Annotated in this window: 54 protein-coding genes and 5 pseudogenes (1 of these 59 only partly in view); 32 read left to right on the top strand and 27 right to left on the bottom strand. The window is 73.6% G+C overall.

The genetic code is table 11. The features are described 5' to 3' along the window. Nucleotides 1-516, bottom strand: the 5' portion of a protein-coding gene (locus tag KME75_RS03865) for an acyl-CoA-like ligand-binding transcription factor (RefSeq protein WP_219413119.1). The gene continues 135 nt to the left of window position 1, outside the view; the window shows 516 of its 651 coding nt (coding positions 1-516); it begins with the start codon at nucleotides 514-516; its stop codon lies off the left edge, out of view. Nucleotides 517-585: 69 nt separating this feature from the next. Beyond that, nucleotides 586-1,341: a TrmH family RNA methyltransferase gene (locus KME75_RS03860; RefSeq protein WP_219413118.1), complete on the bottom strand. Its 756-nt coding sequence runs from the start codon at nucleotides 1,339-1,341 to the stop codon at nucleotides 586-588. A gap of 22 nt (nucleotides 1,342-1,363) precedes the next feature. Between KME75_RS03860 and KME75_RS03855 the strand changes: the two genes are divergently transcribed. After that, entirely contained in the window at nucleotides 1,364-2,794 is a 1,431-nt protein-coding gene (locus KME75_RS03855; RefSeq protein ID WP_219413117.1) for a WS/DGAT/MGAT family O-acyltransferase, read from the top strand. After that, nucleotides 2,791-3,297 carry a DUF6912 family protein gene (locus tag KME75_RS03850; RefSeq protein WP_219413116.1) on the top strand — a complete coding sequence of 169 codons (507 nt, stop codon included), beginning with the start codon at nucleotides 2,791-2,793 and terminating at the stop codon, nucleotides 3,295-3,297. Before KME75_RS03855 ends, KME75_RS03850 begins: the two co-directional genes overlap by 4 nt. Before the next feature lie 224 nt (nucleotides 3,298-3,521). On the opposite strand, the gene KME75_RS03845 is transcribed toward KME75_RS03850, so the two are convergent. From KME75_RS03845 to KME75_RS03830, 4 genes are read right to left on the bottom strand one after another with little or no spacing between them, the layout of a single operon-like run. Continuing rightward, the gene (locus tag KME75_RS03845; protein ID WP_219413115.1) at nucleotides 3,522-3,923 is read right to left on the bottom strand and encodes a DUF1707 SHOCT-like domain-containing protein; all 402 of its coding nucleotides are present in this window, start codon (nucleotides 3,921-3,923) and stop codon (nucleotides 3,522-3,524) included. A 29-nt stretch (nucleotides 3,924-3,952) separates the two neighbouring features. Continuing rightward, on the bottom strand, nucleotides 3,953-4,942 hold the full coding sequence (gene rsgA / locus KME75_RS03840; protein ID WP_219413114.1) for a ribosome small subunit-dependent GTPase A: 990 nt from the start codon (nucleotides 4,940-4,942) through the stop codon (nucleotides 3,953-3,955). 4 nt (nucleotides 4,943-4,946) lie between these two features. Next, entirely contained in the window at nucleotides 4,947-6,236 is a 1,290-nt protein-coding gene (gene aroA, locus KME75_RS03835) for a 3-phosphoshikimate 1-carboxyvinyltransferase (RefSeq protein ID WP_246631416.1), read from the bottom strand. Nucleotides 6,237-6,265: 29 nt separating this feature from the next. Beyond that, nucleotides 6,266-6,664 carry a hypothetical protein gene (locus tag KME75_RS03830; protein ID WP_219413112.1) on the bottom strand — a complete coding sequence of 133 codons (399 nt, stop codon included), beginning with the start codon at nucleotides 6,662-6,664 and terminating at the stop codon, nucleotides 6,266-6,268. 97 nt (nucleotides 6,665-6,761) lie between these two features. Between KME75_RS03830 and KME75_RS03825 the strand changes: the two genes are divergently transcribed. Beyond that, a complete protein-coding gene (locus KME75_RS03825) occupies nucleotides 6,762-7,556 on the top strand; it encodes an SOS response-associated peptidase (protein WP_219413111.1) in 795 nt (264 codons plus the stop codon). After that, nucleotides 7,553-8,152 (top strand): alpha/beta hydrolase family protein, encoded by a 600-nt coding sequence (locus tag KME75_RS03820; protein ID WP_219413110.1) that lies wholly within the window; start codon nucleotides 7,553-7,555, stop codon nucleotides 8,150-8,152. The genes KME75_RS03825 and KME75_RS03820 overlap by 4 nt, the downstream gene beginning before the upstream one ends. 144 nt (nucleotides 8,153-8,296) lie before the next feature. Here the strand turns inward: KME75_RS03820 and ybaK are convergent, their stop codons facing one another. Continuing rightward, nucleotides 8,297-8,776: a Cys-tRNA(Pro) deacylase gene (ybaK, locus tag KME75_RS03815; RefSeq protein WP_219413109.1), complete on the bottom strand. Its 480-nt coding sequence runs from the start codon at nucleotides 8,774-8,776 to the stop codon at nucleotides 8,297-8,299. Between the two features lie 215 nt (nucleotides 8,777-8,991). Between ybaK and KME75_RS03810 the strand changes: the two genes are divergently transcribed. Both KME75_RS03810 and rsrA read left to right on the top strand, forming a co-directional pair. Further along, on the top strand, nucleotides 8,992-9,684 hold the full coding sequence (locus KME75_RS03810; protein WP_308282534.1) for a sigma-70 family RNA polymerase sigma factor: 693 nt from the start codon (nucleotides 8,992-8,994) through the stop codon (nucleotides 9,682-9,684). Then, entirely contained in the window at nucleotides 9,681-10,043 is a 363-nt protein-coding gene (gene rsrA / locus KME75_RS03805) for a mycothiol system anti-sigma-R factor (RefSeq protein WP_219413108.1), read from the top strand. The genes KME75_RS03810 and rsrA overlap by 4 nt, the downstream gene beginning before the upstream one ends. Before the next feature lie 60 nt (nucleotides 10,044-10,103). Here the strand turns inward: rsrA and KME75_RS46585 are convergent, their stop codons facing one another. Then, the gene (locus KME75_RS46585) at nucleotides 10,104-10,178 is read right to left on the bottom strand and encodes a 50S ribosomal protein bL37 (RefSeq protein ID WP_369805044.1); all 75 of its coding nucleotides are present in this window, start codon (nucleotides 10,176-10,178) and stop codon (nucleotides 10,104-10,106) included. Between the two features lie 96 nt (nucleotides 10,179-10,274). Between KME75_RS46585 and KME75_RS03800 the strand changes: the two genes are divergently transcribed. Then, on the top strand, nucleotides 10,275-11,792 hold the full coding sequence (locus KME75_RS03800) for a sensor histidine kinase (RefSeq protein WP_219413107.1): 1,518 nt from the start codon (nucleotides 10,275-10,277) through the stop codon (nucleotides 11,790-11,792). Between the two features lie 168 nt (nucleotides 11,793-11,960). Here KME75_RS03800 and KME75_RS03795 read toward each other — a convergent pair whose 3' ends face one another. Then, nucleotides 11,961-12,212, bottom strand: a complete 252-nt coding sequence (locus tag KME75_RS03795; protein ID WP_075950692.1) for a WhiB family transcriptional regulator — start codon at nucleotides 12,210-12,212, stop codon at nucleotides 11,961-11,963. Between the two features lie 586 nt (nucleotides 12,213-12,798). Here KME75_RS03795 and KME75_RS03790 point away from each other — a divergent pair. Then, on the top strand, nucleotides 12,799-13,224 hold the full coding sequence (locus KME75_RS03790; RefSeq protein WP_219413106.1) for a hypothetical protein: 426 nt from the start codon (nucleotides 12,799-12,801) through the stop codon (nucleotides 13,222-13,224). Between the two features lie 3 nt (nucleotides 13,225-13,227). Here KME75_RS03790 and KME75_RS03785 read toward each other — a convergent pair whose 3' ends face one another. From KME75_RS03785 to KME75_RS03770, 4 genes are all read right to left on the bottom strand, one after another. Beyond that, nucleotides 13,228-13,698 carry a GNAT family N-acetyltransferase gene (locus KME75_RS03785; protein WP_219413105.1) on the bottom strand — a complete coding sequence of 157 codons (471 nt, stop codon included), beginning with the start codon at nucleotides 13,696-13,698 and terminating at the stop codon, nucleotides 13,228-13,230. A gap of 10 nt (nucleotides 13,699-13,708) precedes the next feature. Beyond that, nucleotides 13,709-14,308, bottom strand: coding sequence for an acid phosphatase (locus KME75_RS03780; protein WP_219413104.1), 600 nt, complete (start codon nucleotides 14,306-14,308; stop codon nucleotides 13,709-13,711). A gap of 102 nt (nucleotides 14,309-14,410) precedes the next feature. Further along, a complete protein-coding gene (locus KME75_RS03775; RefSeq protein WP_219413103.1) occupies nucleotides 14,411-15,571 on the bottom strand; it encodes a hypothetical protein in 1,161 nt (386 codons plus the stop codon). Between the two features lie 158 nt (nucleotides 15,572-15,729). Continuing rightward, nucleotides 15,730-16,686 (bottom strand): D-2-hydroxyacid dehydrogenase family protein, encoded by a 957-nt coding sequence (locus tag KME75_RS03770; protein ID WP_219413102.1) that lies wholly within the window; start codon nucleotides 16,684-16,686, stop codon nucleotides 15,730-15,732. A 257-nt stretch (nucleotides 16,687-16,943) separates the two neighbouring features. Here KME75_RS03770 and KME75_RS42570 point away from each other — a divergent pair. Beyond that, nucleotides 16,944-17,309: pseudogene (locus KME75_RS42570) on the top strand (sigma factor-like helix-turn-helix DNA-binding protein); the annotation flags it as partial. A 113-nt stretch (nucleotides 17,310-17,422) separates the two neighbouring features. Here KME75_RS42570 and sodN read toward each other — a convergent pair. Continuing rightward, the gene (gene sodN, locus KME75_RS03765) at nucleotides 17,423-17,839 is read right to left on the bottom strand and encodes a superoxide dismutase, Ni (protein WP_246631403.1); all 417 of its coding nucleotides are present in this window, start codon (nucleotides 17,837-17,839) and stop codon (nucleotides 17,423-17,425) included. Nucleotides 17,840-17,923: 84 nt separating this feature from the next. Here sodN and KME75_RS03760 point away from each other — a divergent pair, with 84 nt between their 5' ends. From KME75_RS03760 to KME75_RS03720, 9 genes and pseudogenes are all read left to right on the top strand, one after another. Next, nucleotides 17,924-18,226, top strand: a complete 303-nt coding sequence (locus KME75_RS03760; protein ID WP_308282533.1) for a S26 family signal peptidase — start codon at nucleotides 17,924-17,926, stop codon at nucleotides 18,224-18,226. A 282-nt stretch (nucleotides 18,227-18,508) separates the two neighbouring features. Continuing rightward, a pseudogene (locus KME75_RS03755) lies at nucleotides 18,509-19,693 on the top strand (NAD(P)-dependent malic enzyme). Between the two features lie 172 nt (nucleotides 19,694-19,865). Then, entirely contained in the window at nucleotides 19,866-22,643 is a 2,778-nt protein-coding gene (locus KME75_RS42565) for a putative bifunctional diguanylate cyclase/phosphodiesterase (RefSeq protein ID WP_219413100.1), read from the top strand. Nucleotides 22,644-22,753: 110 nt separating this feature from the next. Beyond that, complete coding sequence (locus tag KME75_RS03745) at nucleotides 22,754-23,872, top strand: ABC transporter ATP-binding protein (protein ID WP_219413099.1); 1,119 nt, start codon at nucleotides 22,754-22,756, stop codon at nucleotides 23,870-23,872. A gap of 35 nt (nucleotides 23,873-23,907) precedes the next feature. Continuing rightward, nucleotides 23,908-24,522, top strand: a complete 615-nt coding sequence (locus KME75_RS03740; protein WP_219413143.1) for an ABC transporter permease — start codon at nucleotides 23,908-23,910, stop codon at nucleotides 24,520-24,522. Then, entirely contained in the window at nucleotides 24,519-25,241 is a 723-nt protein-coding gene (locus KME75_RS03735) for an ABC transporter permease (protein ID WP_308282532.1), read from the top strand. Before KME75_RS03740 ends, KME75_RS03735 begins: the two co-directional genes overlap by 4 nt. Further along, nucleotides 25,238-26,167, top strand: coding sequence for an ABC transporter substrate-binding protein (locus KME75_RS03730; protein ID WP_219413097.1), 930 nt, complete (start codon nucleotides 25,238-25,240; stop codon nucleotides 26,165-26,167). Before KME75_RS03735 ends, KME75_RS03730 begins: the two co-directional genes overlap by 4 nt. Beyond that, complete coding sequence (locus tag KME75_RS03725; protein WP_308282531.1) at nucleotides 26,164-26,979, top strand: MOSC domain-containing protein; 816 nt, start codon at nucleotides 26,164-26,166, stop codon at nucleotides 26,977-26,979. The genes KME75_RS03730 and KME75_RS03725 overlap by 4 nt, the downstream gene beginning before the upstream one ends. A 33-nt stretch (nucleotides 26,980-27,012) precedes the next feature. Beyond that, nucleotides 27,013-27,411 carry a hypothetical protein gene (locus KME75_RS03720; protein WP_219413096.1) on the top strand — a complete coding sequence of 133 codons (399 nt, stop codon included), beginning with the start codon at nucleotides 27,013-27,015 and terminating at the stop codon, nucleotides 27,409-27,411. Between the two features lie 70 nt (nucleotides 27,412-27,481). On the opposite strand, the gene KME75_RS03715 is transcribed toward KME75_RS03720, so the two are convergent. After that, nucleotides 27,482-28,405 (bottom strand): SDR family oxidoreductase, encoded by a 924-nt coding sequence (locus KME75_RS03715; protein WP_219413095.1) that lies wholly within the window; start codon nucleotides 28,403-28,405, stop codon nucleotides 27,482-27,484. A 65-nt stretch (nucleotides 28,406-28,470) separates the two neighbouring features. Between KME75_RS03715 and KME75_RS03710 the strand changes: the two genes are divergently transcribed. Together KME75_RS03710 and vapC are read left to right on the top strand one after the other, a co-directional pair. Further along, nucleotides 28,471-28,698 (top strand): type II toxin-antitoxin system VapB family antitoxin, encoded by a 228-nt coding sequence (locus KME75_RS03710; RefSeq protein ID WP_219413094.1) that lies wholly within the window; start codon nucleotides 28,471-28,473, stop codon nucleotides 28,696-28,698. Next, nucleotides 28,689-29,096, top strand: a complete 408-nt coding sequence (gene vapC, locus KME75_RS03705) for a type II toxin-antitoxin system VapC family toxin (protein WP_219413093.1) — start codon at nucleotides 28,689-28,691, stop codon at nucleotides 29,094-29,096. Before KME75_RS03710 ends, vapC begins: the two co-directional genes overlap by 10 nt. 28 nt (nucleotides 29,097-29,124) lie before the next feature. Here the strand turns inward: vapC and KME75_RS03700 are convergent, their stop codons facing one another. Further along, the gene (locus tag KME75_RS03700) at nucleotides 29,125-29,790 is read right to left on the bottom strand and encodes a permease prefix domain 1-containing protein (RefSeq protein ID WP_219413092.1); all 666 of its coding nucleotides are present in this window, start codon (nucleotides 29,788-29,790) and stop codon (nucleotides 29,125-29,127) included. Continuing rightward, the gene (locus KME75_RS03695) at nucleotides 29,787-30,119 is read right to left on the bottom strand and encodes a PadR family transcriptional regulator (RefSeq protein ID WP_219413091.1); all 333 of its coding nucleotides are present in this window, start codon (nucleotides 30,117-30,119) and stop codon (nucleotides 29,787-29,789) included. Before KME75_RS03695 ends, KME75_RS03700 begins: the two co-directional genes overlap by 4 nt. Before the next feature lie 99 nt (nucleotides 30,120-30,218). On the opposite strand from KME75_RS03695, the gene KME75_RS03690 reads away from it, so the two are divergent. From KME75_RS03690 to KME75_RS03680, 3 genes and pseudogenes are all read left to right on the top strand, one after another. Continuing rightward, a complete protein-coding gene (locus KME75_RS03690; RefSeq protein ID WP_219413090.1) occupies nucleotides 30,219-30,644 on the top strand; it encodes a hypothetical protein in 426 nt (141 codons plus the stop codon). Between the two features lie 118 nt (nucleotides 30,645-30,762). Next, a pseudogene (locus KME75_RS46580) lies at nucleotides 30,763-32,315 on the top strand (multicopper oxidase family protein). Nucleotides 32,316-32,428: 113 nt separating this feature from the next. Continuing rightward, nucleotides 32,429-32,974, top strand: a complete 546-nt coding sequence (locus tag KME75_RS03680; protein ID WP_219413089.1) for a DUF5134 domain-containing protein — start codon at nucleotides 32,429-32,431, stop codon at nucleotides 32,972-32,974. A 130-nt stretch (nucleotides 32,975-33,104) separates the two neighbouring features. Here KME75_RS03680 and KME75_RS03675 read toward each other — a convergent pair. The 4 genes and pseudogenes from KME75_RS03675 to KME75_RS03660 form a co-directional block, all read right to left on the bottom strand. Then, nucleotides 33,105-34,431: pseudogene (locus KME75_RS03675) on the bottom strand (Nramp family divalent metal transporter). Nucleotides 34,432-34,558: 127 nt separating this feature from the next. Continuing rightward, nucleotides 34,559-35,491 carry a TAXI family TRAP transporter solute-binding subunit gene (locus KME75_RS03670; protein WP_219413088.1) on the bottom strand — a complete coding sequence of 311 codons (933 nt, stop codon included), beginning with the start codon at nucleotides 35,489-35,491 and terminating at the stop codon, nucleotides 34,559-34,561. Nucleotides 35,492-35,734: 243 nt separating this feature from the next. Continuing rightward, nucleotides 35,735-36,274, bottom strand: a pseudogene (locus KME75_RS46575) (sensor histidine kinase); the annotation flags it as partial. A 595-nt stretch (nucleotides 36,275-36,869) separates the two neighbouring features. Further along, nucleotides 36,870-37,529 carry a response regulator transcription factor gene (locus tag KME75_RS03660; protein WP_308282529.1) on the bottom strand — a complete coding sequence of 220 codons (660 nt, stop codon included), beginning with the start codon at nucleotides 37,527-37,529 and terminating at the stop codon, nucleotides 36,870-36,872. A gap of 251 nt (nucleotides 37,530-37,780) precedes the next feature. On the opposite strand from KME75_RS03660, the gene KME75_RS03655 reads away from it, so the two are divergent. From KME75_RS03655 to KME75_RS03640, 4 genes are read left to right on the top strand one after another with little or no spacing between them, the layout of a single operon-like run. Next, nucleotides 37,781-38,041 carry a hypothetical protein gene (locus KME75_RS03655; RefSeq protein ID WP_219413086.1) on the top strand — a complete coding sequence of 87 codons (261 nt, stop codon included), beginning with the start codon at nucleotides 37,781-37,783 and terminating at the stop codon, nucleotides 38,039-38,041. Between the two features lie 27 nt (nucleotides 38,042-38,068). After that, the gene (locus KME75_RS03650; RefSeq protein ID WP_219413085.1) at nucleotides 38,069-38,320 is read left to right on the top strand and encodes a hypothetical protein; all 252 of its coding nucleotides are present in this window, start codon (nucleotides 38,069-38,071) and stop codon (nucleotides 38,318-38,320) included. A 7-nt stretch (nucleotides 38,321-38,327) separates the two neighbouring features. Beyond that, entirely contained in the window at nucleotides 38,328-41,108 is a 2,781-nt protein-coding gene (locus KME75_RS03645) for an FtsK/SpoIIIE domain-containing protein (RefSeq protein ID WP_219413084.1), read from the top strand. Beyond that, nucleotides 41,105-41,464, top strand: a complete 360-nt coding sequence (locus tag KME75_RS03640) for a hypothetical protein (protein WP_219413083.1) — start codon at nucleotides 41,105-41,107, stop codon at nucleotides 41,462-41,464. Before KME75_RS03645 ends, KME75_RS03640 begins: the two co-directional genes overlap by 4 nt. Before the next feature lie 158 nt (nucleotides 41,465-41,622). On the opposite strand, the gene KME75_RS45585 is transcribed toward KME75_RS03640, so the two are convergent. Then, the gene (locus KME75_RS45585) at nucleotides 41,623-43,683 is read right to left on the bottom strand and encodes a C40 family peptidase (protein WP_308282528.1); all 2,061 of its coding nucleotides are present in this window, start codon (nucleotides 43,681-43,683) and stop codon (nucleotides 41,623-41,625) included. Nucleotides 43,684-43,848: 165 nt separating this feature from the next. On the opposite strand from KME75_RS45585, the gene KME75_RS03630 reads away from it, so the two are divergent. Further along, a complete protein-coding gene (locus KME75_RS03630; protein ID WP_219413082.1) occupies nucleotides 43,849-45,258 on the top strand; it encodes an amidase in 1,410 nt (469 codons plus the stop codon). A 418-nt stretch (nucleotides 45,259-45,676) separates the two neighbouring features. On the opposite strand, the gene KME75_RS03625 is transcribed toward KME75_RS03630, so the two are convergent. The 4 genes from KME75_RS03625 to KME75_RS03610 form a co-directional block, all read right to left on the bottom strand. Further along, the gene (locus KME75_RS03625) at nucleotides 45,677-45,859 is read right to left on the bottom strand and encodes a DUF6104 family protein (protein WP_219413081.1); all 183 of its coding nucleotides are present in this window, start codon (nucleotides 45,857-45,859) and stop codon (nucleotides 45,677-45,679) included. A 6-nt stretch (nucleotides 45,860-45,865) separates the two neighbouring features. Continuing rightward, complete coding sequence (locus tag KME75_RS03620) at nucleotides 45,866-49,666, bottom strand: multifunctional oxoglutarate decarboxylase/oxoglutarate dehydrogenase thiamine pyrophosphate-binding subunit/dihydrolipoyllysine-residue succinyltransferase subunit (protein WP_219413080.1); 3,801 nt, start codon at nucleotides 49,664-49,666, stop codon at nucleotides 45,866-45,868. Between the two features lie 55 nt (nucleotides 49,667-49,721). Beyond that, on the bottom strand, nucleotides 49,722-50,573 hold the full coding sequence (locus KME75_RS03615; protein ID WP_219413079.1) for a hypothetical protein: 852 nt from the start codon (nucleotides 50,571-50,573) through the stop codon (nucleotides 49,722-49,724). 273 nt (nucleotides 50,574-50,846) lie between these two features. Beyond that, on the bottom strand, nucleotides 50,847-51,878 hold the full coding sequence (locus KME75_RS03610) for an LLM class F420-dependent oxidoreductase (protein ID WP_219413078.1): 1,032 nt from the start codon (nucleotides 51,876-51,878) through the stop codon (nucleotides 50,847-50,849). A 97-nt stretch (nucleotides 51,879-51,975) separates the two neighbouring features. Between KME75_RS03610 and KME75_RS03605 the strand changes: the two genes are divergently transcribed. From KME75_RS03605 to KME75_RS03595, 3 genes are read left to right on the top strand one after another with little or no spacing between them, the layout of a single operon-like run. Beyond that, nucleotides 51,976-52,560: an ArsR/SmtB family transcription factor gene (locus KME75_RS03605; RefSeq protein WP_219413077.1), complete on the top strand. Its 585-nt coding sequence runs from the start codon at nucleotides 51,976-51,978 to the stop codon at nucleotides 52,558-52,560. A gap of 5 nt (nucleotides 52,561-52,565) precedes the next feature. Continuing rightward, nucleotides 52,566-52,772, top strand: coding sequence for a hypothetical protein (locus KME75_RS03600; protein ID WP_219413076.1), 207 nt, complete (start codon nucleotides 52,566-52,568; stop codon nucleotides 52,770-52,772). 33 nt (nucleotides 52,773-52,805) lie between these two features. Beyond that, complete coding sequence (locus KME75_RS03595; protein WP_219413075.1) at nucleotides 52,806-53,255, top strand: NUDIX domain-containing protein; 450 nt, start codon at nucleotides 52,806-52,808, stop codon at nucleotides 53,253-53,255. Nucleotides 53,256-53,322: 67 nt separating this feature from the next. Here KME75_RS03595 and KME75_RS03590 read toward each other — a convergent pair whose 3' ends face one another. Next, nucleotides 53,323-54,882: a long-chain-fatty-acid--CoA ligase gene (locus tag KME75_RS03590; protein WP_219413074.1), complete on the bottom strand. Its 1,560-nt coding sequence runs from the start codon at nucleotides 54,880-54,882 to the stop codon at nucleotides 53,323-53,325. Nucleotides 54,883-55,106: 224 nt separating this feature from the next. Between KME75_RS03590 and KME75_RS03585 the strand changes: the two genes are divergently transcribed. Beyond that, nucleotides 55,107-55,953 (top strand): SGNH/GDSL hydrolase family protein (locus tag KME75_RS03585; protein ID WP_219413073.1); only part of this gene is annotated, 847 nt, incomplete at its 3' end.

Raw genomic sequence — 55,953 nt, 5'->3', positions numbered from 1 at the left:
CTCCAGCGCCACTCGGATCGCGCAGCCCGACGCCGCTGCCAGCAGCAGGGGGGTGAGCCTGCCTGCCGGGTCGTCGGCGTCGACGCCCATCCGCTCGGCGAGCACGGCGGCGAGCCTGCGCTCGTCGTCGGCACCGGCCATCACCAGGCGCGCGAGGAGCATGGGCGACTCGGCGACGAGCGCGGCCCGCTGCGACCAGGCGACGGCGTCGCGTTCCAGGTCGTCGAGGGACTCCTCGATCGCGGAGCGCAGCGCGGCCAGCGGGGACAGCTCGGCGGGTGCCTCGCGCAGCCGGCGCAGCAGCCGCTCGCCGGCGTCCGGGTCGCGGCCGAGGATCGCGTACTCCTTATGGGAGAAGTAGTTGAAGAACGTCCGGACCGAGACGTCGGCCGCCTCGCTGATGTCCTCGACGCTGACGTTCTCCACGCCGCGCTCCACGGCCAGCCGCAGGGCCGCGGCCGCGAGTGCCTCGCGGGTCTCGCGCTTCTTGCGTTCGCGCCTGCCGAGCTCGTTCACCCGTCCAGGCTACGGAAAATCTTGCACCGCCTGCAAACTCTTACCCATGCAAGCTTGCACACACTGCAGTTATCCGCGCCTCCGGCGCAGCTCGAACGCCGCCACCGCGCCCGCGCTCGCGACGTTCAGCGACTCGACGCCCCCGGCCATCGGAATGGCCAGCACGGCGTCGAGCTCCGGGCGCACGGCGGCCGAGAGCCCGTCGGTCTCGTTGCCGAGCACCAGCGCGACGCGGGCCGGCAGCGCGGCGTCGAGCAGCGACTCGCCGCCCGCGTCCAGGCCGAACACCGCGAACCCGCCTGCGCGCAGCGTCGCGCAGCCCTCCTCGGCCGTGGCCGCGCGCAGTACCGGTGCCCGGAACGCCACCCCGGCCGAGGCCTTCACGACCAGCGGGTCGATCGCGGGCACGCCGCGGCGGGGGAGCAGCACCCCGTCGAGCCCGGCCGCGGTGGCGCTGCGCAGCAGCATGCCGACGTTGGCGGGATTGGTGACCCGGTCCAGCACGAGCACCGCGGCGGGCCCGTCGCCGAGCTCGTCGAGGAAGTCGGCGACCGGCGCCATCCGCGGGGCGACGACGTCGGCCAGCACGCCCTGGTCGTGGCGGCCGTTGCCGGCCAGCACCTTCACCCGGTGCGCCGACGCCCGCTGCACCTGGACCCCGCGGTCGCGGGCCGCAGCGAGGATCGCGCGCACCGGTTCGCCGCGCAGGCCCTCGGCCAGCACCACCTTGTCGACGCGGAGCGTGTGGTCGTCGAGTGCCTCCAGCACCGGCTTGCGGCCGTAGACGGTGATGAAGGTGTCCTTCGGGGACCGGGCTGATGACACGCCGTAAGCCTAGGATCGGCCCATGCCGCCCCGGCTCTCCGCCCTCGACGCCTCGTTCCTCTACCTGGAGCAGCCGACCACGCCGATGCACGTGGGCGCCGCTTCCGTCTTCCGGCGCCCGAAGGCGGGCTTCGACTACGACCGGCTGGTGGAGCTGATCGAGCAGCGCATCGCGCTGGTGCCCCGGTACCGGCAGAAGGTGCGGCACGTGCCGGGCAACCTCGCGCGGCCGGTGTGGATCGACGACACCGACTTCGACATCGCCTACCACGTCCGCCGGTCGGCGCTGCCGAAGCCGGGGTCGGACGCCCAGCTCACAGAGCTGGTGGCCCGGCTGATGTCCCGCCCGCTGGACCACACCCGGCCGCTGTGGGAGATGTACCTCGTCGAGGGGCTGGCGAGAGGCCGCTTCGCCGTGCTCACCAAGACCCACCAGGCGATGGTCGACGGCATCAGCGCGATCGACATCGGGCAGGTGATCCTCGACGTCGCCGGCCCGTCCGGCGACGGCGCCGAACCGGGACGCACAGCCTCCGAGCTGTGGATGCCGCGCCCGGAGCCCAGCGACGCACAGCTGCTGCTCGAGGCCGCTGCCGAGGCCGTCGCACGGCCGGGGGAGATCGTCGACAACGCCCGCTCGGCCGCGGGCGACGCGATGGCGACGATCGGCAAGATCGCCGGCGCCGCCGGCCAGCTGTTCTCCATCGCGCGCACCGCGAGCAGGCGGGCGCCCGGCACCCCGCTGAACGTGGACATCTCCACCCAGCGCCGCTTCGCGATCGCCCGCACGAAGCTGGAGGACTATCGCCGGGTCCGCGCGGCACACGGCTGCACGGTCAACGACGTCGTGCTCAGCGTCGTGTCGGGGGCCCTGCGCAACTGGCTGCTCTCCCGCGGCGAGCCGGTCACGTCGTCGTCGTCGGTGCGGGCGATGGTGCCGCTGTCGGTTCGCGGGGAGGCCGACGTCCCGAGCTCGGCCACCGGGGGCACGCTCGGCAACCGCGTGGCCTCGTTCCTCGTCGACCTGCCGGTCGGGGAGCCCAGCCCGGTGGTGCGCCTGCACCAGGTCGCGCACGCGATGCGCGAGCACACGGCATCGGGCCAGTCGGTGGGCGCCGCCACCCTGGTCCGGTTCGGCGGCTTCGCACCGCCTACGCTGCACGCCCTGGGCGCCCGCGCCGCGAGCGGCTTCTCGAAGCGGATCTTCAACTTGGTGGTGACGAACGTGCCAGGACCGCAGTTCCCGCTCTACGCCGCCGGGGCCCGGATGCTCGAGATGTTCCCGGTGGTGCCGCTGGCGAAGGGCCAGGCGCTCGCCATCGGGCTCACCTCCTACGACGGCGGGGTCTACTACGGCTTCAACGGCGACCGCGACGCGATGCCCGACGTCGACGTGCTCGCCGGCATGGTCGACGAGTCGCTCGACGAGCTGCTGGCGACGGTGAGTTCATGAGGATCTACGTACCTGCCACCTGGCCGATGCTGCGATCGATGGTGAAGAACGGCAGGCTCGACCCGATCGGGGGCACCGCGTTCGCGCTCACCCCCGGGCTGCGGGAGGCCTACACCAGCGGTGACGACGAGGAACTCGAGTACGCGGCCATGACCCAGGCCGCGCGGGCCTCGCTGCGGCTGCTGTCGGTCGAGTTCGGCCTCGGCGAGGACTCCACCCCGGCGCGGCGCGTCGTCGTGGCCGCCGACCTCGACGACGTGACGCTGCGCCCCGACCTCGACGACGGGGTCGTGCGGATCTCCGGGGGCGTGCCGATGGAGGCCGTGGCCGCGGTGCACGTCGACGTCGACGAGGCCGAGTACGCGGTCCGGCAGGCCGCCGGGGCCGTCGACGCGGCGGACATGGGAGACCTGGACGCGGAGTTCCTCGTCGGCGAGGCGGAGGACCACGAGCTGGCCTGGTACGACCCGTCCGAGGTGGCGTTCCTGGTGGAGCTCGGCTAGCGGCCCGCGCTCGCCTCGTGCCCCCCGTCTCGGCCCATGCGCCCCGTCGACGGGGTGCCTCGGCCGAGAAAGGGTGCATCGGCGGAGAAGGGGTGCGTCGGCGGAACGCGGTGCGCGGGCGGCGCCTCGGTCGACGCACCCCATTTCGGCTCGTGCGCCCCGTCGACGGGGTGCCTCGGCCGAGAAGGGGTGCTTCGGCGAGGAGGGGCGCCGGCCGGCCGCCGTTACTGGTTCCCGCGCCTGGCCATCGAGACGAGCACCCAGGCGAGCGGGACCAGCAGGAAGACGACCCAGTGCCGGACGACGAGGAACAGCAGGACCGCCACGACCGGCGCGAAGGTCATGAGGCGCGGACCGTACTGGTCGAGGAAGCCGCTGCCCGGTCGCGGCTCGACGGCCGCGGTGGGCGGCACCGCGGGGCCGCCCGGCAGCTCGGGGTGGGGGTCGGGCAGGTCGGTGAACAGCGGCCACAGCTCCGAGGCGAAGGCGGCGTTCGCGGCCACGGCGGACCGGTTGCCGTACTCCTCGACGTCGAGTCTGCCCGCCGCGAGGTGCTCGTCGAGCGCCTGCATCGCCGCGGTGCGCTCCGCCGTGCCGATGCGCACCTGCGATGGCTCGTCACCCATGGCGGTCAGCGTAGTCAGCGCGCGTGTGGTCAGCGCAGGGCGACCAGCACCCGGCGCAGCGCGTCGAGCCTGCCTGGGCGCAGCAGCCCGGCGGCGACCCGCTCGTCGAGGGCGCACTCCGGATCGGCAGGCGGACCGAGGTGCCCGCACCCCCGGGGGCAGTCCTCGATCGCTGTGGCGAGGTCGTCGAACGCGGCGATGACGTCGGTGGCGGTGACGTGGGCGAGCCCGAACGACCGGACGCCGGGGGTGTCGACCACCCAACCGCCGTCCGGCAGCGCCAGCGCGATCGCCGCGGTGGTGGTGTGCCGCCCCTTCCCGACCGCCGACACGGCTCCGACGGCCCGCTCCGCGTCGGGCACGAGCGCGTTGACGAGCGTGGACTTGCCCACGCCCGAGTGCCCGACGAGCGCCGACACCCGGCCCGTCAGCGTGTCGGCGAGCGCGTCGAGCGGGCGGTCGCGCCCGGTGACCAGCACCGGCAGGTCGAGCTCGGCGTACTGGGCGGCGAAGGGCTCCGGGTCGGTCAGGTCGGCCTTCGTGAGGCACAGGACCGGTGCCAGGCCGCCGGCGTAGGCGGCCACCAGGCACCGGTCCACGAACCCGCTGCGCGGCGGCGGGTCGGCGACGGCGGTGACGATCACGAGCTGCTCGGCGTTGGCGACGACGACGCGCTCGTACGGGTCGGTGTCGTCGGCCGTGCGGCGCAGCACGGACGTGCGTTCCTCGACGCGCACGATCCGGGCGAGGGTGTCGGTGGCGCCGGACAGGTCCCCGACCAGGCCCACCCGGTCGCCGACGACGATGGGTGTGCGTCCCAGCTCCCGCGCGCGCATGGCGGTGATGCGGGGCCTTGTGGCGTCGGCGTCGACGGCGCAGGTCCAGCGCCCGCGGTCGACGACGGTGACCATGGCCTCGGTGGCGTCGGCGTGTTCGGGCCGCCGTTTGCTGCGCGGCCGCGACCCCCGCCGTCCCGGCCGGACCCGGACGTCGGACTCGTCGTACTCGCGGCGCTTCACGGGATCAGCGCCCGAGCAGTGCCGCCCACCGATCCGGGAAATCGGGGATCGTCTTGTCGGTGCACGTGATGTCGTCCACCGCGACACCGGGTACGACGAGCCCCAGCAGCGCACCGGCCGTGGCCATCCGGTGGTCGGCGTAGGCGCCCCACGGCCGGTCCGGGCGGGCGGAGAGGGCGGCCGGGCGGATCTCCAGCCCGTCCGGGGTCTCCGTGACGGCGCCCCCGAGCGCGGTGATCTCGGTGGCGAGCGCCGCGATCCGGTCGGTCTCGTGCCCGCGGATGTGGGCGACCCCGCGGATCCGGGACGGTCCGGTCGCCAGGGCCGCGAGCGCGGCGACGGTGGGCGTCAGCTCGCTGGCGTCGTGCAGGTCGACGTCGACGCCTGCGAGCGCGTCCGGGCCGCGCACCGTCATCCCGTCCGGGCCGGGGGCAACGGTGCACCCGGCCTCCGCCAGCACCGACAGGATCTTCGCGCCGGGCTGGGTGGAGTCCTGCGGCCAGCCGAGCACCGTCACCTCGCCGCCGGTGATGGCGGCCGCGGCGAGGAACACCGCGGCGTTGGACAGGTCGGGTTCCACGGCCCAGTCGCGCGCGGCGATCCGGCCGGGCGCGACCCGCCACGTGTCGGGCTCGCTGTCGTCGACCTCGACGCCCGCGGCGCGCAGCATGTCCACCGACATCGCGATGTGCGGCAGCGACGGCACAGGCTTGCCGTCGTGGTGCACGGTGACGCCCTTGTCGTAGCGGGCCCCCGACAGCAGCAGCCCGGACACGAACTGCGACGACGCCGACGCGTCGATCACGACGTTGCCGCCGGGGACCGAGCCGGTGCCGTGCAGGGTGAACGGCAGCCGCTCCCCGTCCACCCCCGCGCCGAGGGCCCGCAGGGCGTCGAGCACGGTGGCCATCGGCCGCTCCCGGGCGCGCGGGTCACCGTCGAAGGCGACGGGGCCGTCGGCCAGCACGGCCGCGGGCGGGACGAACCGCATGACCGTGCCGGCGAGGCCGCAGTCGACGGTGCCGCAGCCGCGCAGACCCTCGTGAGCGGAGAACGCGATCCGCTCGCCGTCCACCTCAATCGGGACGCCGAGCGCCCGCAGGGCGCCGACCATGAGCGCCGTGTCGCGGCTGGCGGGGGCGCCGGTGACCGTCGCGGCGCCGCCGGAGAGCGCGGCGAGCAGCAGCGCGCGGTTGGTGACGGACTTCGACCCCGGCGCGGTCACCCGGCCGCGGACGGGACCGGGGGCGAGCGGGGCGTTCCAGGGCGTCGGCACCCGCCTATGTTCCCGCATCACCACGGACGGGGTGCCGGCCGCCGCCGTCAGGAGGTGCCGGGGTCGGGTGCGTCGCGCAGCAGCGCGACGATCTGGGCCATCCCGGTGTGCACCATGCCGAAGCCCCGCTGCATCTCGGAGCGGAGCGACCCGATCTCCGCGTGCATCTCGGACCTGAGGCCGCCGACCTCCGAGCGCAGCTCGGCGCGCAGCTCGGCGATCTGCTGGCCCTGCTCGAGCTGGGTCTCCCGCAGCGCGTTCAACGCCTGCCGGTATGCGCGCAGCTCCGTTCGCACGTCCGAGACGTCCCGGTCGGCTCCCCCGGCGAGCACCCGGGCCGCCGCGGCATCGGCGCGCGAGACGGCGACGCCGTCCTTCAGCCGCCCGACCTCGTCCTCCAGCCGACGCACGCGCGCCTCGAGGGCGTCGTCCTCGGGTTCGGGCATGGCGCGATCGTAGCCGCCCGGTCCGCGGCCGCGGGCGGCTTCGACGAGATCGAGCGGGGCGTGTGCCGGGCGGGCTGTCGGCTGGAACGATGGGTGCATGTGTGGTCGATACGCCTCGATCAAGGCCCCGGCGGACCTCGCCGACGAGTTCCGCGCCGTCGACGCCACCGACGGTGCCGCGCGGGCGGACTACAACGTCGCGCCGACCAAACAGATCGTCACGGTCGTGCAGCGGCACCCGCGCGATGCGGACGGCAACCCCGACCCGGACACCACCGAGCGCACGCTGCGGATGGTGCGGTGGGGGCTGGTGCCGTCCTGGGCGAAGGACCCGAAGGCGGGCGCTCGCATGATCAACGCACGGTCGGAGTCGGCGGCGACGAAGCCCGCGTTCCGCCGGGCCCTGAACGCCCGGCGCTGCCTGATCCCGGCCGACGGCTGGTTCGAGTGGCAGCGCGGGGAGAACCACAAGCAGCCCTACTACACGCACTACGCCGACGGCAGCTCGCTGGCGATGGCCGGGCTGTGGGAGTACTGGAAGCCCAAGGACGACCCGGACAACCAGTACCCGGACGGGCTGGTCACGGCCACCGTGCTCACGGCGGAGGCGGTCGGCCCGCTGGCGCAGATCCACGACCGGATGCCGCTCGTGCTCCCGCCGTCGGCGTGGGACGCGTGGCTCGACCCGGACGCCCCCGCCGACGCGGACGCCGTCACCGCGCTGCTGCGGCCGCCGTCGGAGGACCTGGTGGCGCGCCTGGAGCTGCGCCCGGTGTCGCCGATGGTCAACAGCGTCCGCAACAACGGCCCGGAGCTGCTGGCCGAGCTGGCACCCGAGGAGGTCCGCGAGCCGCTGCAGCTCGACCTGCTGGCCGGTCCGAACCCGAAGTGAGCCCCTCGGAGCCCGCCGAGGTCGCCACGCCGCACGGGCCCGCGCGGATCACCGTGCACCGGGCCGCCGACGCGCGGGCCACCTTGCTGCTCGGGCACGGCGCGGGCGGTGGGGTCGGTGCGCCGGACCTCGTCGCCGCCACCGCCGCCGCGCTCGCCGCGGGCGTGCAGGTCGTCCTCGTCGAGCAGCCCTACCGGGTGGCCGGGCGGCGGGCGCCGGCCCCGGCCGCGCAGCTCGACGCCGCGTGGCTCGCCGTGGTGGCACACGTCCGGGCGGAGCTGCCGCTCCTCGTCGGGGGGCGCAGCTCGGGTGCACGAGTGGCCTGCCGGACCGCGGCCGACGCCGGCGCGTCCGGAGTGCTCTGCCTGGCGTTCCCGGTGCACCCGCCGGGCAAGCCGGAGAAGGACCGGCTGCACGAGCTGGCGATGCCGAGCGTCCCGGTGCTCGTCGTGCAGGGGGAGACAGACCCGTTCGGCCGCCCGGAGCCGGCCCCGGGGCGGGAGGTCGTGCTGCTGCGCGGCGACCACAGCCTCAAGTCCGACGCGCCCGGCCTGCGCGCGGCGGTGACCGACTGGCTGAGCCGGCTGGTCCCGTAACCCCGATCGCTGGTGACCCAGCGCGACGTCCCACCCGGCCCCGAGTTGCAGCATGGTGGCGTTACTGTCACTGGACGGCAGCAAAGCCACCATGCTGTCACCGGGGGTGGGCGGCGGGGCGCCACGGTCCGTGGCTGTGCGCCGTCAGCCTGCCCCGGCGATCGGGGCGAGCCGGCCGCCGGCGAGCTGCACCAGGTCGGCGGGCGCCAGCTCGATCTCCAGGCCCCGCCGCCCGCCGCTGCAGAAGATCGTCTCCCACTGCTCGGCCGAAGCGTCCAGCACGGTCGGCAACCGCTTGCGCTGACCCAGCGGCGAGATCCCGCCCGCCACGTAGCCGGTGGCACGCTCGGCCGCCGCGACCTCGGCCATCTTCGCCCGCTTGCCGCCCACCGCAGCGGCCAGCGCCTTCAGGTCGAGGGTCGCCGACACCGGCACGATCCCGACCGTGAGCACGCCGTCGACCTCGGCGACGAGGGTCTTGAACACCCGCGCCGGGTCCAGCCCTAGCAGCTCGGCGGCCTCCGGACCGTAGGCCTGGCCGTCGCCGTGCGCGTAGCTGTGCAGCCGGTGCGCGACCCCCCGCTTCGCCAGCAGCGCCGTCGCCGGTGTCCCCTTGCCTGCCACGCGCGCACGGTATCCGCCGGGGAATCCCGGGCGGGCCGCGGGCGTTGGTGCCCCACGTGACGCAAGCACTGATGGAAGCGCCGCGGCCGGCGGACGAGCTGCGTCCGACGGGCCGGACCCGGGCGGGGCGCGTAGGCTCCACTCGTCATCCGGCCGCCCCAGCGGTGGCCGTCCCCGAGGCCGCGGGTCCCGCGGTCCGGCGTGAGAGGAGCGCGGTGCCGGGCACCGAGCAGGCGGCCGACGCGGCAGCGAGCGAGACGAACGAGGAGACGACGAGCACCGACGGGCGTGGCCCCGGTGCCGAGCAGGACACCCAGGAGCAGGAGACCGCGGAGGAGCGCGCCGCCCGGTTCGAGCGCGACGCGATGCCCCTGATCGACCAGCTCTACGGCGCCGCCCTGCGGATGACCCGCAACCCGGCCGACGCCGAGGACCTGGTGCAGGAGACCTACCTGAAGGCCTACTCGGCGTTCCGGACCTTCCGGGCCGGCACCAACCTCAAGGCCTGGCTGTACCGGATCCTCACCAACACCTACATCAACGGTTACCGGAAGCGGCAGCGCCAGCCCATGCAGGCGCCCACCGAGGAGATCACCGACTGGCAGATCGCGCAGGCGGGCGAGCACACCTCGCAGGGGCTGCCGTCGGCCGAGATGGAGGCGCTCGACCGGCTTCCGGACAACGACGTGAAGGCGGCGCTGCAGCAGCTGCCCGACGACTTCCGGATGGCCGTCTACCTCGCCGACGTCGAGGGCTTCGCCTACAAGGAGATCGCCGACATCATGGGCACCCCGATCGGCACCGTGATGTCCCGGCTGCACCGGGGCAGGCGCCAGCTGCGCGAGATGCTCACCGACACCGCCCGTGATCGCGGGTTCCTGCGGGGACAGCAGGAGGTCAACTCATGAGCTGCGGCAACCACCACGACACCGACTGTTCGGAGGTGCTCGCGGAGGTGTGGCTGTTCCTCGACCACGAGTGCGACGAGTCGCGCCGCGCGCTGCTCGCCCAGCACCTGGACGAGTGCGGGCCGTGCCTGGCCGAGTACGGCCTCGACGAGAAGCTGAAGAAGCTGCTCGCCGCGAAGTGCGGCGGGGAGCACGCTCCGACGGGGCTGAAGGACCGGCTGCGTCAGCAGATCCGGGTGGCCGTGCTGGAGCAGGCCGAGGTGACGGTGGAGGAGGGCCCGGAGGGCACCACCACCACGACGGTCGAGGTGCGCAGCACGCGTATCGAGCAGAGCGTGCGGAGCGAGCCGCAGGCCTGAACCGCGGCCGCGCCGCGCGGGCTCACGCGCCGGGGCCGACGACCCCGGCGCGTGCACGGCTCACGTGTTGGGCTTCTTGCCGTGGTTCGCGCCCTTCTTGTTCCGGTCGCGGCGCTTGCGTGCGCGCTTGGACATGCCTGCCTCCTCGCTCGGTCCGGGTTCGTCCGGGGACTGCCCCGAGTCTCCCACGTGGTTGGATGAGCCCCGCATCGACCGGGAGGCCCCAGGAGAATGTCCACCCTCAGTGAGCTGCTCGCGGAGCACACGCACCTGCCGGGCGACGCCGTCGAGCACCTGCAGCGCGTCGTCGCCGAGTGGCAGCTGCTCGCCGACATGTCGTTCGCGGACTTCCTGCTGTGGGTGCCGCTGGGCGGCGAGCCGGCCGCCGACGGCACGGGCATCCCGTCGCTCGACAGCGAGTTCCTGTGCGTGGCCCAGGCCCGTCCCACCACCGCCCCCACCGCGCACCCCGAGGACGTGGTGGCGGCGCGCGTGACCGCTGCCGACAACCCGCAGCTGCGCCGCGCGGTCGTCGAGGGCCGGATCTGCCGCGAGGAGAACCCGCGCTGGCACCTGGAGGTGCCGGTCCGCCGCGAGACCATCCCCGTGCGGTACGGCCGCTCGGTGGTGGCGGTGCTGTCGCGAGACGCGAACCTGGCGATGCCGCGCGTCCCCAGCCCGTTGGAGATCGCCTATCTCGGCAGCGCGTCCGATCTGTGCCAGATGGTGGCGGACGGCACGTTCCCGCCGAGCGCCGAGGCCGTGGGGGCGGTGACGAGCCCGCGCGCCGGCGACGGCCTCATCCGGCTCGACACCCACGGCCTCGTGGCCTACGCGAGCCCGAACGCGCTGTCGGCCTACCACCGCATGGGGCACGCGAGCGACCTCGTGGGGCTCCAGCTGGCCGACGTCATGCGGGAGCTCGTGCAGGACCCCTTCGACGCCGCCGAGCTGGCCGCCCGGATCAGGTCCGCGCTCGACGGCGAGCACTCCGTCCGCATGGAGGTGCGTGCCCGCGGTGCCGTCATGCTCGTGCGGGCCCTGCCGCTGCGGCCGCGCGGTGACGCGGCGGGCGCGCTCGTGCTCGTGCGCGACGTCACCGATCTGCGCCGACGCGACATGGCTCTGCTGTCGAAGGACGCGACGATCCGGGAGATCCACCACCGGGTCAAGAACAACCTCCAGACGGTGGCTGCGCTGCTGCGCCTGCAGGCCCGGCGCACGGCCATCCCGGAGGCGAGCCTGGCGCTCGCGGAGAGCGTCCGGCGGGTGAACTCGATCGCGCTGGTGCACGAGGCGCTGTCGGTCTCGGTGGCCGAGCGGGTGGACCTCGACGAGCTCGTCGACAAGGTGTTGCCGGCCATCGGCGACGGCGCGATCGCGGAGTCCAGGGCAAAGGTGCGCCGGGAGGGCAGCTTCGGCACGCTGCCCGCCGCACTGGCGACGCCGCTGGTGCTCGTGCTCACCGAGCTGGTGCACAACGCGCTGGCGCACGCGTTCGACCCGACCTGTGCGGGTGAGGGCGAGGTGGTGGTGTCGGCGCGGCGGTCGGCCGCCACCCTCGACGTGGTGATCGCCGACGACGGCTGCGGGATCCCCGAGGGGTTCGACGTGGAGCGCTCCGACGGCCTCGGCCTGCAGATCGTGCGCACGCTGCTGGAGTCGGAGCTCGACTCCGGGCTGCAGCTGCGGCCGCGGGACGGGGGCGGAACGGAGGCCGTCATCAGGCTTCCGCTGCGGGGGCGTTAACCTGTTGTTCGTGGTCGACGGTCCGATTGCGTGGTCGCCGCGTGGTCCGTTGATCCTCCCCCGGAGCTGCCCCCTCGCGCGCCCGGTGGAACGACCGCGGGCCCGGAGCCGGGTGCAGTCCGGCTTCCGGGCCCGTGGTGGGGGATGCGAGAAGATGCTGCGGGGAGATCAGGCCGTACGTGCGCGCGTGCGCGCGTTGCGGCGCTTGAGGGCCCGCCGCTCGTCCTCGCTCATGCCGCCCCAGACGCCTGCATCCTGGCCGCTCTCGAGTGCCCAGGTGAGGCACTCGGTGACCACGGGGCAGCGCCGGCAGACGGTCTTGGCCTCGGCGATCTGCAGCAGCGCAGGACCGCTCGTCCCCACGGGGAAGAACAGCTCGGGGTCCTCGTCGCGGCAGATAGCGCGGTGACGCCAATCCATGGTCTCTCGGCTCCTTGTACTCGCGCGATCGGGGTCGCGCCGATCGTCTGTCACGGTGTTTCCGCGCTTGTGAATACTTTCACGAGCGCGCTCGATCTTCAAGGGTCAAGGTCCACCCAGGTGAGTGCTCTCACCCACTCATCGCAACGACGCCCGACACGATGGGTTACTGCTCGTGTTCTCGTTGTCGCGTCGCCGTGACGATGAGCGATGGATCTCGGCCCGCCCACCAGCTCCGGTTACCCCGGCTTCCGGCAGACCATGCGAGGGAGTTCCCCCGCGATCGCTCGCTTGTCCATGACCACCTTGGGCCACCGTTTGTCCTGGTGCGAGCCCTTATCGGCTGGACGGTCCACAAGCATCGGTGAATGGACACATTTGGTCACTCAGCGGAGTGAAGGAACGCGTTCCGCTGCGACGAACTGCGCCTCTGACACGACGACCCGTAGCGCGCCGAACACGCCTCGGAACCGTGACGGTGACCGATCTCCGCAGTGGCCGTGCGCCGGCCGCACCAGGAAACAACGGCGTGCAGTGGCGGGGCATTCCACGTCGCCGCCGCTCGCTGCGGGCATATCCTCGCCCCGTGACCTCTGAGGAACGGGCGGACGGGGCCGCCGGTCCGCCGCCGCAGATCAAGGTGGCCGGTGCGCTGGTCGGCGCGCAGGCGCTGCTCGGGATCGGGTTCGCGGTGGTGCTGGCGCTGCGCTCGCCGTCGGCCGATCTGGGCATCGGCAACACCCTCGGCGAGGCCGCCTACTTCCTCGTGATCGGCGCCGCGCTGCTCGCCGTCGGGATCGGGCTGGTCACCGGCCACCGGTGGGCGCGCACGCCGGCGATCGTGGCGCAGCTGCTCCTGCTGCCGGTCGTCTACTCGCTGCTCGGCCCGTCCCGCCAGCTGCTGCTCGGGATCCTCGCGGGCGCGCTCGTGATCAGCACGTTCCTCCTGCTGATCAGCGAGCGGTCGCGGCAGTGGTCGATGGGGCTGGACGCCGGAGACCCCCCGCGCTGACGCTCACCCGTGGGCCAGCGCGGCGAGCGCGTCCCCGTCGAGGCGGAACGTCGTCCACTCGTCCATCCCCACGGCGCCGAGCGCGCGGTAGAACGCGATCGAGGGCTCGTTCCAGTCCAGCACCGACCACTCCAGGCGGCCGTAGCCCCGCTCGGCGCAGACGGCCGCCAACGTGGCCAGCAGGGCCCGCCCGAGCCCGCGGCCGCGATGCGCCGGCCGGACGTAGAGGTCCTCCAGGTACACCCCGTGCACCCCACGCCACGTCGAGAAGTTGAGGAACCACAACGCGCAGCCCACGACCTCGCCGTCGACCTCGGCCACGTGCCCGAACAGCGCGGGCCCCGCCCCGAAGAGGGCGCCGGCGAGCTGGTGCTCGGCCAGGTGGCAGGAGTCGGGCTCGCGCTCGTAGGCGGCGAGCTCGTGCACGAGCGTGACGACGGCGGGCACGTCGCCCGGCTCGATCGGACGGATCACGGGCGGGACGCTACCCAAGCTCCATGGGGCGGACGTTCACGTGGTCGAGCCGCGGAACGCCGCGCTCGTCGCCCAGCACGGCCCAGGAGGCCGCCTCCATCGCGAACCGGACGCCCTCCGTGGCGGGCAGCCCGATCCAGCGTGCGATCAGCACGCGGCTGAAGTGGCCGTGCCCGACGAGTACGACGTCGCCGCCGCCGAGCGCCGTGCGCACGTCGGCGAGCAGGTCGTCGGCGCGGCGGGCCACCTCGTCGGGCGTCTCGCCGCCGGGACAGGTGTGGGTCCAGACCGTCCACCCCGGCACGGTCTCCCGGATCTCGGGAGTGGTGCGGCCCTCCGCCTCGCCGTAGTCCCACTCGGCGAGCCGTTCGTCGACGCGGTCGATCCGCAGCCCGGCGAGCTCGGCGGTGTCACGGGCGCGGCCGCGCGGGCTGGTGAGCACCAGCGCAGGCGGGTCGTCGCCGCGCAGCGTCCGCCCGAGCTCGCCCGCGGCCACGGCGAGTCTGCGCCCGCGTTCGGTGAGCGGGATGTCGCTGCGGCCGGTGTGCTTCCCCGAGGCCGACCACTCGGTCTCGCCGTGCCGCAGGAGGAACACGCGCCCGACCGTCATGATCGCGAGGCTAACGCCCGGGCTGCCGAGTTGCAGCAAAGCCACTTTCCCGCCACGGCGTTGCGTGAAAGTGGCTTTGCTGCATCAGCGCCGGGTGCGTGGTCAGCCGACCGGCGTGGTGACCCGCTCGAACGGTGTGGGGGCCTGGCCGGTCCAGCGGTAGAGGTAGACGTCGGCGTCCTGTTTGGCGACGCCGTCCTGCTCCACGCGCTTGCCCTCGGCCACGTAGAAGTAGCCGTTGTCGAGCGAGACGATGCCGTAGTTGCCGTGGAACTCCCACCCGTAGGTGCCCGAGGCCGGATCGTGCAGGCCGGCGGGCAGCAGGCTCAGCAGCGTGCCCCGCTCCGGCGCCGGCTGACCGACGATCTCCCCCTCGGCGGGCGCAGCGGCCCCGTCCACGACGAAGAACGAGTAGTTCGGGAACTCCGGCTTCTTGCCCTCGTAGACGGCCATCAGCCAGTGCCCCTGGTGGGCGTCGTACTCGAGGTTCTGCACCCCGTAGGTGGTGTTCCCGGTGCGGAGGAAGTACTTCCCGTCGTACTCGGCAGGCCCGCTGCGGTGCGGCGCCGACTGGCGCAGCGGCCGCTCGTACTTGTGCCACTGCGACACGTCGTACTCGAGGACGACCTGGTGGTCGTTGTCGGTCCGCTCAGTGTTCGAGTAGACGCCGTAGGCGACCATGAGGTTCGCCTTGCCGTTCTTCTTGCCGAAGGTCGGGCCGAACGCGACCCCGTCGATACCGCTGCTGCCGTAGCGGTGGTCGGGGGTGTTCGCGGTGTCGCCGTCGAAGACGCCGTTGCCGTCCATGTCCGCGGTGAAGTCCTCGACGACCTCCTCGAGGTGGACGGTCGTCATGATGCCGTCGGTCTCGGCGCGCATTCCCGCCCGGTCGATCCGGTCGACGTCGAAGATCGCGATGTAGAAGGCCTCCTGCGCCTTGTACTCCAGCGACCCGTAGACCCGCCCGTCGCGGGGGTTGAGATCGAGGTCGCCCAGGTGCCCGGTCAGGCCCTCGACGGTGCCGACGACGTTTCCGGCGAGGTCGGTCTTCACCAGGATCTGGGTGAACGACCAGTACATGTAGCCGTTCTTCGCATCGACCGCGACGCCCTGCACGTGGCTGGTCGGCCAGGCGCCACCGTGGATGTGCAGCGGCATCCGGTCCATGTCCACGGGCGGTGCGGCGGCCGCGGCCGGGGTGGTCACGGCGAGCGCCGCGGCGGCGAGTGCGGCGCCGAGCGCCGCGAGCACGGACTTCCTCACAGTCATCCTTTCGGAGGGGACGTGGGGCGCAGTGCGGCAGGGAGTGACGCACCGCACGCGCAACGTGGCCATCGTCCCACTATCGAGTGAGAATATCTATGCAAGGAGTGTGAGTATGTGAAGTGTTCATCCCGGGTCCGTGCGCCCGTCAACCGGTGTCAGGGCTCCAGCACGCGGACCGGGGAACCGGCGAGGAAGGCGCGGACGTCCTCGGCCACGTCGGTGAAGTACTCCCGGTACGACTCGACGCTGACGTAACCGGTGTGCGGGGAGAGCACGGTGTTCGGGGCGCGCCGCAGCGGGTGGTCGAGCGGCAGCGGCTCGACGTCGTAGACGTCCAGCGCGGCCCCGCCGATCCGGTGCTGCCGCAGTGCGTCCAGCAGCGCGGCCTCGTTCACGATCGGCCCGCGCGAGGTGTTGACCAGCAGCGCGGTCGGCTTCATCAGCGCGAACTCGGGCGCGGCGATCGTGTCGACGGACCGGGCGGACAGCTTCAGGTGCACGCTGACGACGTCGGCGTCGGCGAAGAACGCGTCGTGCTCCAACCGCTCGACGCCGACCTCCGCCGCGCGGGCGTCGGTGAGGTTGCGGCTCCACGCCGTCACCCGCATGCCCAGCGCGCGGGCGACGGGCACCATCGCGGCGCCGAGGTTGCCCAGCCCGACCAGCCCCAGGGTCCGGCCGGCCAGCACGGTGCCGAGCCCGAGCTGCCAGCCGCCCGCCCGGACCGCTGCGTCCTGCGCCGGGATCCGGCGGGCGAGCGCGAGCAGCAGCGCCCAGGTGTGCTCAGTGGTCGAGGCGCGCCCGGTGCCGGCCCCGGTGCCGCAGACGGGGATGCCCCGGGCCTGCGCCGCCGCGACGTCGATCGCGTCGTTCCGCATCCCGGTGGTGATCAGCAGCCGGAGGCCGGGCAGCCCGGCGAGGACCTCCGCGGTGATCGGCGTCCGCTCCCGCATGCACACCACGGCGTCGAAGCCGGCGAGCCGCGCGACCAGCCGCGCCGGGTCCGCGACGTGGTCGGCGAACGCCACCGCCGCGACGCCGTCGGGCAGCTCCAGCAGGTCCAGGGCGACGTCCTGGTAGTCGTCGAGCAGGGCGAGGCGGAACGCGCTCACGCCGCGTCCACCGCCCCTCGTCGGCGGGTGCACGGCGCTGCGGCCGTCCGTGTGATGTCGCGTGATCCCGCCAAAGGCGTGCTCGTCGTTCGCACTGGCGTCCTTTCCCGCTCCGATGACGCGCCGACGCTATCCAGCCCGGGGTCGAGGTGTCGCCGCCGCAAGGTGGTGGAGCGCCTACGCCCGTCACGTCGGTCCGGTCGTGGGCGCGTCGCCGTGTCACATCCGATTCGTGGCCGGTGTCTCCATGCCGACTCGCCCATCTGGTCCGGATGGTCACCCCGCAGGCGCTGAACCGGCTCCGATTCGGCGCCCCGCCGCCGTCGAGGAGTACGTCGGGGAAGGGCTGCCCGAGCCGCTGCTCACCGGTCCCGATGTGGCCGAGGACGCCGAGCTCGCCGAGAACGTCTCGATCGCCATGCCCACCGTGCTGGAGGCCCTCGGTCCGGCCGAGCGGGCAGTTCGCGCTGCGCGAGGTGTTCGAGACGCCGTACCACGAGATCGCCGAGGTGATGGGCAGAACCCTGGCCGCGGTCCGGCAGATCGCCCACCCTGCTCGCGAGCACGTCGCGGCGCGGCGGCCGCGGATGCAGGTGGACCGAGCCCAGCAGCAGACAGCTGTCCGGAACGCTGCATCGGGCCGTGTGTGGGCCGTGGAAGACCACCCGACAACGAGAAGCGACGCTGACCGACGGATGAGGTCTCCGCTGGTCAGCGCCGCTTCCCCAGGTATCGGTCAGGAGGCCTGCTTGGTCTCCCAGAAGATCTTGTCGATCTGGGCGATGAGGTCGAGCAGCTCCTGGCCGGTGGCGGGGTCCATCGAGGACTTGGCGCCGCCTGCGCCGCCGCCCGCCTTCTTGGTGGCCTTGTTGAACAGCTCGTGCAGCTCCGGGTACTTCTCGAAGTGCGGGGGCTTGAAGTAGTCGGTCCACAGCACCCACAGGTGGTGCTTGACCAGGTCCGCGCGCTGCTCCTTGATCTGGATGGCCCGCGTGCGGAACTCCGGGTCCTCGTTGCCCTGGTACTTCTCCTGGATCGCCTTGACCGACTCGGCCTCGATCCGGGCCTGGGCCGGGTCGTACACGCCGCAGGGGAGGTCGCAGTGCGCGGTGGCCTCCAGCCGCGGGCGGAGAATGCGGGACAGCAGCCGCATGATTCCTCCCTGGATGGTGATCGTTCTGGCGGGCCCGACACTACTCTCGGGGCCGGGGCGCAGCAGGGTGGCGAGGGGGTTGGGGTGCGCTGGCGCAGGGTGGGCGTACGGGGGCCGTCGATGTCCCCGACGCTGCGGGACGGCGACGTCGTGCTGGTCCGGTTCGGCGCCGCGGTCGCTGCGGGCGACGTCGTGCTCGTCCGCTGGCCCGCCCGGCCCGGCCAGCTGTCGGTGAAGCGGGCCGTGCGTCCCGACGGGCCCGGCTGGTACGTGCACGGGGACAACTCGTTCGGGTCGACCGACTCCCGCGAGCTCGGCCCGGCCGAGGTCCTCGCGGTCGTGCGGTGGCGGCTCTGGCCGCGACCGGGCCGGCTGCGTGCACGCTGACGGGCGGCTGTTCCGCTGTGCCTTACGGCACGTTCCGGGTCTTGATCAAGGACGCTGCCGTCCCACTGGCTAGGATGCCCACGTACCCGACAGCCGAACCTCGTCGGCACGGGCCGCCTCATCCGGCGGCCCGCTCCGCGAGAGGCCGTCCGGCACCGCGAATCGGTTGACACCCGCGACCTCCGGTGCACGGCGAGCGAGCGCCCCTCGAAGGGGGGACGCCCCACCTGAGCACCCTGCGCGCCGCCCGTGCGCGTCGAGACGTGAGGAACGCGACAGAAGATGACGATGGTCCCCGAACGCACCCGCCCGGCCCCGACCCGGGAAGAGATCTTCGCCGCGCACGGCGGCGGCAAGCTCGCCACGGGACTCACGGCCCCGCTCGCCGACGCGCGCGACCTGGCGGTGGCCTACACCCCCGGCGTCGCCGAGGTCAGCCGGGCGATCGCGGCCGACCCGGCCCTCGCCGCCCGCTACACCTGGACGAACCGGCTGGTCGCCGTCGTGAGCGACGGCACCGCCGTGCTCGGGCTCGGCGACATCGGCCCCCGGGCGGCGCTGCCGGTGATGGAGGGCAAGTCGGCGCTGTTCAAGGTGTTCGGCGGGCTCGACTCGATCCCGATCGTGCTCGACACCACCGACGTCGACGAGATCGTCGAGACGCTGGTCCGGCTGCGCCCGAGCTTCGGGGCGGTCAACCTGTAGGACGTGGCGGCGCCGCGCTGCTTCGAGCTGGAGCGCAGGCTCGTCGAGGCGCTGGACTGCCCGGTCATGCACGACGACCAGCACGGCACGGCCATCGTGCTGCTCGCCGCCCTCCGTGGGGCGTGCGCCGTGCAGGGCCGGGAGCTGGCCGACCTGCGGATCGTCGTGTCCGGGGCCGGGGCGGCCGGGGTGGCGTGCGCCCGGATCCTGCTCGCGGCCGGGGCCTCGGACGTCACGGTCCTGGACTCCCGGGGCGTGCTCGTGCCCGGCAGGGCCGGGGTCACGGGGGAGAAGGCGCTGGTCGCCGGCGTCACCAACCCGCGCGGGATCAGCGGCGGGCCGGCCGAGGCGATGGCGGGCGCCGACGTGTTCGTCGGGCTGTCCGGCGCGCGGCTGGCCGAGGAGCTGCTCGAGCTCATGGCGCCGGAGGGGATCGTGTTCGCGCTCTCCAACCCGGACCCCGAGGTGCACCCCGAGGTCGCGGCCCGGCACGCCGCGATCGTCGCCACCGGGCGCAGCGACTTCCCGAACCAGATCAACAACGTGCTCGCCTTCCCCGGCGTCTTCCGCGGCGCGCTCGACGTCGGCGCGTGCCGCATCACCGAGAAGATGAAGCTCGCCGCGGCGGAGGCGATCTTCGCGGTTGCGCGGGACGACCTCGCGCCCGACCGGATCGTGCCGAGCCCGTTCGATCCGCGTGTCGCCACCGCCGTCGCATCCCGCGTGTCGGAGGCTGCCGCAACGGCCGTTGACGGGATGTGAGCGCGGACCCGAGTCCGGCCTGGGCGTTCTCCGGGCCGGGTGCCTGGCCGTCACGCTGCGTGCGTCACTCACTCGGGTCCGTGTAGGCCGATCGGGCATATCCCCCGGATCGTGCGGGGACAACCATCGTTGGGACGGGTGACGACGGACAGCACACGCTGGGAGACGCCCCGTGAACGAGCTCGGACATCGGTTCGGCGAAGGCGCGGCCGGAGAGCCGGAGACCGGGCCGGCCGGTGCCGATCGGGTGATCACCGACCCGGTGCGGCGGATGGACCTGCGGCGCTCCCGGCAGGCGGTGCTCGGCTCGGAGGTGCACCCGGAGGCGGCGCTGTTCGCGTCGCGGCTGGCGCGGGCGGTGGCCGAGCGTCCGCGGCCGGCGGCACCGGCTGACGACCCCGAGCCGCCGACCGACCCGCAGGCGCTGCCGGTGACCGGGCCCGGCACGGCCGGGGACGCGGTGGACGCGCAGGTCCTGCCCGCACTGCGCGACGCGGTGTTCGGTGCCGGGACCGTGCCGGCACCGGGCGGACCGGGGTCCGTGCCGCTGCCGGGCGCGCCCGCGCTCGTCTGCGACCGCTCCGACCGGGTGCTGCGGGTCAACGCCGCCCTGTTGCGGCTCGGCGGGTGGACCGACGCCGACGGCGCCGAGGCCGACGCCCAGGAGGGCCCGGTCGGGATGCGGCTGCCGCAGCTCGTCGTCGGACCCGACGCCGACGCGCGGCTGGTCCGGCCGGACGGGGCACTCGTGCGGGTCCGGCTGGTCCGGTGGGAGATGCCGGGCACCGAGCTGTCGGCCGCCGTGCTGGTCGAGCTGGACTGCGCGCCGGACCCCACGGTGAGCCGGCCGTCGGACCGCCGCTGGATCGAGGAGCTCGAGCGGCTGGCCAGGGTCGGCACCTGGGCGTTCGACCTGGCCACGGCCACCCTGCACCGCAGCGCGACGCTCGAGGAGCTGTACCGGTCGGTGGGGGTGGCACCGGACGGGGCGGGCTCGTCGCCGGTGGAGGGCGAGCAGGTGGCGCTGCTGTGCCAGGGCCTGCGGTCCGGTGCCCGGGTCGGCGATCACCACGTCGAGCTGCAGCTGCCGGGCGACCGGATGCTGAGCTGCCGCGCCGAGGTGGAACGCGCCGAGGACGGCACGCCCCTGCGCCTGGTCGGCGTCGTCCACGACGTCAGTGCCGAGCGGGTCGCGCAGCGGCGCGTGGAGCTGTCGGGCCAGCGCTTCGCCGACCTGATGGCGCTGGTCCCGGGCGGCGTTGCGCTGCTGGACGCCGGCGGACGGCTCGTCGACGCGAACGCGGGCCTGTGCGACCTGCTCGGGGTGCCGCTGGAGCGGCTGCGCGGCACGCCTGCGGCGGCGTTGTCGGCCGATGAGCTGCTGGTCGTCGACGCGACCGCCGACGGCGCGGCGCCCGAGGGCAGGCCGCTGCCCGGCTGGCTGCGTCCGGTGCCGCCCGGCGCCGGCCACGGCTACCGGATGGACGGCGTGCCGCTGCAACGCGGGGACGGCACGACCGTCTGGTGCGAGCTGGCGGTGTCGGCCACCTCCGCCGACGACGGCGGCTGGTTCTGGCTCGTCGTGTGCACCGACATCACCGAGCGGCGCCGGGCGGCCGAGCTGCTGCGCAGCGCGGGCACGGTGGACGAGCTGACCCGCCTGCCCAACCGCGCCGCGTGCCTGGCGATGGTGGACCGGCTGCTGGCGGGCCCGGGCCGCAATCGGGTGGCCGTCGTGTGCGGCGACCTCGACGACTTCGCCCGCGTGAACTCCTCCCTCGGCCACGACGCCGGCGACGACCTGCTGGTGACGCTGGCCGGGCGGCTGCAGCGGGAGCTGCCGGTGGGATGCACGGCTGCGCGCCTGTCGGGCGACGAGTTCGTGGTGATCTGCGCCGACCACGCCGAGGTCGGCGGTCCGGACCTGCTCGCCCGCATGGTCGCCGACCTGCTGCGCACCACGATCCCGGTGCACGGCCGATCGGTGCAGATGACGGCGTCGGTCGGGCTGGCCACCCCCGTCCCGACCGGCGAGGTGCGCGCCGCCGACCTGCTGCGGTTCGCGGAGGCCGCCATGCACGACGCGAAGCGCACGCAGTGCCGCGGCGGGATCGGGATGGCCACCGACGGGATCGTGAGCTCGGCCACGCGGGCCCTGGAGGTGGAGGCCGAGCTGCGCGCGGCGATCGCCACCGACGGGCTGGTGCTCGAGTACCAGCCCGTGGTCGGTCCCGACGGCACCGTGGTCTCCGCCGAGGCGCTGGTCCGCTGGCCGCACCCGGAGCGCGGGCTCATCCCGCCCGGCGACTTCCTGCCGGTCGCGCAGCGCAGCGGGCTGCTGCACGAGCTCGACCTGTGGGTGCTGCGCACGGCCGTGCGCGAGGCGGCGGCATGGCCCGAGCACCGCGGGCGCCGTCCCGCCGTCGCCGTGAACCTGGCAGGCCTGCTGCCGGGCGACGCCGATTTCCTGAGCGCGGTCACCGCCGCCGTCGCCGATGCCGGGCTGGCCTGGGACCAGCTCGTGCTGGAGCTGGTGGAGACCAGTCTCGTCGCCCTGCCGCCGCACGCGCTCGCCGCGATGGCCGAGCTGGTGGAGCGCGGCGTCCGGTTCGCCGTGGACGACTTCGGCACCGGCTACTCCTCGCTCGCGCGGCTCAAGGAGCTGCCGGCGCAGACCGTCAAGGTCGACCGGGCGTTCGTCACCGGGGTCGCCGACGAGCCGGCCGACTTCGCGGTGGCCCGCGCCGTGGTCGACATGGCCAGGGCGATGGGACGCACCACCGTGGCCGAGGGCGTGGAGACGGCCGAGCAGTTCCACGTGCTCCGCGGGATCGGCGTGGACGCCTACCAGGGGTGGCTCTTCGCCCGCCCGCTGCAGGCCGCCACCCTGCGCGACGTGCTGGGCGGGGGACGCCTGCCGACCCCGGCATCGGGCCTGCCGCCGGCGTGAACGCGGTCGCGGTCCGATCACATCGTTCGCGACTGTCGGTGCCACGGGATAGCCTCGCTGCTACTCGGCGACCGGCAAGGGGTCGTCGGTGAAACTCGGAGGTCTCCCGGATGATCGAGTTCCGGGGCGTGACCAAGCGCTTCCCCGACGGCACCGTGGCGGTCGATCACCTCGACCTCGTCGTGGACGCCGGGAAGATCACCGTCTTCGTCGGGCCGTCCGGCTGCGGCAAGACCACGTCGCTGCGGATGGTGAACCGCATGATCGAGCCCAGCGAGGGCACGATCACCGTCGACGGGCGCGACATCACGTCCACCGACGCCGCGCAGCTGCGCCGCGGCATGGGCTACGTCATTCAGCAGGCGGGGCTCTTCCCGCACCGCACGATCCTCGACAACGTCGCCACCGTGCCACTGCTGCTCGGCTGGAGCAAGGGCAAGGCGCGCAAGCGGGCCGCCGAGCTGATGGAGATCGTCGGCCTCGCGCCCGAGATGGCGCAGCGCTACCCGTCGCAGCTGTCCGGCGGGCAGCAGCAGCGCGTCGGCGTGGCCCGCGCGCTGGCCGCCGACCCGCCGATCCTGCTCATGGACGAGCCGTTCAGCGCCGTCGACCCGGTGGTGCGCGAGAGCCTGCAGGACGAGCTCCTGCGGCTGCAGTCCGAGCTGGGCAAGACGATCGTGTTCGTCACGCATGACATCGACGAGGCGGTCAAGCTCGGCGACAAGGTCGCCGTCCTGCAGGTGGGGGGTGTGCTCGCGCAGTACGACGAGCCGGGCACCCTGCTCGCCCGGCCGGCCAACGACTTCGTCGACGGCTTCGTCGGGCGCGACCGCGGTTACCGCGGGCTGGGCTTCCGGTCCGCCGACGGGCTCCCGCTCGGCGACCTCCCCACGGTGCGGCTCGGCGCGGTGCTGGCCGAGGCGCGTACGACGGCGGAGCAGGGGTGGGTGCTCGTGGTCGACGAGGAGCACAAGCCGCTCGGGTGGCTGTCGGTCCACGATCCGCTCCCTGCCGACGACCGTCCGATCGGTACCGACGACCTCGTTCCCGGTGAGTCGCTCTACGACGTGAGCTCCGGTTCCCTGCGGGGGGCGCTGGACGCCGCGCTGTCGTCGCCCTCCGGTCTCGGAGTGGCCGTCGACGACCGGGGCGTCGCCGTCGGGTCCGTCTCGGCCACCGACGTCCTCGCGGTCCTGGACGCCGCACGGGAGCACGAGGCGGCTGCGTGATCTGGAGCTGGATCCCCGCCAACGCGGACCGGATCATGGCCCTCACCGTCGAGCACCTGCGGCTGGCGCTCGTCCCGGTGATCGTCGGCCTGCTGCTGGCCGTGCCCCTGGGATGGCTGGCGAGCCGGTACCGGGTCGCCCGCGCCGTGCTCGTCCCCGCGGCGGGTGCCCTGTACACCATCCCGTCGCTCGCCCTGTTCGTCGTGCTCCCCGGCATCCTCGGCACGCAGATCCTGTCCGAGATCAACATCATCGTGGCGCTCACGATCTACACGGTGGCGCTCCTGGTGCGCACCGTCGCCGACGCCCTCGCGGCCGTGCCCCGGCTCGTGGTCGCGGCCGCCACCGCGATGGGCTATCGGCCGACCCGCCGGTTCCTCGAGGTCGAGCTGCCGTTGGCGGTGCCGGTGCTCGTCGCCGGGCTGCGGGTCGCCACGGTCTCGAGCATCAGCCTGGTGAGCGTGGGCGCGCTGATCGGGGTCGGGGGCCTGGGCGGCTTCTTCACCGAGGGCTTCCAGCTCCGGTTCCCCACGGAGATCATCACCGGGATCGCGTTGATCGTGCTCCTCGCGCTCGCGGCCGACGCCCTGCTGCTGGCGCTCGGCCGGGTCCTGACGCCGTGGAACCGCGCCGCGGGAGGCGCCAGGTGAACCTCGTCCTCGAGCTCGTGGAGTGGTTCGGCGACGCCACCCACTGGACGGGCAGCTCCGGAGTGCCCGCCCGGCTGGCCGACCACCTGCGCTACACCGTGCAGGCCATTGTGATCGCCGCGGTCATCGCCATCCCGCTCGGCGCCGTGATCGGCCACACCCGCCGTGGCGGGTTCCTCGTGGTGGGCTCGGCGAACGGGCTGCGGGCACTGCCCGAGCTCGGCCTGCTCACCCTCCTGGTGGGCTTCACCGGGCTCGGGGTGCTGCCGTTGACCATCACCCTGGTGATCCTGGCCGTCCCGCCGTTGCTGGCCGGCACCTACGCGGGGGTGCGCAACGCCGACGCCGCCGTCATCGACGCCGCCCGTGGCGTGGGGATGCGGGAGCGGGAGGTGCTCACCAAGGTGGAGCTGCCGATCGCCGTGCCGCTGATCCTCGGCGGGCTGCGCACCGCGACGCTGCAGGTGATCGCCACCGCCACGATCGGCGCCTACATCGGCCTCAGCGGCCTCGGTCGCTTCCTCATCGACGGCCTCGCGCTGCGCGACTACACGCAGATGGTCGCGGGTGCGGTCCTGGTCGCCGCCCTGGCCCTGCTCGTCGAGGGGCTGCTCGGCGGCCTGCAACGAACGATCGTCTCTCCCGGCCTGCACCCCGCGGGGGCGCGGCGCAGGGCACCCCGACAAGCCCCCGTCTTCGCAGGAGGAACAACCCCATGAAGCGCACACTCGCCGCGGTGGTCGGCCTACTGGCCCTCGGGCTGACGGCATGCGGAGGCGGTGGCGATCCACTCGCCGGTGGGAGCGGCGGCACCGGCGGCGACCAGCCGCCCGCGGCGGCCGACACCATTCGCATCGGCTCGGCCAACTTCCCCGAGAACCGGCTCCTGGCGGAGATCTACGCGCAGGCGCTGGAGGCGAAGGGCACCACCGTCGAGCGGCAGTTCGGGATCGGCAGCCGCGAGGTCTACTTCCCGGCGCTGCAGGACGGTTCGATCGACCTGATCCCGGAGTACACCGGCAACCTGCTCCAGGAGGTCGACCCGGAGACCACGGCCACCGCGTCGGAGGAGGTGTACCAGCAGCTCCAGGAGAAGCTCCCGGACGGGCTCACCGTCCTCGAGCAGTCCACGGCGGAGAACAAGGACGCCGTGGTCATCACCGGCGAGACGGCGCAGAAGTACAACGCGCAGTCGATCGCGGACCTGGCGCCGCACTGTGGCGAGCTCGTGTTCGGTGGGCCCCCGGAGTTCGCCGAGCGCCCCAACGGTCTGCCCGGGCTCGAGCAGCTGTACGGCTGCACGTTCGCCGAGTTCCGCTCGCTCGACGCCGGCGGCCCGCTCACCGTCACAGCGCTCGCGGACGGCACCATCCAGGCCGCGAACCTGTTCACCACCGACCCGGTCATCGAGGACCGCGGCTGGGTGGCGCTGGAGGACCCCGAGAACCTCTTCGCCGCGCAGAACGTGGTTCCTCTGATCAACGAGGAGAAGGCGTCCGAGGAGGTGCGCTCGACGCTCAACGCGATCTCGGCCGCCCTCACCACTGAGGAGCTCGTCGAGCTCAACCGCAAGCTGAACGACGCCGCCAACAACACCGTCGAGTCGGTGGCCACGGAGTGGCTGACCGCGAACAACCTGCTGTGAACCTCGGCACCGTCGCCGAGATCCGCCGCTACCCCGTCAAGTCGATGATGGGGGAGACCCTGCCCGCGGCCGATGTGGTCGCGGGCGGGATCGCGGGTGACCGCGCACTCGCGCTGCTCGACGCGGCGACCGGCCGCGTGGCCACGGCCAAGCACCCGCGGCTGTGGCGGGCGCTGCTGCAGTTCTCGGCGGCCACCGAGCCGGCCGGTGTGGTCATCGCCCTGCCCGACGGCATCACCGTCGCGGCAGGCGATGCCGAGGTCGACGCCGTGCTCTCGGCGGCAGTCGGACGGGACGTGCGGCTCACCGCCGAGCGTCCGGAGGGCGTGCTGATCGAGCGCGCGGTGCCGGAGGAGGTGCTGGAACAGGGCGTGGACGCCGAGGTTGACTTCGTGACCTCCGTGCTCGCGCGGGGCACGCCGGGTGGCACGTTCGTCGACTTCGCGCCGGTGCACGTGGTCACCACGGCCACGCTGGAGGCGGTCGGCGTCGAGGCGCTGCGCTACCGCCCGAACCTCGTGATCGAGACCGATGGCGAGCCGTTCACCGAGAACGACTGGGCCGGCCGCGAGTTCGAGGTCGGCGACGTCCGGCTGCGGGGCCTGGTCCCGACACCGCGGTGCGCCGTGCCCACGCTGGAGCACGGCGAGCTCCCGCGCGCTCCGCACGCCGTCCGCGCGCTGCTCGACACCAACCGCGTGGACGTGCTGGACATGGGGCCGCAGCCGTGCGCCGGCGTCTACGCGGAGGTGCTCACCTCGGGCCTGATCCGACTCGGCGATGCCGTCGACATGATCGACGGCGATCGGTGAGCACGGCGCCGGTGCCTCTGCCAGGGTGAACCCGTGGACCATCGCCGCGCGATCATCTCGTACCTGGAGAGGGAAGGGCTGGCGCTGATCCCCACCGGCTCCGGCGACGACTATCGGGTCGTGGACCCATCGCGGCGGGCCTTTCTGCACGGTGAACCGGTCTTCACCCTGCCCGCCGACCTGCTGTCGGAGTACCTGGTCGAGATGAGTGAAAGGTATCGCGACCAGCCGGACCCCCTGGGCGAAGCCCTGTCGCTGACCCGGATCCACGCGATGGAGTACCTCACCACCGACCACGGGGACGGACTGAACGCGACGATGGCGCTCGGCTTCCGACGCACCACGCGCGGGGATGTCGAGTTCTTCGTCGAGCAGGACATCCCGTCCGCCGAATTCGTGGAGCCGTCCGCGGACCTGGAGTGGCGGGCGTAGATGGCCGTCCGAGAGGCACTTTCGTCCGATAGGTCTGGACGATAGTGTCGTTTGTCCGACCTGGCCGATGTCAGCGGTAGCCGCTGGTGTCCGCCGCTTTGCCGAGGTCCTGGACCTCGCGGATGTAGCGCCAGCAGTCCGGCGCCGAGCCGTCGAGGTCGGTGAACCCGTACTCCTGGGCGAGCCCACCGCTGGACAGCGACGCCCCCTGCCACCGGTTGCGCCGCGGGTCGGCGGCCAGCGCCGCCACGGCCCGGCCGACGAAGTGCGGCGTCTCGGAGATCGCGAAGTGCGGCTGCTCGGTGCATGCGTCGCGCCAGTTCGGCTCGGTGACGCCGTACGCCTCGAGCATCATCTCCGAGCGCAGCCAGCCGGGCGTCACCACGACGGCCGTGGCGCCGTGCGGGCGGAGCTCGTGCGCCCAGCTGTGCGCGAGCCGGATCGGGGCGACCTTCGCCAGGTCGTAGTAGACGTTGAGGCGGTAGTGCTCCGCGTTGTACTCCGCGGTGCCGTCGGTGACCTCGACGACGAGGGCGTCATCCGAGCGGAGCAGCAGCGGGAACGCGTACCGCGCCGTGACGAGGTGGGTGTCGATCGCGAGCCGCAGAATGCGCAGCCCGTCGGCGAGGGAATGTTCCCAGACCGGGGTGTCCCACGCGGTCAGCAGCTCCCCGCCCCAGATGTCGTTGACGAGCACGTCGAGCCTGCCGTGCTCGTCCGCGATCCGGGCGCTCAGCGCCTCCACGTCGTCCGGCACGAGGTGGTCGGTGGGCACGGCGATCCCCGTGCCGCCGGCGGCGGTGACCAGGTCGGCCGTGTCCTCGATCGTCTCCGGCCGGTCGTACTCGCTGCGTCGCTGCCGCGTCGAACGGCCCGTCACGTACACCGTCGCGCCCGCCGCCCCGAGTTCCACCGCGATGCCGCGGCCCGCGCCCCTGGTGGCCCCGGCGACGAGCGCGACGCGGCCGGCCAGAGGCGGTGCAATTCCTGCCATATGCGCAGCGTGAGCCCGATTCCTGACAGAACCGGTCGACGTTCGGGGCGGTGTATTTTTGGTGCATGGGGCGCACCAACATCGACATCGACGATGAGCTCGTGGCAGAGGCCATGCGCAAGTACGGCCTGAAGACGAAGAAGGAAGCGGTCGACCTGGCGCTGCGGCGGCTGGTCGGCCCGCGCCTGTCCGTCGAGTTCCTGAAGAGCCTCGAGGGCATCGGCTGGGAGGGCGACCTGGACGCGATGCGCGGCTCCACGATCGTCGACTCGACGGGTCGCCGGTGGATCTGATCGACACGTCCGCGTGGGTGGAGTACCTGCGGCGGACGGGCTCTCGGGCGAACCTCGAGGTCCGGCGTCTCCTCCATGAGGAACCGGCCGCGGTCGCCGTCACCGAGCCCGTCGTCATGGAGCTGCTCGCCGGTGTGCCGCCCGGCCGGGCCCTAGACCAGGTGGAGAAGCTCACGAGCGGGCTCCGGACGCTCCCCCTGGACCCTCACCTCGACTTCCGGGACGCCGCTGCCGCGTTCCGGGCCGTTCGCAGCCGGGGCCACACGGTCCGGTCCATCGTCGACTGCCTGATCGCGGCCGCCGCGATCCGCTCCGGCGCCACCCTGGTGCACTGCGACCGCGACTTCGACGTGCTCGCCGCTGCGCTACCCGACCTGCGCGTGCGCTCGCTCGTCTGAGCCGACGCAGGACCGATGGCCGCCCCGCTCAGCCCCACCGCGCCACGCGCAGCGTCCGCACCGCCGCACGGACGACGACGGTGACGACCCCCATGGAGCCCGCGAACACGGCCAGGGCCACCGGGCTCGCCACGAACGACTCCACGGTGGCGCGGGGGTCCACCAGGTTCATCGCCATGCACGTGACGCTGCAGACCGCACTCCCCACCATTCCTGTGAGACCGACCGCGGCCGTGACGCGGCGCGGTGACATGGTGCGGCGGAACGTCGCCGCCAGTAGGACGAGCGCCGCGACCGCGACGAGCGCGGCCGCGGCGTCCAGCGTCTTCGCCAGCACCACCACCGCGACGGCCGGCGGGCCCGGCTTCCACGCGATCATTCCGCTCGACGCCAGCAGGTCCCAGCCGAACAGCATCGCGGGGAACACCACGGCGAGCAGCAGCGCGTTCCGCCTGCCCTGGCGCGCGGTGAGCTCCTCCTGGAACTGCGGGGCGACCTCGGGGATGCCGCCGAAGTCCCGTACCGCTCTGGCGGCGGCACGCGCGGCGTCCAGCCCGCACTCCCGGTAGGCGTCGGCGGCGTCCTCCAGCCCCGCCCTGGCCTCGGCGATCATGCTGCGGCGGGCCCGGGCCGGACCGCGCAGGGAGCGCTCCAGCTCGGCGATGTGGTCGGCGACCGGGTCGACGGTCCTCATGCCACGCCCCCCGCGGGTCGCAGGACCGACTCCATGACCGCGCTGAACTCGTGCCACTCCGCGCGCTGCCGCGCCAGCGCGTGCCGCCCTGCCCGGGTGAGCGAGTAGGTGCGGCGTTCCCGCCCGCCGACGGTGCTCCACGCCCCGGAGAGCAGCGCCGCGCGCTCCAGCCGGCGCAGCGCGGGATAGACGGTGCCGGTCGGCAGGTCGAGCGCGCCGCCGCTGCGGGCCTGGAGCGCTTCGATGATCGCGTAGCCGTGCCGGGGGCCGTCCTCGAGAACCGCGAGGATCAGCCCGTCGAGATGGCCGCGGACGGCGTCGGGTCGCACAGGTAGGGACTCTACCTACTGCTCGCCCAACCACATCCGGTGTTCGATCAGGGATGTCCCTGATGCATGTGTAGGCAGCCTACGTATAGCGTCCGGTGCGTGGACACGATGATTCGGCCGGTTGCGGTTGCCCGCCGCCCCCGGGTTTCCCTGTGGCTGTTGCGGCTCGTCATCACCGTGCACCTCGGTGCCGTGCTCGCCCAGCCGGTGCTGGCGGGCATGTTCCTCACCGGTGACGTCGACGCGATCGCGGCGCACGGGCTCATCGGCTCGCTGCTCGCGCTGGTCGCGATGTTCGTGATCGCGGCGACGCTGGCCTACGTGGTCGGCGGGCGCGGGCGCGTGTGGGTGGTGCCGGTCGCGGTGCTGCTGTTCCTCGCGGACGGGTTCCAGATCGGGATGGGGTACGCCCGGCAGCTTCAGCTGCACGTCCCGCTGGGGGTGGCGATCGTGACGGCGTCGGTGCTGCTGGCCATCTGGGCGTGGAGCCCCTCGGCCGCACGCCCGCGGGGCGGTGCGCGATGAGCGAGCTTGCGAGCGAGTCGGTGTTGCAGCGCCTGCGCGCGCCGGCCGAGCACCCGGGGACGGCAGCTGGCGGAGCCTGCGGAGCCGGCGGGGTGGGTAAGCACAGCGAGGCCGTGCGATGAGCCCGGTGTCGCGACGGGCGTTCCTGGGGCTGCTCGACGGTGCGGCCGCCGGTGCGGCGCTGGCCGGCTGCAGCCTCGGCGGTGCCGCCGGGCAGACCGGGGAGCAGCTCGTCAGCAGGGTGCCGCTGCCCGAGGCGTTCCGGGTGCCGCTGCCGGTGCCGCCCGTGGCCCGCCCGGTAGGCACCGATCCGACCGGGGCGGAGCTCTACCAGGTGACGCAGCGGGTGGCGCAGGCGGAGATCCTGCCAGGGATGCGTACGCCGATCCTCGGCTACGACGGGATCTTCCCCGGTCCGACGATCGAGACCCGGCGCGGCCGCCCGGTGGTCGTCCGGCACCGCAATGAGCTGCCGGTGCCCACCGTCGTCCACCTGCACGGCGGGCACACGCCCGCCGAGCACGACGGCTGGCCGCTGGACCTGGTGCTGCCGGTGGGCGACACCCGCAACTGGAGCGGGCACCACGGGATGCTCGGCGACGTGTCGGCAGGCGAGCACGACTACCGCTATCCGATGGAGCAGCGCGCGGCAACGCTCTGGTACCACGACCACCGGATGGACTTCACCGGCCCGGCCGTCTACCGCGGGCTCGCCGGGTTCCACCTGGTGCGCGACGACGTCGAGGACGCGCTTCCGCTGCCCCGCGGCGAGCGCGAGCTGCCGCTGATGATCTGCGACCGGTCGTTCGCCGAGGACGGGTCGTTCGCCTACCCGCGCTGGACCAGGGGATGCGTTCGCTCCCCGGCGTGGAGGACGAGTGGATGGAGGGCGTGCTCGGCGACGTCGTGCTGGTCAACGGCGCGCCCTGGCCGGTGCACGAGGTCGACGCGGCGTGCTACCGGCTGCGGCTGCTCAACGCCGCCAACGCCCGGCGCTTCCGGATCGCCCTGACCGTGCCCGGCGGTCCCGACCTGCCCCTGGTGCAGATCGGCGCCGACGGCGGCCTGCTCGCCGCGCCCGTGACGCACCAGGCGATCGAGATGGCGCCGGCCGAGCGGTTCGACGTGTTCGTCGACTTCTCCGTGCTGCCGGTGGGCGCCGAGGTCACGATGGTCAACGGGCTGGGCACCGGACGCGCCGCCGACGTCATGCGGTTCCGCGTGGTCCGCGCCGCCGCCGACGACAGCCGGGTGCCCGACCGGCTTTCGGAGGTGGAGCCACTGGTGCCGGCTCCGGGCGCGACCGTGCGCACCTTCGACTTCACCCGCGGCGCCGTCGGCGACCACAGCGGCTGGACGATCAACGGCACCTCCTTCGACCCCGACGCCTCCCTCGCCGACATCCCGCTGGGGGAGACCGAGATCTGGCGGTTCGTCACCGACGTCCACCATCCGGTCCACGTGCACCTCGACCCGTTCCAGGTGCTGTCCCGCAACGGCCGTCCGCCTGGCCCGTTCGACGCCGGGTGGAAGGACACGGTCGACGTCCGGCCTGCGGAGGTGGTGGACGTCGCGATGCGGTTCAGCGACTACACCGGGAAGTTCGTCATGCACTGCCACAATCTCGAGCACGAGGACATGGCGATGATGGCGACCATCCGCACGGTGTGACGATCCCTGCGGAGATCCGTCGTGAGCTGGGACCGATCCGGTTGCGCGGGCCGCAGCGGTGGTTATCGTTCCCGTGGATCAGCTGCCCGCCGAGGGGTGCGGAGGGGACGCGGATGACCTGGGTGAACGGCGCGCTGGCGGTGGTCTGCCTCGCCCTGGCCCCGCTGCACGTGCTGCGCGTGGCGCTGCTGCGTCGCGACGTCGCCGTGGAGGTCTCGTCCGCGGTCATGGCCCTCGGGATGGCCGCGATGTTCTCCCCGCTCGACGACCCGTTGCCGCAGCCGGTGTGGACGGGCGCGTTCGTCCTGTCCGCCGCCTGGTTCGGGGCGCTCGTGGTGCGCGGCGGGGGCCTGCACGGGGAGGCCGGCCACCACGTGATCGGCAGCGCCGCGATGCTCTTCATGCTGGCCGCCGGCCACACCCACGCCGCCACGGGCATCGCCTCGGTCGTGGCGATCGCGCTCACCGGCTACTTCGCCTGGCACGCGCTGCGCTGTGCCGATCGCTGCCGGTCCCTCCCGGCGGCTCCGGACGGCGCCGGCGCGCCGGCGGTCGGCCTGCGCACGTCCGTGCTTGCGCTGCGGGCGCCGCAGGCCGCCGCGGCGGCCCACCTGGTGATGGCCGTGGCGATGGCGGTCATGCTGCTGGGGATGGTCTGACCCCGCCACGCAGCCCGAGCCCACGGCACACAGCCACGGGAGGCGGCACACACCGTCGACCGTGTGTGCCGCCGACGGAGGGTGTGTGCCGTCCGTTCAGGAGGCGGTAGCTCCCCGAAGTGACGGAGCCTCAGCCGAACCGCTCCATCAGGTCGAACACGAGCAGCACGAGGAACAGCAGGGCGGCAGCGGCCAGCAGGATGTTCGACAGCCACCCCGAGCGGCCCTCGCGCAGGAACCGCTTCGCGTTGAGCAGGTACAGCAGCGTGCCACCGAGGAACGGCATGAAGGCTGCACCGAGCACGCCGTAGACGAGCGTGACGGCGAACGGGCGGTCGAGGAACAGCAGCGCCATCGGCGGGATCGTCAGCCAGAGGACGTAGCCGCGGAAGGCGGGGCTGCGCTCGGCTGCACTGGCCTCGTAGGCGTGCTCGTCGATGCTCTTCGCCGGGCCGGCCTCGCCGGTTCCGCCGATCGCCGCCTTCGTGCCGTGCGGCAGCCGGATGATCCGGGTCCAGTCGGCGAACAGCAGGCTGACGCCGTTCCACACGCCCAGCAGCGAGGTGGCGCTGACGGCGAAGAACCCGACGAGGAACACGATCCGCGACCACTCACTCGCCGTACTGCTCGCCGAGCCGGTCGCCCAGCGTGAGCAGGCCCCGGTCGCCACCGGTGATGTTCTCGCCGAGCAGGATCTCGGCGCCGACCACCAGCATCGCGACCACGAAGATGCCGGTCAGGACGTACCCGACGGCGTTGTCGAGCCGCATCATCGACAGCCATCCGGTGCCGCGCCAGCCCTTGGCGAGCATCCAGTAGCCGTACGCGCCGAGCGTGATCGTGCCGCCGACGCCGCCGACCAGGCCGAGCACGTAGATCGTGGAGCCCTCGGGCAGCCGCGGGACCAGGCCGCTGAAGAGACCGCCCAGATCGGGCCCGACGAGCGCGGCCGTGATGATCACGGCGACGAACATGACGCCGGTCAGGGCGACCATCAGCTTCTCGAACGCCGCGTACCGCTGTGCCCACACCAGCACGAGCCCGGCTACGCCGGCGATCATGCCCCAGTACCGCACGTCGAGCACGGGGAACAGGGCGTTGAGGGGCAGCCCGACGGCGGACATCGCGGTGGCGCCGTAGGCGAAGCCCCAGATCACGATGTAGACGCCGAAGAACCCGGTTGCCCAGTAGCCCAGCCGGCGCCAGCCGTCGAGCAGGGTGGCACCCGACATGAGGTGCCAGCGTCCGACACCCTCGGCGAGGGCGAGCTTGAGTACGGTGCCCAGGACGGCCGCCCAGAGCAGGACCGTGCCGAACTGGGCGCCGGCGATCATGGTGGCCACCAGGTCGCCCGCGCCGACGCCGGTGGCCGCGGCGAGCAGCCCCGGCCCGACGCGGCGGACCTTGCCGCCGAGCCCGGTGGGTGGTGTCTGTGCTGCGGTGTCCGATGTGGTCATGAGCTCCCGCTCCTCGTCGCGCCGGAGTTGCGGGACGAAACGTAGGCGCGGCCGCGGCCGGGGGCCAGCGGTGACGGCGGATCTTTACGGTCGCTTAGGGCGAAGCCCCGGGCGCGCTGCGGGCGGTTCATCCGTGCAGGTCGCGGTACGCGGCCGCCGCGCCCGGGTGCAGCGGCACGTCGCCCGTCCCGATCAGCGACCGCTGGTCGAGGTACTGGGTGCCCAGCGCCGATGCCGGCACGAGCGCGGGGGCCGCGCCGACGAGGGTGCGGGCCACCGCTGCGGCCACCGCGGCGGGCAGGGTGGGTCCGCAGACGAGCAGGTTCGCGACGCCGACCGTCGGCACCGGCCGTGCGGTCCCGTAGGCGCCGGCGGGCACCGTCACCGGACCGTAGGCGCCGCCGTGCCGGGCCCGCAGCCCCGCCAGGTGCGCGTCGAGCGGGAGGAGCCGGATGGGCCGCAGGGCCGCGAGCTCCGCGAGCCCCGGGGTGGGGACCCCGCCCGACCAGAGCAGTGCGTCGGCGCGCCCGTCGGCCAGTGCGGCGACGGCGTCGCGCAGCGGACGCCGGGTCACCCGCGCCGCGACGCCGGCGACGGCGAGCAGCCGGTCGCCGAAGACCGCGGCGCCCGACCCGACGGCGCCCAGCGAGATCGGACGGCCCGCCAGGTCGGCGACCTCGGTGATCGGGTCCTCGGCGCGCACCACCAGCTGCATGTAGTTCTCGTAGACGCGCCCGATCGCGAGCAGCGGCACCGGCGCGGGGAACGGCGGTTCGCCGGCCCGGGCCGCCAGCGCGATGTCGGTGAGCGACAGTCCGACCGCGGCACTGCCGCCTGCCACGTGCGCCACGTTGTCGACGCTGCCGCCGGTGCCCGTCACCTCCGCCGGGATTCCGGCCGCGCGCAACTGCTGCGCGAGCAGCTCGCCGAACTCGACGTAGAACCCGCCCGGCTCGCCCGCCGCGAGCACGAGCGGTTCGGCCGGTTCGCCCACGGCGCACCCGGCGGCGAGCGGGACGGCGGCGAGAGCGCGCAGGAGGGTGCGCCGCGAGACGTTCACGCCACCACCGGCAGGTCGACGGTGACCACGAACCCGCCCCCGGGTGGCGACGCCAGCCGCATCGCGCCCCCGTTGGCCCGCACCAGCTGCTCGGCGATCGCCAGGCCCAACCCGGAGCCGCGCACGTCCCGGCGCGACGCCCGCCAGAACCGCTCGGTCGCCCGCCGCAGGTCGGCCGGGGGCAACGCCGTCGTCGCGCACCTCGAGCACCGCCGAGTCGCCGCGCCGCTCGGGTCGCACCCGCACCGTGGTGCCCTCCGGGGTGTGCTTGACCGCGTTGTCGATGAGGACGTCGAGCACCTGCTCCAGCTCGGACGACGAACAGGCCACGTCGATCGGCTCGCCGCCGGTGTCGTCGCACAGCCGTACGCCGGCCCGCTCGGCGACCGGCCGCCACCCGTCCACCCGCTCGGCCATCACGGCGGCGAGGTCGGTGCGCCCGGCGGGCTCGCCGCCCGCTGCGAGGTCGGTGGCGCGGCTCTCGGCGGTGGCGAGGTCGAGCAGGCCGTCCAGGAGCGCTTCGAGCCGGTCGACCTCGGCGACGGTGGAGCCGTAGGCCTTCCGGCCGCCGTCGCCGACGTGGGCGTCGAGGGTGTCCACGCGCAGGCGCAGCGCGGCCAGCGGGTTGCGCAGCTGGTGGGAGGTGTCGGCGACGAGGCGGCGCTGCTGCTCGGCGCTCGTCGAGACCGCGTCCGTCATCCGGTTGAACGCGACGGCGAGCTCGCGCAGCTCCACCGGCCCGGCGCGCGGGGAGACGTGCGCGCCGGGGTGCCCCTCGGTCACGGTCCGGACGCCGCCGGCGAGCTCCCGGACCGGACGCAGCACCCATCGGGCGAGCGAGAGCGCGAGTGCCGTGCAGGCGGCCGCGGCGGCCAGCGCCCCGAGCAGGATCAGCGCCCAGTACGTGGCGATGTCGGCGGCGGCCGCCGCGGGCTCGGCGCGCAGCACGACGGCCCCGCCGACCTGCGTGCCTGTGCCGACCGGGCGACCCAGCAGCAGGGGTTCGTCCGACCACGGCCCGAGCCGGGTGGGCCGCACCGGCGGCTGGTTGCGCAGCGCGGCGTCGACGGCGGCCGGGACGCCGGGGTCGCCCACCAGCAGACCCGCCTCGACGATCGGGCGGCCCGCACGGTCGACCACCACCACCCCTTCGCCGTACACCTCGTGGTGCGCCCGGACCTCCTGCTCCAGCGCTGCCACCCCGTCCGGGCCGCTCGCCTGCTGCGCGAGCGCGGCGAACCGGTCCAGGTCGGTGGTGTGCACGAGCACGAACGCCTGCGTCCGCTCGGCCGCCGTGCTGCTCAGCAGGGGGAGGGCGAACCCGGCGACGGCCACCACCGAGAACGCTGACAGGACGAGCAGCAGCCTGCGGCGCAACTCAGTCCCCCAGCCGGTAGCCGAAGCCGCGGATCGTCGCGAGCAGGCCCGGCCTCCCGAGCTTGCTGCGCAGCGCCGCCAAGTGGACGTCCAGCGAGCGCGAGACGGCGAGGTAGGCGTCGCCCCAGACCTCGTCGAGGAGCTGTTGCCTGCTCACCGCGGCGCCCGGCCTGCGGGCCAGCACGGTGAGGATGTCGAACTCCTTCGCGGTGAGCGGCACCTCCCGGTCGGCGACCGTGGCGCGCCGCGCCACGAGGTCCACGCGCAGGTCGTCGATCGCGACGACGTCGGAGGCCGCGGGTTCCGCGGCCCGGGCCCGGCGCGTCACTGTCTCCACGCGGGCGAGCAGCTCCTGCAGCCGCACCGGTTTCACCAGGTAGTCGTCGGCGCCCAGCCGGAGCCCGCGCACCACGTCCCGCTCGCTGCCGCGCGCGGTGAGCACGAGCACGGGGGTGTCGGCAATCCGGCGGATCCGCCGCAGCACGTCGAGCCCGTCGGCGTCGGGCAGGCCGAGGTCGAGCAGCACCAGGTCCGCGTCGCGGACCCGGGTCCAGGCCTCAGCGGCGCGGGACACGTGCGTGACGACGTGCCCGTGTGCCCCGAGCGCTTCGACCACCGCCGCGGCGACGCCCTCGTCGTCCTCGACCACCAACACCTGCACGCCGTCCTCCTCGGCGTGCAGCCTGCCCGACCCGACCCCACCCGGGCCAGCCCGGTGTCGGGCGGGGTGACGCAACGCTCCGTGACGGCCGGATCGGCCGATCCGGGAGTGATTCGGGGCGAGGCGCGGGCCGGATGCCGCCATCCGGGTACCCGGTCGGGTGAGTAGTGGGGCGGATGCGTGGCGTAGCCGATTCGCGGCTAGATTTCGACAGGTACCGGCAGTGGGAGAACGACGGGGGAGTTCGGGCAATGGCGAGCATCGAAGAGGTCCGGGCCGGCATCGCGCTGGCCAACGACAAGGCCTCGGAGAGCCTCGGCGCCCTGCAGCAGGCGCATTCCTCTCTGGAGCAGGCGCAGGGCGCGTTATTGCGGGTCACGGAGGGTAGTGGGCAGGCGGACGTGTCGGAGGCGAACGGCCTGCTGGCCCAGGCGGTCGGGAGCATCAGCGAGGTGCAGCAGGCCGTGGCGGCCGCGATCCAGGCGTCCGAGGGCGTCGCGAACCGGCTGTGACCGGGCTTGCGATCGGCGAGGCGTGCGGTGAGTGACCTCGGTGAGATCCGGATTGCGCTGGCGGGCGTCGCCGAGCAGATCGGCAGCGCCTACCAGCACGCCGGGCAGGCGCGCGCCCGCATCGCCGACGCCGTCGCCGTGCTCTCCGGCCTGGACGGGCAGCACTCCGAGCCGCTCGTGCCGGTGGAGCTGCGGCGGGCGGCCGAGGAGCTGGAGCGCGGGCTCGGGCTGATCACCAGCGGCGCCGCCGCCGTCGCCGACATCGACGCCCGGCTGTAGGCCGACGATGGCGCGCGGGCCGAACCGCAGGCAGCAGCGGATCTCCGGAGCGTTCGACGCGCTGTGTGTCGCGGTGGGGCGCGCGCTGGGCGCGGCGGAGGGCCTCCGCGACGCGACCGTGCGCCGGCACGCCGAGACCGCCGTGGAGATGTGGCTCCGGGAGGAGGGGCTCGACGGCGCCCAGGCGCACCCGGAGCTGCGCGGGCTGTTGACGAACCCGCGCCTCGCCGGGCCGGTGGAGCGGGTGCGAGCCGACCGGGACGCGGCGTTCGACGCCTGGCTGGAGACCGGCCCACGACGGCTCGCGGAGATCCTCGCCGACGCCGCGCCCGACGCGGCCGGGCGCGACCCGCACGAGTGGCTCGGCCAGATCGGCAAGGCCGACGGCAGCGGCCCGGTGCCGTCGCTGTGGACGATCGGGACGGGCCGGATCGGCCCGGACCGTGCCGGGGCCCGCGGCTTCCCGGTGGCCGTACCCCTGCTCGACGAGTCACACCTGCAGATCACCTCCACGCACGACAGCCGCGAGCGCGCCGAGGCCATCGTGGAGAACCTGCTGCTGCGCGTCACGAGCTACTTCCGGCCCGGGCTCGTGCATCTGCACGTCTGGGACGTCGGCCAGTTCACCGGCACGCTGCCGGGGCTCTACCCGCTCACCCGCACCGGGCTGCTCACCGTGCACGACCCCGGGATGCTGCCGCACCTGCTGGAGGAGCTCTCCGACCGGATCCGGCGGGTGCACACGCGCCTGCTCGTCGACGGGAACCCCTCGCTGGGCGCGCTCGCCGCCGCGAGCGGCACCCGTACCGAGCCGTGGGTGGTCGCCGCCCTGATCGGCAACCGCTCGGCCCTGCGCGACGAGGACCACCGACAGCTGCAGCGGGTGGCCCGCGGTGGGCTCGCCTGCGGCGTGCAGCTGGTGCTGCTGGACGTCCCCATGACGGTCAACGCGCCCGTGGAGACCGTGCGTCTGGACGACACCGGGTTCGCCACCACGTCGATGACGGGGCCGCACGTCACCGTGGAACCCGAGCCCGCGCTCGCCACCCCTGAGGTCACGCGCGCCTGCCACGCGATCTCCGACGAGTACGAGCGCTGGCGCAGCCGGATCGGCTCCTTCACCGACCTGCTCCCGCCGCCGGCCCAGTGGGGCAGCACGCGGTCGGTGGCCGGGCTGCACGCCCCGGTCGGGTTCGCCGACGGGATGCCGGTGGACGTGGCGCTGGCCGACGCCTCGCCGCACGCGCTGATCGGCGGCCCCAGCGGATCGGGCAAGACGAACCTGCTGCTCACGATGATCAGCTCGATGGCCACCCGGTACGACCCGGACGAGCTGGAGTTCTACCTGCTCGACTTCAAGGAGGGCGTGTCGTTCGCCCAGTTCGCGCCCGGCAGGCGGGACCCGTCGTGGCTCCCGCACGCCCGCCTCATCGGCGTGAACATCAACACCGACCGCGAGTTCGGGCTGGCCCTGCTGCAGTTCCTCGCCGACGAGATGCGCAGGCGCGCCGAGGCGGCGAAGGCGCACGAGGTGACGAAGCTGGAGGAGCTGCGCGCCGCCGACCCCAGCGGGCGGTGGCCGCGGATCGTCGCCGTCATCGACGAGTTCCAGTACCTGTTCGCCGAGCGCGACGCGGTGACGAAGGCGGCCACGCTGCTGCTCGAGGATGTCGCGCGGCGCGGCCGGTCGCAGGGCATCCACCTGGTGCTCGCCAGCCAGGACGTCTCCGGCATCGAGGCGTTCTGGGGCCGTCCGGCGATCTTCGAGCAGTTCGTGCTGCGGATCGCACTGCCTCGGGCCCGCCGGGTGCTCGCCGAGCTCAACGACGCCACGCTCGCCCTCCCGCGCTGGCACGCGGTGCTGAACCACGAGTCGGGGATCAAGCACGGCAACGAGGTCGTGCACATCCCCGACGCCGTGGGGAAGGCGGCTGCGGAGGGCCAGGAGCCGTTGCCGGGGTCGAGCGTCGCGGGCGTGCAGCGGGAGCTGCACGCCCGGTTCGCCGCGGGCCGCCCGCACCCGCGGCTGTTCGACGGGAGCCGTGCGCCACGGCTGGCCGACCTCGCGCGTGCACTGCCCCGGGACGAGGTGCCGCGCGCGCTCGTCGGGCAGTGCATCGACGTCGAAGGGAGTCCGGCGGCCGTCGAGCTGCCCGACGCTCCGGGCCGCAACCTCGGCGTCCTCGCCGCCACCTCCCGCGAGGCCGTGGACGTGCTCGGCGCGGCAGCGGGAGCGCTCGTCACCCAGTACCCGGCCGGTGCCGTCGACGTCCTCGTCGCGCCGCTGGTCGCGGAGGCGGCGAAGCCCACCGTCGACCTCGTGGAGCGTTTCGCCGCCGCCGGGCATTCGGCCGAGACCGTCGCCCTCGACGGCCTGCGGGCCCGGCTCGGCGCGCTTGCCGCCGACGTCACCGCGCGGCTGGCCGGGGACGCGCGGCGCCCCACGCTGGTGGTGCTCTACGCCGCCGACGCCGCCGACGCCGTGCTCGAACGCGAGGGCACCGAGGCGCTGCGCAAGCTGCTGCGGTTCGGTCCGGAGACCGGCGTCCACGTGCTGGGCTGGTGGCGCAGCGTGCCGCGGCTCAAGGCGCTGCTGACGATGGGCGCGGCCGTCGACGACCTGGGCGCGTGGGTCGCGCTCGACGTCCAGGGGTCCGAGCTGGGGGCCCTCGCCCCGGGGATGATGCTGAACTGGTCGCCGCGACCGGGCCGCGGCCTGTTCTTCGACCGGGCCCAGCACGCGATGCCCGAGGTGGTCATCGTGCCGTCGCTGGAGGACCGGTCGTGACGGCCGGGAGGGAGTACAAGGAGGTCGTCGCCGGCATCGCGGCGGCGGCGGAGGCGCTGCGCGAGCGCGACCGGGAACGGGCCGCCGAGCTCGCGCGGGAACTGGCCGGCCTCTCCGACGAGATGCACCGGGCAGGCGAGCGTGCTGCGCTCACCCGGATGGCCGTGGAGCTGCACTGGGAGGCCGCGCTCGACGCGCTGTGGACGGAGTCGTGGCTGAAGCTGCGGCCGCGCCCCGGCCCGGACCCCCGTGCCGACACGGGGCGGCTCGCGGAGCTGGACGCCGAGGTGGAGCGGGCGGCCGCGGAGCTGCAGGAGGCGGTGCGACGGCGCCGGTTCGGCCTGCGGAGGCCGTGAGTGCGGAGCGTCGTTGCGGCGACGTTCTCCACTCACGAGGACCCGGCGCTGGGGCGTGATGGCCGCTCGGGGCGTTTCCGGCCGGATGTGGCCGCTCGCGCGCCGATCCGGTGGTCACCGGCTCGTGGCCGCTCGGCGGGACGTCGAACGGCGCGTGCTCACACCGGCTCGGCCACCGCCACCAGCACCGTTGCCTCATTCCCGCGCTGCACGAGCACGATCCGGTTCGCCTCGCCCTCGGCGGTGGCGATGCCGGCCGCGGTGGCGGCGTCGACCGTGCGTACGGACCGTACGGTCAGCTCACGCGGCCCGGAGCCGTCGTCGAGGACGATCGCGGCGCCGGGGGCGAGGTCGGCGGAGTCCGCCGGAAGGGCGATCACGGTCGGGTCGCCGCCGAGCACGCCGGCGGACCCCGCGGACGGTGCGCTGGGCAGGCCGTCCGCGTCCCGGCCCGCGGGCACGAGCGGAAGGCTGTCGCCGCCGGGCAGCGTGAGGGCGCTGCTGTCGTCCGAACCGGATGCGGAGGTGTGCGGCTCGGCCGCCGCCGTGTCGTCCGTCGCCGCGGTACCGGCGGCTGCGGGCGCGTCCGAGGGCTCGGCGGACGGATCTGTGGAGGTGGTGGTCGTGCCCGTGGGTGCGGCCGCGCCGCTCGCCGCGTCGGGCGGGACGGTCGACGCGATCGGTTCGCCGTTGCCGGATGCCGTGACGCTTGCGGGGCTCGCGCTGGTCGAGGGGCTCGCCGTCGTGGGCTCTGCGGCACCGGCGCTGCTGGCGGCAGGTGCGCTCCCGGTTGCTCGCGCGCTGTCGGGGTGCGTGCTCGTCGGGGTATCGGCTTCGGCGGTACCCGGCGTGGCGGCGGGTGCTGCGCTGTCGGGTGCTGCGCTGCCGGCTGCTGGGGCGCTGCTGGGGTCCGTGCCGGCCGCGGTGTCCGGCGTCGTGGGTTCGGTGGTGCCAGGGCTGCTGGTCGCCGTTCCGTCAGTGGTGCCGGGGCTCGTGCTGCTCGGGGCGCCCGCCGCAGCGGCCTCGCCGGTGCCCGGGGTGCTGGGGGCTGCGGCGGTGCCGGACGCCGGGGTGGTGGCCTCCGCAGCGGTCGCCGTGCCACTCGGGAGGCTGTCGGCCGGGATGCTGTCGGCTGCCGGGTCGCCGGTGGCGGTCTGCGCCGTGGTCGTCGGCGTACCGGTGCTGGTCGCGTCCGGGACGGCCGTGGTGTCCGTGGTGTCCGTGGAGGCGAGGGCCTGCGCCGCCGCGATCGCGGAGCCGCTCGGTGCCGGTGTGCCGGTCGTGTCGGTCGTGTCGGAGGGCGCGGAACTCGCCTGCGCACCCGTCGGGTCGGCGCTGCCCTCGGCGGCCCCGGATGCCTCGGCGGGCGCGGCCAGGGCGTCGACCTCGGAGGGCACCGGTGCGGGCTCGGGGACCGGGGGCGCGGGGAACTCGGTCGGGGCGGGCGGTGCCTCCGGGGCCGGCTCCGGGGGCACCTCGACGGGCAGGTCCGGATCCGGGAGCAGGCCGGGCGCGTCCTTGCCCGCCGCCGGCCGGGTGGCGCCCAGGTAGTCGTCACCCGCGTACCGCACGAAGGCCGACCGGACCGGCTTCCCGAACGTCGGAGCGTTGATCATGATGCCGTCGCCCAGGTAGAGCCCGACGTGGTGCACGCGCTCGGGAACGCCGTAGAAGACGAGGTCACCGGGCTGCAGCGGGGCGTCGGCCGGCACGTGCGGGCCCGCGTAGTACTGCGTGTGCGCCGTACGGGGCAGGGAGACGCCGGCGTAGTCGTAGGCGGCCGTCGTCAGGCCGGAGCAGTCGAAGCCGGTCTCCCCGGACTGCGGGCCGTCGCCGCCCCAGACGTAGGGCAGTCCGCGCTGGGCCTCGGCGAACGCGATCGCGGCCGCAGCGGCGGTGCCGGGTGCCGCGGTGGTGGTGGTGATCCGGGGCAGCGCCGGGGTGGGCACGGCCGGGATGACGGGTGCCGCCGGCGCAGCAGCGGCGGGTGCGGGAGGCGTGGCCGCGGCCGGCGCGGCCGCCACCGTGGACCGGCGGGGGAGCAGGTCGGCGACCATCAGCTCGTCACCGCGGCGGTCGGGCAGCGCGGCGACGGTGGGGCCCGCCTGCGCCGGCGGGGCGGCGGACGCCGGGTCGACGTGGGCGACCCCGGACGGGTGCACCACCGCCGCCGACGGCGGGGCGGCGACCAGCGCGGCCGCTCCCAGGGTGAGCGCCACGATCGAGGATCGACGGATCGGGTGGCCGGTGCCGCGCTTGGTGGCATCCGGTCGGCCGGATCGAGGGCTCACATCGCCCGATCGTGCCCGTTACCGGTCCGTGATGCCACTGCTGGTCGCCGAACGTCGGGGTCGCCGGAGCGCCGGGTGCGTCACGATGGGGCCATGATTTTCACGGAGGCGCGGGAGCTGGCCAGGATGCTGCGGGCGAAGGAGGTCTCGGCACGCGAGGTGCTCGACGCCCACCTCGCCCAGATCGAGCGGTGCAACCCGGCGGTGAACGCCGTCGTCACGCTGGTGGCCGACCGCGCCGCCGAGGCCGCCGCCGCCGCGGACGAGCGGCTGGCCAAGGGTGAGGACGTGGGCCCGCTGCACGGGCTGCCGGTCGCGCACAAGGACACCCACGACACCGCCGGCATCCGCACCACCTACGGTTCCCCGCTGCTGGCGGAGAACGTGCCCGCGCACGACACGCTGGTCGTCGAGCGGATGCGGGCGGCCGGAGTGATCACGATCGGCAAGACGAACGTGCCCGAGTTCGCCGCGGGCAGCCACACCGTCAACCCGGTCTTCGGGGCGACGACGAACCCCTACGCCGCCGACCGCTCGGCAGGTGGGAGCAGCGGCGGCGCCGCGGCCGCGCTCGCCTGCGGCATGCACGCGATCGCCGACGGCAGCGACATGGGCGGTTCGCTGCGCAACCCCGCGTCGTACTGCAACGTCGTGGGCCTGCGCCCCGCACCCGGCCGGGTGGCGGCGTGGCCACAGGCCGCGCCGCTGGCGACGATGGCCGTGGCCGGCCCGATGGGGCGGACCGTCGGCGACGTCGCGCTCCTGCTCGGCGTGCTGGCCGGGCCGGACCTCCGCGACCCGGCGGCCCTCGACACCCCCGGCGCGGTGTTCGCCGCGGAGCCGTCCACCGACGTCCGCGGGCTGCGCGTGGCCGTCGCACCGGACCTCGGCGGCACCGTGCCGGTGGACGGGGGAGTCCGCGACGTCGTCGAACGGTCGGCGCGGGTGTTCGAGGACCTGGGCTGCGTCGTCGAGCCGGCGTGCCCCGACCTGACCGGCGCCGACGAGGTATTCCGGACACTGCGCGCGTGGCAGTTCGAGCTCACGTTCGGCGCGCAGCTCGACGCCCACCCGGACGCGTTCAAGGCGACGCTCCGCGATAACGTCCTGGCCGGCCGCGCCCTCTCCGGTCCGGACATCGGCCGCGCCCACCTGCTGCACGCGGCCCTCTTCCACCGCGTCCGCGAGTTCTTCACCCGCTACGACGCCCTGCTCGCGCCGGTGAGCCAGGTGCCGCCGTTCCCGATCGACTGGGAGTACCCGAACGAGGTGGCCGGCGTGCCGATGCGCGACTACCTCGAGTGGATGTCCTCGGCGTACCTGATCTCGGCGACGGGCTGCCCCGCGCTGTCGGTGCCCGCCGGGTTCACCCCCGACGGGCTGCCGGTCGGCCTGCAGATCGTCGCCCCCCACCGCGACGAGCTCGGGCTGCTGCGGGTCGGGCGGGCGTTCGAGCAGGCGACGGGCCACGGAAAGGTCCGGCCCGCCCTGGCCGAAAGGTGAGGTCCAGTGCACCCCGGGTGCTGATCGCCGCGAGTGTGCAGTTGTCGTCGTCGTAGGAGCGCCGACGCGGATCTCGCGGCGATCAGGCGGGCGGTGATCGTCGTGAGAGCGCGGTTTTCGTGCGGGTGGGTGCGCTGATGCGGATCTCGCGGTGATCAAGGCCGGGGTGGCGGCCGCCCTGCCCGGCTGGGGAGTGATCGTCGTGAGCGTGCGGTTTCCGCGCCTGCGAGTGCGCGTGCGCGGATCTCGCGGCGATCCAGCGGACGGTGATCGCTGTCAGAGTGCGGTTTCCGCGCCTGCGGGTGCGGGCACGCGGACCTCGCGGCGATCAACCGCCCGATCGCAGCCCGGTCCGCCGGAACACCCCCGGAACGACCGCGGGGCCGAGCCGCAGAACGCGGTCTCGGCCCCGGGTGTCCTACTCCTCCAGGTCGTCGGCGTCGTCGCGGGCGAGGAAGCTCGCCAGCCGCTCGACGGCGTCCTCGAACGCCGGGTTGAGGTCGACGAACGTGCGCAGCCGGTCGGCCAGCCACTCGACGCTGACCTGCTCCTCACCGCGGCGGTCGACGAGCTCCTCGATGCCGCGGTCGGTGAAATACACCCGCGGTCAGTCCTCGAATGCGGAGTCGATCAGGGCGGCCTGCTCCACCTCGTGCACCTTGGACGAGCCGGCGGCCGGAGCGGCCATCCGGCGCCGCGAGATCCGCTTCATGCCGACCAGCCGCGGCACCTTCACGGGCAGCTCCAGGCCGAAGTACGGCCACGCCCCCTGGTTGGCAGGCTCCTCCTGCACCCAGCGGATGTCCTCGGCGTTGGGGTAGCGCTCGAGCACCGACGCGAGCTGGCGGTCGGGCAGCGGGTAGAGCTGCTCGATCCGCACGAGGGCGCTGTCCTCGATCTCCCGCTTCTCGCGCGCCGCGGCCAGCTCCCAGTAGATCTTGCCGCTGCACAGCAGCACCTTGCGCACGCCCGAGGCGGGGCTGTCGGACTCGCGGTGGCGCGGGTCGTCGATGACGGTGCGGAAGCGGCTGCCGGTGAAGTCGGAGAGCTGGCTGACGACCTGCTTGGCGCGCAGCATCCACTTCGGCGTGAACACCACCAGCGGACGACGGACGCCGTCGAGGGCGTGCCGGCGCAGGAGGTGGAAGTAGTTCGCCGGCTCCGACGGCACCGCGACCGTCATCGAGCCCTCGGCGCACAGCTGGAGGAACCGCTCGATGCGGCCCGAGCTGTGGTCGGGGCCCTGGCCCTCCAGCCCGTGGGGGAGCAGGAGGACCACGTCCGACATCTGGCCCCACTTGGCCTCGCCGGACGAGATGAACTCGTCGATGATCGACTGGGCGCCGTTGACGAAGTCGCCGAACTGCGCCTCCCACGCCACGAACGCCTCGGGGTTGGCCACCGAGTAGCCGTACTCGAAGCCCACGGCGGCGAACTCCGACAGCGCCGAGTCGTAGGGCAGGAACCGCCCCTGGTGCTCCGCCAGGTTCCGCAGCGGGTAGTACTCCTCGCCCGACTTGCGGTCGATCACGACGGAGTGCCGCTGAACGAACGTGCCGCGGCGGGTGTCCTGCCCGGAGAGGCGGATCAGCTTGCCGCCCATCGCGAGCGAGCCCAGGGCGAGCAGCTCCGCGAAGGCCCAGTCGACGTTGCCCTCGCGGGACATCTTGGCCCGCTTCTGCAGCACCGGCTTGACCCGCTGGTGCACGGTGAAGCCCTCGGGCAGCTCGACGTGGGCGTCGCCGATGCGGTGGACGACCTCCAGCGGCACCGAGGTGTCGAGGTCGCTGGGGACCGACTGCTCCTGCTCCACCGAAGGACTCGGCGCCGGCGGGGTCTTCTCCAGCTCGCGGACCTCGTTGAACACGTGCTCCAGCTGGTTGGAGAAGTCCTTGAGCGCGTGCTCGGCCTCCTCCACGGAGATGTCCCCGCGGCCGATCAGCGACTCGGTGTAGATCTTCCGGACGCTGCGCTTGGCGTCGATGATGTCGTACATCGACGGCTGGGTCATCGAGGGGTCGTCGCCCTCGTTGTGCCCGCGGCGCCGGTAGCAGATCATGTCGATCACGACGTCGTTGTTCCAGCGCTGCCGGTACTCGACGGCGAGCTTGGCCACCCAGACGCACGCCTCGGGGTCGTCGCCGTTCACGTGGAAGACCGGCGCGCCGATCATCTTCGCCACGTCGGTGGAGTACTGCGACGAGCGCGAGTGCTCGGGCGCGGTGGTGAAGCCGACCTGGTTGTTGATCACGACGTGCACGGTGCCGCCGGTGCGGTAGCCGCGCAGCAGCGCGAGGTTCAGGGTCTCGGCCACCACGCCCTGGCCGGCGAACGCGGCGTCGCCGTGCAGCATCAGCGGCAGGACGGTGAAACCGTCCTCGCCCTTGTCGAGGATGTCCTGCTTGGCGCGGACGATGCCCTCGAGCACCGGGTCGACGGCCTCGAGGTGCGACGGGTTGGACGCCAGCGACACCACGGTCTCGCCGTCGCCGAACATCCGGAAGTACTTGCCCTCGGCGCCCAGGTGGTACTTCACGTCGCCGGAGCCGTGGGCCTGGCCGGGGTCGAGGTTGCCCTCGAACTCGCGGAAGATCTGGCTGATCGGCTTGCCGACGATGTTGGCGAGCACGTTGAGCCGCCCGCGGTGCGGCATGCCGACGACGACCTCGTCGAGCTCGTGCTCGGCGGCCTTGTCCAGCACGGCGTCGAGCAGCGGGATGACGGTCTCGCCGCCCTCGAGCGAGAACCGCTTCTGCCCGACGTACTTGGTCTGCAGGAACGTCTCGAACGCCTCGGCCGCGTTGAGCTTGGACAGCACGTACTTCTGCTCGGCCGAGTTGGGCTTCTGGTGCGGGACCTCGATGCGCTCCTGGAGCCAGGTGCGCTGGTCCGGGTCGGCGATGTGCATGTACTCCGTGCCGATGGTGCGGCAGTAGGAGTCGCGCAGCAGGCCGAGCACGTCGCGCAGCTTCATGTGCTGCTGACCGCCGAAGCCGCCGACGGCGAACTCGCGGTCGAGGTCCCACAGGGTGAGGCCGTGGGACAGCACGTCGAGGTCGGGGTGGCGGCGCTGGCGGTAGTTGAGCGGGTCGGTGTCGGCCATGAGGTGGCCGCGCGTGCGGTAGGCGTCGATCAGCTCGATCACCCTGGCGGTCTTGTCGACCGCGCCCTCCGGGATGTCCTGCACCCAGCGGACGGGCTCGTAGGGCACCCGCAGCGACGTGAAGATCTGGTCGTAGAAGGCGTCCTCGCCGAGCAGCAGCCGGTGCACCCGGCGCAGGAAGTCGCCCGACTCCGCGCCCTGGATGATCCGGTGGTCGTAGGTGGAGGTCAGCGTGATGATCTTGCTGACGCCGATCTCGGCCAGCCGCTCCTCGCTCGCGCCCTGGAACTCGGCCGGGTACTCCATCGCGCCGACGCCGATGATCGCGCCCTGGCCCTGCATGAGCCGCGGCACGGAGTGGTTGGTGCCGAGCGTGCCGGGGTTGGTGAGGCTGATCGTGGTACCCGCGAAGTCCTCGGCCTGCAGGTTCCCGTTGCGGGCCTTGCGGACGATGTCCTCGTACGCCGACCAGAACTGGGCGAAGTTCATCGACTCGCAGCCCTTGATCGAGACGACGACGAGCGACCGCTGGCCGTTCTTGCCCGGCAGGTCGATGGCGAGCCCGAGGTTGACGTGGTCGGGCTGGACGACGGTCGGCTTGCCGTTCTCCTCGGTGAAGTGGCGGTTCATCACCGGGAAGTCGGCGAGCGCGCGCACCACGGCGAAGCCGATCAGGTGCGTGAACGAGATCTTGCCGCCGCGCGTGCGCTGGAGCTGGTTGTTGATGACGACGCGGTTGTCGGCCAGCAGCTTGGCCGGTACCGCGCGGACGCTCGTGGCGGTGGGGACCGTGAGCGAGGCGTTCATGTTCTTGACGACGGCGTTCGCCGCGCCACGCAGTGTCGTGCGGGCGCCGTCGCCGCTGTCGGCGGCGGGCTTGGCCGCCTGCGAGGTGCTGCCCGCTGCCGGCTTGGCCGGCGCACTCGCCTTGGCGGCGGGCTTCTGCGGCGGGGTCTTCTGCCCGGCCCCGGTGCCGTTGGCGTCGGCGGCGGGCGGCGGCGTCATCGCCGTGCGGTCGGCCACCCGCCTGCGCTCGGTGGGCTCGGCGGGCTCGGCCGTGGGCGTGGGGGCGGGGGTGTGCGGGGCGGTGGACCGCTGGGTGTCGTCGGCGGGGCCGGCCGGCGCGCCGTTGCCCTCGGGCGCGCCCGATCCGGTTGCGTCAGCGGGGCGGTAGTCGGCGAAGAACTCGTGCCAGGCCGGGTCGACCGTGGCCGGGTCGTCGAGGAAACGTTGGTACATCTCCTCGACGAGCCACTCGTTGGGGCCGAACTGGCCTGCCTGGTTCGAGGTACTGCTGCTGGACACGCTGAGGACCGCCTTGATCGGATCGCATCGTCATCGCCGAGGACTGCCCGCCAGGTTAGTCCTCGGCGTGCCGGGCTGGTACCGCGCTACGCACCTGGTAGTCGGCATCACGCCTACGGGAGTTTCCCGAGGCCGTCGACGACGGCGGTGCGCACCGCCGTCGTGCTGATGACCGTGCCGGTGGGGAGCCCGCACCGGGAGTCGATGCGCGCGTGTCGCGCTCGCCGGCGAACTGGCCGTCGTCCGGGTCGATCATGAGCTCGGTGCGGGTGCGGCCCGCGTCCTGGACGAGCGCGAGGCACTCGAGCCCGTCGATGTTCACCGCGCCCTCGGTGAACGTCACGCCGGGCAGGCCCGTGACCGCCCGGTAGAACGCGGCGCGCAGCTCGGCGGGGACGATGCCGGTGCGCAGTGCCGTGACCGCGGCGGTGAACGGGCCGAACCAGCTGCCGGGGTTGTCCTCGACGAGCCGGGCCAGCAGCGCCGCCGGGTCGCGGGGCAGCGTGGTGAGGAAGTCGACGGTGGGCGACTGCCAGCTGCCGCGGCGCGGCGGCTGCGGCGCGGCGCAGACGGCCTCGAGGGACTCGTCGAACAGCTCGTCGGGCAGCGCGGCGTCGAAGTTGCCGTGCGGGGCCCGGAACCGGCCGATCGGGGCGATGTCGCGCAGGTCGAACCCGTCGGATCGGGCCTCGTCGGCCGAGCCGGTGAGCCAGCGCTGCGCCCCGGTCAGCTCCCGGTCCAGCAGCCAGTCGCGCTCGGGCTGGGCGGGTACCCACAGCCGCAGCCGCTGCTCGGTGAGGTGCTGGTGGGGGCCGAAGCTCCCCAGCCACCACGCGTGCGTCTCGACGTAGGTGTACTGATGCGGCGCCACCGGTCGATCGGACACGGCGATGGCGAGGTCGAGCAACGCGGGCTCCTGCCGGTCGGGGATCCGTCACCTCGGAGTGTGGTCTGGTGACCTTCCGTCATGTGCACGGGGTCCCCCTCGTCCGATCGGGTGCAGGGGAGCCGGACCGCGGACACGGCCCGGCCGTCGCCCTCGCGCCGCAGGTCCCGACCTCCCTCGCGGTCCGTGCACCCCGTGTGCGGCCACGCGCTCCGTCGACGGGGGGCACGGACCGAGGAGGGGGGCATGGGCGAAGACGGGGCGCACGGGCGCGCGCCCGTGCCGCGGGGACCGTCAGGCGATCCACTCCTTGACCTGGGAGATCAGCTTCGGGGCGTCGTTGCTGATCGGGTTCACGTGCAGGTGCGTCACCCCGACCTCCTGCAGAGCGGCGATCCGCTCCCGCACGTGCGACGGCGGGCCGATGAGCGTGACCTTGTCGATGAAGTCGGCGGGGAGCGTGGCGGCCGCCTCCTCCTTCCGCCCGTCGAGGTACAGGTCCTGCACGATCTTCGCCTCGTCCGGGTAGCCCTGGCGGGAGAAGACGGTGTTGTAGAAGTTGCGGCCGCGCGCGCCCATCCCGCCGATGTAGAGCGCGTACATCCCGCGGGCGAGCTGCCGGGCCGGTTCGAACATCTCCTCCTCGAGCGCGAGGATGCCGCCCCCGGTGATCTGCAGCGGCCCGAGCTCCGCGGCCCGCTTGGCGAACCCCGCGTCCAGCGCGGGGCCGAACACCTCCCGCATCTTCTCCGGGATCATGGCGTGCGGCAGCCACCCGTTCGCCAGCTCCGCGGTCATCTCCACGTTCTTGTCGCCCAAGGAGGCGACCCAGATCGGGATGTCGGCCCGCTGCGGGTGGTTGATCAGCTTCAGCGGCTTGCCCAGGCCGGTGCCCTGGCCCTCCGGCAGGGGGATCTTGTAGAGGCCGTCGTTGGTGAGCCGCTCCCGGCGCCAGACCTTCCGGCAGATCTCGATGATCTCGCGGGTGCGCGCGATCGGCTTGTCGTACGGGACGCCGTGGAAGCCCTCGATCACCTGCGGCCCGGACGCTCCGAGCCCGAGGATCGCGCGCCCACCCGACAGTGCGTCCAGCCCGGCGGCCGTCATCGCGGTGAGGGTCGGGGTGCGGCTGTAGATCGGGAGGATCCCCGAGCCGATCTGCACCCGCTCGGTGCGGGCCGCGAGGTACCCCATCAGCGACACGGCGTCGTAGCTGTAGGCCTCCGCGACCCAGACGACGTCCAGGCCCGCCTGCTCCAACGCCACCACCGCCTCGGCGTTCCGGATCGGGTCGTCGCCGTACTGGAGTTGCGTGGAGAGCAGCATCCGCCGGGTCTAGCGCAGGGGTTACCGGCGAGTCAAGAAGCGTTCCTTGCGCAAGGAGTCTTACTCAAGAGATGTTGCGCAAGCTATCTTGACTCCCGTGACCGAGGACCTGCCGGGACGTATCACCGATCCCAAGGCGTTGCGCGCGCTGTCCCACCCCATGCGCTGGAAGCTCATCGAGCTGCTGGGGCTCGAGTCGACGGCCACGGCCACGCGCTGTGCCGAGTACACGGGCGAGAGCGTGGCGAGCTGCTCGTACCACCTGAACATGCTGGCCAAATACGGGTTCGTGGAGCAGGCCGACGGCGGGCAGGGGCGGGAGAAGCCGTGGAAGCTGGTCAAGTACGACCAGAGCTGGGCCAGCGAGGGCCTGGAGCCGGAGGGCATGCTGGCGGCCAAGACGCTGACGGAGGTCTTCCTGGACTTCGAGCTCGGCCGCATGAAGGAGTATGTCCGGCGCCGTGATCGCGAGCCCGACGAATGGCGGCGCGTCCCGGCGCACCGGGCGACCATCACCTACCTGACGGTCGAGGAGCTGGAGCAGGTGTCCGCGGAGTTCGCGGCGATCCTCGATCGCTACTGGGACCGCCTCGAGAATCCGGGGCTGCGACCCGAAGGCTCCCGGGCCGTACGGCTGTTCCTCGCGACCTACTTCCCGCAGACCCTGCCGAGGAAGGAATGAACCCGATGGACCCGCTCGAGCACTTCGCGCAGCTGCGCCGCCAGGACCTGGAAGCTGCCGCCGCGGCGCACCGCCTCCGGTGCGCCGCCCGTCGGAGCACCGGCACCGGTCCATCCTGCCTGCTGCGGCTCTACGCGCGGCTGTGGTGGGCGTCGCGGCCGCGGGCCGCGGCGTGGGCGCCCGGACTCTTCGACGCACCAATGCGCTCCTGATCGCCGGTGCGATGCCCACTAAGGTCGCCGCACGTGAGGTTCCGCGTCGTCCCGGCCGCGTACGTCCTGCTCCGACGTGGCGACGAGGTGCTGCTCCAGCTGCGCCGCGGCACGGGCTACATGGACGAGCACTGGGCGTCGGCGGCGGCCGGGCACGTCGAGGCCGACGAGTCGGCGTTCGCCGCCGCGTGCCGGGAGGCGGCGGAGGAGCTGGGCGTCCGGATCGACCAGGCCGACCTGGTGCCGCTCACCGCGATGCACCGCACCCACGGCAACCACCAACCGATCGACGAGCGCGTCGACTTCTTCTTCACCTGCAGCCGCTGGACCGGCGACCCGTGCCTGATGGAAGCGGCGAAGGCGGCCGAGCTGCGCTGGTGCACCCTCGACGCGCTGCCCGAGCCCGTCGTCCCGCACGAGCGGTTCGTCCTCGACGGCCTGCGCACCGGCACCCTGCCCGCGATCAGCGCGTTCGGCTTCTGACCGCGCACGGACCCGTCGCGCCCCCATTCACCACTTCCTGCCGCGCGCTCCCCCGACGCCGCCCGGGTCACACCACCTGGCGCTCCCGGCCCTCCCAGTACGGCTTGCGCAGCTCCTTCTTGAGCACCTTGCCGGTGGGGTTGCGCGGTAGCTCGTCGAGCACGTCCACCGACTTCGGGCACTTGAACGAGGCCAGGTGCTGCGCGCAGTACGTGAGCAGCGCGGCGACGTCGAACTCCCCGCCGGCCGCCGGTACGACGATCGCCTTGGGCACCTCGCCCCACCGCTCGTCGGGAACCCCGATCACCGCGACGTCGCCCACCGCCGGGTGTTCCGCGAGCACGCGCTCGATCTCGGCGGGGTAGATGTTCTCCCCACCGCTGATGATCATGTCCTTGATCCGGTCGGTGACGTAGACGTACCCGTCGGCGTCGATGTGCCCGCCGTCGCCGGAGCGCAGCCAGCCGTCCGGGGTGATCGCGGCGGCCGTCGCGTCCGGCTTGCCCCAGTAGCCGCCCATCAGCTGTTCGGTGCGCACCCAGATCTCGCCCGGCTCGCCGGTGGGGACGGGATCGCCGGTGGCCGGGTCGCGGATCTCGATCTCGACGCCGTGGATCGGGGTCCCCGCGGAGATCAGCCGGTGCTCGGCGGCGGGGTTCTCGTGGTCCTCCGGGCCCAGCGAGCTGACCACGCCGCCCGCCTCGGTCATCCCGTACACCTGGTGCATGACGCCGGGGAAGAGCTCCAGGCACGCCCGCATCACCGGCAGCGGCATCGGCGAGGCGCCGTAGGACAGGGCCGTGAGCGCGGAGTAGTCCCGCTCGGCGGCGCCCGGCACCTGCACCATCGCGGCCAGCAGTGCGGGCACGAGGAACGTGTGCGTGATCCGTTCGCGCTCGAGCATCTCCAGGGCGGCGGCCGGATCGGGCATCCGCATCATGAGGATGCGCGCGCCGCAGGAGATCGCGAGCAGCGCGTAGCTCGTGCCGCCGACGTGGAACAGCGGCATCGCCACCTGTACCCGCGCGCCCGGGTCGAGGTCGAAGTCGGTCGCGACGTTGGCGGCGTGCGCCAGCATCGCGCGGTGGGTGAGCATCGCGCCCTTCGGGAAACCCGTGGTGCCCGACGTGTAGAGCTGCACGAAGCAGTCGTCCGGGCCTGCGGGGTACACCTCGGGGTCCGGGTCGTGGGCGGCGAGCCATGCCTCGTACTCGTCGTCCTCCCCGCCGACCCGGATCACGCGCTCGACGGTGGGGAGCTTGTCCCGTACCTGCTCGACCGCCGCGGCGAACTCCGGCCCCACGAACAGGATCCGCGCGGCGGCGTCGTTGATGACGTAGACGATCTCCGGCGGCGCCAGCCGGAAGTTGACGACCGCGTTGGCGGTGCCGACCTGGGCGCACGCCAGCGTCAGCTCCAGGCACGACGGGTGGTTGAGGTCGAGGACGGCGAGCCGGTCACCGGGGACGAGCCCGGTCGCCCGCTGCGCCGCCGCGTTCCGCCGCACCCGCAGGGCCAGCTCCGCCCACGTGCGGTCCACTCCGCCGTAGGTCAGCGCGACCGCGTCGGGCCGCTCGGCCTCCCACCGGGCGAGGATCGCCGTGAAGTCGGTGAGCTGGCTGGTCATGGGGCCTCCCGGCGCGTCGGTGGGCGGTGTGGCGCGGGGCACAGCGGGAGTCCGGATCGTAGCCAGGCGTGGGGCCGAGGAGAACCTCTCGATCTCGGTCCGCTCCGAGTACCGCACGGTGATCGCCGGGTCGGACCCGCCCGGCCCGAAGGATCACGGTATGGCTACGGTGACCTCCCCCACCTCGTGCCGCCGACGCCAGGCGCCGATCGCTCGGAGTCCCCATGAGCTCTCCCCCGCAGGTTCCCCGGATGCGTGCGGCCGCACGCCGCGCGAAGGCGGGTGGCGAGCGGTTCCTCGGCGGGCTGCTGCCCGGGGCGTCGGCGCGCAGGTTGCAGGTCCGCGCGTTCGCCGACGAGTGGGCCGCGGCCAACCTCGAGGCCCGGCAGGCGAGCGGGCCGCTGTGGATCGTGCTCGGCGACTCGGCCAGCCAGGGGATCGGCGCCACCACCCGCGAGGTCGGCTACGTCGGCGTCGTGCACGAGCTGCTGCGCCGCCGCGACGCGTGGCGCGTGGTCAACCTGTCGCGCGCCGGGGCCGGGGTGGCCGACGTGCTCGGCAGGCAGCTGCCCGAGCTCGCCGCGCTCACCGCGGAGGAGCCCGCCGCGCTGGTCAGCTGCATCATCGGGACGGAGGACCTGACCCGGCACACCCCCGGGATGGAGAGCGCTCTGCGCGGGGTCTTCGCCGCGCTGCCCACCGGCTCGGTCGTCGGCACGATCCGCCCCACCCGTGGCGGGATGCGCCACCCGTTCGACGCGGTGATCCGGGAGGAGGCCGAGCGCCACCGGCTCCGCGTCGCGGTGCTGCCGACCCGCCCGCGCCGCGACTCCGTGCACCTCGACGACGTCGGGCACGCCGCGTGGGCCACGGCCGTCATCGCGGCCGTCGACTCCCCGCCGGCAGAACCGGCCACGGCCACCGATCCGGCCCTGCCGATCGTGCCCGCGCTGCTCCCGCCGCCCTCGGCGCCGGTCCGGCCCCTCCGCCCGGCCATGGCGGCGCCGCTGCCGCGGCGGGCCGACGAGCAGGCGTCGACGGCCGTTGCGGCGCCCGCGCCGCGCGTGAACG

It is taken from the genome of Pseudonocardia nigra (assembly GCF_019396355.1).
Lineage (GTDB): Bacteria > Actinomycetota > Actinomycetes > Mycobacteriales > Pseudonocardiaceae > Pseudonocardia > Pseudonocardia nigra.
Note: the sequence above shows the minus strand (reverse complement) of the source record. Positions and strands in the feature narration are given on the sequence as shown.

What these genes read in the sequence shown, in the direction of transcription:
- KME75_RS03745 (WP_219413099.1), top strand. Translation starts at nt 22,754, where the DNA reads ATGATCGAGTTCCGGGGCGTGACCAAGCGCTTCCCCGACGGCACCGTG.
- KME75_RS03795 (WP_075950692.1), bottom strand. Translation starts at nt 12,212, where the DNA reads ATGGATTGGCGTCACCGCGCTATCTGCCGCGACGAGGACCCCGAGCTG.
- KME75_RS03645 (WP_219413084.1), top strand. Translation starts at nt 38,328, where the DNA reads ATGGCGCGCGGGCCGAACCGCAGGCAGCAGCGGATCTCCGGAGCGTTC.
- KME75_RS03600 (WP_219413076.1), top strand. Translation starts at nt 52,566, where the DNA reads ATGGACCCGCTCGAGCACTTCGCGCAGCTGCGCCGCCAGGACCTGGAA.
- KME75_RS03825 (WP_219413111.1), top strand. Translation starts at nt 6,762, where the DNA reads ATGTGTGGTCGATACGCCTCGATCAAGGCCCCGGCGGACCTCGCCGAC.
- KME75_RS03800 (WP_219413107.1), top strand. Translation starts at nt 10,275, where the DNA reads ATGTCCACCCTCAGTGAGCTGCTCGCGGAGCACACGCACCTGCCGGGC.
- KME75_RS03780 (WP_219413104.1), bottom strand. Translation starts at nt 14,308, where the DNA reads ATGACGGTCGGGCGCGTGTTCCTCCTGCGGCACGGCGAGACCGAGTGG.
- KME75_RS03700 (WP_219413092.1), bottom strand. Translation starts at nt 29,790, where the DNA reads ATGAGGACCGTCGACCCGGTCGCCGACCACATCGCCGAGCTGGAGCGC.
- KME75_RS03715 (WP_219413095.1), bottom strand. Translation starts at nt 28,405, where the DNA reads ATGGCAGGAATTGCACCGCCTCTGGCCGGCCGCGTCGCGCTCGTCGCC.
- KME75_RS03740 (WP_219413143.1), top strand. Translation starts at nt 23,908, where the DNA reads ATGGCCCTCACCGTCGAGCACCTGCGGCTGGCGCTCGTCCCGGTGATC.
- sodN (WP_246631403.1), bottom strand. Translation starts at nt 17,839, where the DNA reads ATGCGGCTGCTGTCCCGCATTCTCCGCCCGCGGCTGGAGGCCACCGCG.
- aroA (WP_246631416.1), bottom strand. Translation starts at nt 6,236, where the DNA reads ATGCGGGAACATAGGCGGGTGCCGACGCCCTGGAACGCCCCGCTCGCC.
- KME75_RS03855 (WP_219413117.1), top strand. Translation starts at nt 1,364, where the DNA reads ATGCCGCCCCGGCTCTCCGCCCTCGACGCCTCGTTCCTCTACCTGGAG.
- KME75_RS03845 (WP_219413115.1), bottom strand. Translation starts at nt 3,923, where the DNA reads ATGGGTGACGAGCCATCGCAGGTGCGCATCGGCACGGCGGAGCGCACC.
- KME75_RS03850 (WP_219413116.1), top strand. Translation starts at nt 2,791, where the DNA reads ATGAGGATCTACGTACCTGCCACCTGGCCGATGCTGCGATCGATGGTG.
- KME75_RS03610 (WP_219413078.1), bottom strand. Translation starts at nt 51,878, where the DNA reads ATGCTGCTCTCCACGCAACTCCAGTACGGCGACGACCCGATCCGGAAC.
- KME75_RS03730 (WP_219413097.1), top strand. Translation starts at nt 25,238, where the DNA reads ATGAAGCGCACACTCGCCGCGGTGGTCGGCCTACTGGCCCTCGGGCTG.
- KME75_RS03830 (WP_219413112.1), bottom strand. Translation starts at nt 6,664, where the DNA reads ATGCCCGAACCCGAGGACGACGCCCTCGAGGCGCGCGTGCGTCGGCTG.
- KME75_RS03630 (WP_219413082.1), top strand. Translation starts at nt 43,849, where the DNA reads ATGATTTTCACGGAGGCGCGGGAGCTGGCCAGGATGCTGCGGGCGAAG.
- KME75_RS03590 (WP_219413074.1), bottom strand. Translation starts at nt 54,882, where the DNA reads ATGACCAGCCAGCTCACCGACTTCACGGCGATCCTCGCCCGGTGGGAG.
- rsrA (WP_219413108.1), top strand. Translation starts at nt 9,681, where the DNA reads ATGAGCTGCGGCAACCACCACGACACCGACTGTTCGGAGGTGCTCGCG.
- KME75_RS03680 (WP_219413089.1), top strand. Translation starts at nt 32,429, where the DNA reads ATGACCTGGGTGAACGGCGCGCTGGCGGTGGTCTGCCTCGCCCTGGCC.
- KME75_RS03710 (WP_219413094.1), top strand. Translation starts at nt 28,471, where the DNA reads ATGGGGCGCACCAACATCGACATCGACGATGAGCTCGTGGCAGAGGCC.
- KME75_RS03655 (WP_219413086.1), top strand. Translation starts at nt 37,781, where the DNA reads ATGGCGAGCATCGAAGAGGTCCGGGCCGGCATCGCGCTGGCCAACGAC.